Origin of the sequence: Catenuloplanes japonicus, assembly GCF_000717135.1 — a bacterium.
GTDB lineage: Bacteria > Actinomycetota > Actinomycetes > Mycobacteriales > Micromonosporaceae > Catenuloplanes > Catenuloplanes japonicus.
In genome coordinates this window covers 1-57,671 of the sequence record NZ_JNXY01000009.1, presented here as the reverse complement: position 1 = coordinate 57,671, position 57,671 = coordinate 1, and the positions used below count along the sequence as shown (strand labels likewise).

At 70.3% G+C, this 57,671-nt stretch carries 41 protein-coding genes, 1 tRNA gene and 1 pseudogene; 13 read left to right on the top strand and 30 right to left on the bottom strand.

Annotated features, from left to right (window positions below; all coding sequences use genetic code 11):
* Positions 1–67: 67 nt before the first annotated feature.
* The 9 genes and pseudogenes from OP04_RS15205 to OP04_RS15165 form a co-directional block, all read right to left on the bottom strand.
* Complete coding sequence (locus OP04_RS15205) at positions 68–1,192, bottom strand: aromatic ring-hydroxylating oxygenase subunit alpha (RefSeq protein WP_033340330.1); 1,125 nt, start codon at positions 1,190–1,192, stop codon at positions 68–70.
* Positions 1,193–1,234: 42 nt separating this feature from the next.
* Entirely contained in the window at positions 1,235–2,371 is a 1,137-nt protein-coding gene (gene solA / locus OP04_RS15200) for an N-methyl-L-tryptophan oxidase (RefSeq protein ID WP_033340329.1), read from the bottom strand.
* Between the two features lie 36 nt (positions 2,372–2,407).
* Positions 2,408–4,765 (bottom strand): GcvT family protein, encoded by a 2,358-nt coding sequence (locus OP04_RS15195; RefSeq protein ID WP_033340328.1) that lies wholly within the window; start codon positions 4,763–4,765, stop codon positions 2,408–2,410.
* A gap of 106 nt (positions 4,766–4,871) precedes the next feature.
* A complete protein-coding gene (locus OP04_RS15190) occupies positions 4,872–5,873 on the bottom strand; it encodes an ABC transporter substrate-binding protein (RefSeq protein WP_051797950.1) in 1,002 nt (333 codons plus the stop codon).
* A 19-nt stretch (positions 5,874–5,892) separates the two neighbouring features.
* Positions 5,893–7,869: an ABC transporter permease gene (locus tag OP04_RS15185; protein WP_051797947.1), complete on the bottom strand. Its 1,977-nt coding sequence runs from the start codon at positions 7,867–7,869 to the stop codon at positions 5,893–5,895.
* A 206-nt stretch (positions 7,870–8,075) separates the two neighbouring features.
* Positions 8,076–9,098 (bottom strand): annotated as a pseudogene (locus tag OP04_RS15180) (quaternary amine ABC transporter ATP-binding protein); the annotation flags it as partial.
* Positions 9,099–9,108: 10 nt separating this feature from the next.
* Positions 9,109–10,602: a GMC family oxidoreductase gene (locus tag OP04_RS56445; RefSeq protein ID WP_085066484.1), complete on the bottom strand. Its 1,494-nt coding sequence runs from the start codon at positions 10,600–10,602 to the stop codon at positions 9,109–9,111.
* A 208-nt stretch (positions 10,603–10,810) separates the two neighbouring features.
* Positions 10,811–12,400 carry an MDR family MFS transporter gene (locus OP04_RS15170; protein WP_033340325.1) on the bottom strand — a complete coding sequence of 530 codons (1,590 nt, stop codon included), beginning with the start codon at positions 12,398–12,400 and terminating at the stop codon, positions 10,811–10,813.
* Between the two features lie 20 nt (positions 12,401–12,420).
* Positions 12,421–12,855, bottom strand: a complete 435-nt coding sequence (locus OP04_RS15165) for a MarR family winged helix-turn-helix transcriptional regulator (RefSeq protein WP_033340324.1) — start codon at positions 12,853–12,855, stop codon at positions 12,421–12,423.
* 109 nt (positions 12,856–12,964) lie between these two features.
* On the opposite strand from OP04_RS15165, the gene OP04_RS15160 reads away from it, so the two are divergent.
* Positions 12,965–13,627 carry a TetR/AcrR family transcriptional regulator gene (locus tag OP04_RS15160; RefSeq protein WP_198153836.1) on the top strand — a complete coding sequence of 221 codons (663 nt, stop codon included), beginning with the start codon at positions 12,965–12,967 and terminating at the stop codon, positions 13,625–13,627.
* Between the two features lie 19 nt (positions 13,628–13,646).
* A complete protein-coding gene (locus tag OP04_RS15155; RefSeq protein WP_198153856.1) occupies positions 13,647–14,774 on the top strand; it encodes a TetR/AcrR family transcriptional regulator in 1,128 nt (375 codons plus the stop codon).
* Here the strand turns inward: OP04_RS15155 and cynS are convergent.
* The 5 genes from cynS to OP04_RS15130 form a co-directional block, all read right to left on the bottom strand.
* A complete protein-coding gene (cynS, locus tag OP04_RS15150; protein WP_033340623.1) occupies positions 14,765–15,208 on the bottom strand; it encodes a cyanase in 444 nt (147 codons plus the stop codon). The two genes, OP04_RS15155 and cynS, sit on opposite strands and share 10 nt — an antisense overlap.
* 237 nt (positions 15,209–15,445) lie before the next feature.
* Positions 15,446–16,213, bottom strand: coding sequence for an IclR family transcriptional regulator (locus tag OP04_RS15145; RefSeq protein ID WP_033340322.1), 768 nt, complete (start codon positions 16,211–16,213; stop codon positions 15,446–15,448).
* Positions 16,214–16,270: 57 nt separating this feature from the next.
* A complete protein-coding gene (locus OP04_RS15140) occupies positions 16,271–16,714 on the bottom strand; it encodes a deaminase (protein ID WP_033340321.1) in 444 nt (147 codons plus the stop codon).
* Positions 16,711–17,409, bottom strand: coding sequence for a RibD family protein (locus tag OP04_RS15135; RefSeq protein WP_033340320.1), 699 nt, complete (start codon positions 17,407–17,409; stop codon positions 16,711–16,713). Before OP04_RS15135 ends, OP04_RS15140 begins: the two co-directional genes overlap by 4 nt.
* A gap of 67 nt (positions 17,410–17,476) precedes the next feature.
* Positions 17,477–19,834 carry a putative bifunctional diguanylate cyclase/phosphodiesterase gene (locus tag OP04_RS15130; protein ID WP_051797945.1) on the bottom strand — a complete coding sequence of 786 codons (2,358 nt, stop codon included), beginning with the start codon at positions 19,832–19,834 and terminating at the stop codon, positions 17,477–17,479.
* Positions 19,835–20,176: 342 nt separating this feature from the next.
* Between OP04_RS15130 and OP04_RS15125 the strand changes: the two genes are divergently transcribed.
* The gene (locus tag OP04_RS15125) at positions 20,177–20,764 is read left to right on the top strand and encodes a TMEM165/GDT1 family protein (protein WP_033340319.1); all 588 of its coding nucleotides are present in this window, start codon (positions 20,177–20,179) and stop codon (positions 20,762–20,764) included.
* Between the two features lie 172 nt (positions 20,765–20,936).
* Here the strand turns inward: OP04_RS15125 and OP04_RS15120 are convergent, their stop codons facing one another.
* The 4 genes from OP04_RS15120 to OP04_RS15105 form a co-directional block, all read right to left on the bottom strand.
* Positions 20,937–21,995 carry a glycosyltransferase gene (locus tag OP04_RS15120; RefSeq protein WP_051797943.1) on the bottom strand — a complete coding sequence of 353 codons (1,059 nt, stop codon included), beginning with the start codon at positions 21,993–21,995 and terminating at the stop codon, positions 20,937–20,939.
* Positions 21,996–22,004: 9 nt separating this feature from the next.
* Positions 22,005–23,072, bottom strand: a complete 1,068-nt coding sequence (gsmA, locus tag OP04_RS49655; protein ID WP_051797941.1) for a sporangiospore maturation cell wall hydrolase GsmA — start codon at positions 23,070–23,072, stop codon at positions 22,005–22,007.
* Between the two features lie 170 nt (positions 23,073–23,242).
* Entirely contained in the window at positions 23,243–24,916 is a 1,674-nt protein-coding gene (locus OP04_RS15110) for a CocE/NonD family hydrolase (protein WP_033340619.1), read from the bottom strand.
* 11 nt (positions 24,917–24,927) lie between these two features.
* On the bottom strand, positions 24,928–26,271 hold the full coding sequence (locus OP04_RS15105) for a DedA family protein (protein WP_051797938.1): 1,344 nt from the start codon (positions 26,269–26,271) through the stop codon (positions 24,928–24,930).
* 109 nt (positions 26,272–26,380) lie between these two features.
* Here OP04_RS15105 and typA point away from each other — a divergent pair, with 109 nt between their 5' ends.
* Complete coding sequence (gene typA / locus OP04_RS15100) at positions 26,381–28,246, top strand: translational GTPase TypA (protein WP_033340318.1); 1,866 nt, start codon at positions 26,381–26,383, stop codon at positions 28,244–28,246.
* 2,873 nt (positions 28,247–31,119) lie between these two features.
* Here the strand turns inward: typA and OP04_RS15095 are convergent.
* A complete protein-coding gene (locus tag OP04_RS15095) occupies positions 31,120–32,106 on the bottom strand; it encodes a TerC family protein (RefSeq protein WP_408606759.1) in 987 nt (328 codons plus the stop codon).
* A gap of 375 nt (positions 32,107–32,481) precedes the next feature.
* On the opposite strand from OP04_RS15095, the gene OP04_RS15090 reads away from it, so the two are divergent.
* Entirely contained in the window at positions 32,482–32,775 is a 294-nt protein-coding gene (locus tag OP04_RS15090) for an antibiotic biosynthesis monooxygenase family protein (protein ID WP_033340316.1), read from the top strand.
* A gap of 44 nt (positions 32,776–32,819) precedes the next feature.
* On the opposite strand, the gene OP04_RS51760 is transcribed toward OP04_RS15090, so the two are convergent.
* The 3 genes from OP04_RS51760 to uvrB all read right to left on the bottom strand — a co-directional run bounded on the left by OP04_RS51760 (position 32,820) and on the right by uvrB (position 37,700).
* Entirely contained in the window at positions 32,820–32,996 is a 177-nt protein-coding gene (locus OP04_RS51760; RefSeq protein ID WP_085066482.1) for a DUF397 domain-containing protein, read from the bottom strand.
* Positions 32,997–33,009: 13 nt separating this feature from the next.
* Entirely contained in the window at positions 33,010–33,927 is a 918-nt protein-coding gene (locus OP04_RS15085) for a helix-turn-helix domain-containing protein (RefSeq protein WP_063746609.1), read from the bottom strand.
* Between the two features lie 1,637 nt (positions 33,928–35,564).
* Positions 35,565–37,700: an excinuclease ABC subunit UvrB gene (gene uvrB, locus OP04_RS15080; protein WP_033340315.1), complete on the bottom strand. Its 2,136-nt coding sequence runs from the start codon at positions 37,698–37,700 to the stop codon at positions 35,565–35,567.
* A 329-nt stretch (positions 37,701–38,029) separates the two neighbouring features.
* Between uvrB and OP04_RS15075 the strand changes: the two genes are divergently transcribed.
* Positions 38,030–39,454 (top strand): hypothetical protein, encoded by a 1,425-nt coding sequence (locus tag OP04_RS15075; RefSeq protein ID WP_033340314.1) that lies wholly within the window; start codon positions 38,030–38,032, stop codon positions 39,452–39,454.
* On the opposite strand, the gene coaE is transcribed toward OP04_RS15075, so the two are convergent.
* Both coaE and rpsA read right to left on the bottom strand, forming a co-directional pair.
* Positions 39,411–40,031, bottom strand: coding sequence for a dephospho-CoA kinase (gene coaE / locus OP04_RS15070; RefSeq protein WP_085066481.1), 621 nt, complete (start codon positions 40,029–40,031; stop codon positions 39,411–39,413). The genes OP04_RS15075 and coaE overlap by 44 nt on opposite strands.
* A gap of 66 nt (positions 40,032–40,097) precedes the next feature.
* Positions 40,098–41,612 (bottom strand): 30S ribosomal protein S1, encoded by a 1,515-nt coding sequence (rpsA, locus tag OP04_RS15065; protein ID WP_033340313.1) that lies wholly within the window; start codon positions 41,610–41,612, stop codon positions 40,098–40,100.
* Between the two features lie 363 nt (positions 41,613–41,975).
* On the opposite strand from rpsA, the gene OP04_RS15060 reads away from it, so the two are divergent.
* From OP04_RS15060 to OP04_RS15050, 3 genes are read left to right on the top strand one after another with little or no spacing between them, the layout of a single operon-like run.
* Positions 41,976–42,794 carry a class I SAM-dependent methyltransferase gene (locus OP04_RS15060; RefSeq protein WP_033340312.1) on the top strand — a complete coding sequence of 273 codons (819 nt, stop codon included), beginning with the start codon at positions 41,976–41,978 and terminating at the stop codon, positions 42,792–42,794.
* Between the two features lie 29 nt (positions 42,795–42,823).
* Positions 42,824–43,450, top strand: a complete 627-nt coding sequence (locus tag OP04_RS15055) for a Uma2 family endonuclease (protein ID WP_232323598.1) — start codon at positions 42,824–42,826, stop codon at positions 43,448–43,450.
* 29 nt (positions 43,451–43,479) lie between these two features.
* Positions 43,480–43,692, top strand: coding sequence for a hypervirulence associated TUDOR domain-containing protein (locus OP04_RS15050; RefSeq protein ID WP_033340311.1), 213 nt, complete (start codon positions 43,480–43,482; stop codon positions 43,690–43,692).
* Positions 43,693–43,697: 5 nt separating this feature from the next.
* On the opposite strand, the gene polA is transcribed toward OP04_RS15050, so the two are convergent.
* Positions 43,698–46,406: a DNA polymerase I gene (polA, locus tag OP04_RS15045; protein WP_033340310.1), complete on the bottom strand. Its 2,709-nt coding sequence runs from the start codon at positions 46,404–46,406 to the stop codon at positions 43,698–43,700.
* 252 nt (positions 46,407–46,658) lie between these two features.
* Between polA and OP04_RS15040 the strand changes: the two genes are divergently transcribed.
* Complete coding sequence (locus tag OP04_RS15040; RefSeq protein WP_033340309.1) at positions 46,659–47,918, top strand: ABC transporter substrate-binding protein; 1,260 nt, start codon at positions 46,659–46,661, stop codon at positions 47,916–47,918.
* Between the two features lie 1,176 nt (positions 47,919–49,094).
* On the opposite strand, the gene OP04_RS15035 is transcribed toward OP04_RS15040, so the two are convergent.
* The 5 genes from OP04_RS15035 to OP04_RS15015 form a co-directional block, all read right to left on the bottom strand.
* Positions 49,095–49,907: an ABC transporter ATP-binding protein gene (locus OP04_RS15035; protein ID WP_033340308.1), complete on the bottom strand. Its 813-nt coding sequence runs from the start codon at positions 49,905–49,907 to the stop codon at positions 49,095–49,097.
* Positions 49,904–50,821 (bottom strand): ABC transporter ATP-binding protein, encoded by a 918-nt coding sequence (locus tag OP04_RS15030; RefSeq protein ID WP_033340307.1) that lies wholly within the window; start codon positions 50,819–50,821, stop codon positions 49,904–49,906. The genes OP04_RS15035 and OP04_RS15030 overlap by 4 nt, the downstream gene beginning before the upstream one ends.
* Entirely contained in the window at positions 50,811–51,803 is a 993-nt protein-coding gene (locus OP04_RS15025; protein ID WP_033340306.1) for a branched-chain amino acid ABC transporter permease, read from the bottom strand. The genes OP04_RS15030 and OP04_RS15025 overlap by 11 nt, the downstream gene beginning before the upstream one ends.
* Positions 51,804–51,815: 12 nt before the next feature.
* Positions 51,816–52,910 (bottom strand): branched-chain amino acid ABC transporter permease, encoded by a 1,095-nt coding sequence (locus tag OP04_RS15020; RefSeq protein WP_232323597.1) that lies wholly within the window; start codon positions 52,908–52,910, stop codon positions 51,816–51,818.
* A 340-nt stretch (positions 52,911–53,250) separates the two neighbouring features.
* Entirely contained in the window at positions 53,251–53,841 is a 591-nt protein-coding gene (locus tag OP04_RS15015; protein ID WP_408606758.1) for an ANTAR domain-containing response regulator, read from the bottom strand.
* Positions 53,842–53,977: 136 nt separating this feature from the next.
* Here OP04_RS15015 and OP04_RS15010 point away from each other — a divergent pair.
* The 3 genes from OP04_RS15010 to OP04_RS15000 all read left to right on the top strand — a co-directional run bounded on the left by OP04_RS15010 (position 53,978) and on the right by OP04_RS15000 (position 57,250).
* Positions 53,978–54,051: transfer RNA gene (locus OP04_RS15010), tRNA-Leu, on the top strand.
* Positions 54,052–54,086: 35 nt separating this feature from the next.
* Positions 54,087–54,842 carry a hypothetical protein gene (locus OP04_RS15005; protein WP_033340303.1) on the top strand — a complete coding sequence of 252 codons (756 nt, stop codon included), beginning with the start codon at positions 54,087–54,089 and terminating at the stop codon, positions 54,840–54,842.
* Positions 54,843–55,171: 329 nt separating this feature from the next.
* Positions 55,172–57,250, top strand: a complete 2,079-nt coding sequence (locus OP04_RS15000; RefSeq protein ID WP_051797935.1) for a glycosyl hydrolase family 95 catalytic domain-containing protein — start codon at positions 55,172–55,174, stop codon at positions 57,248–57,250.
* Positions 57,251–57,671 lie beyond the last annotated feature (421 nt).

Here is a 57,671-nt window from a genome sequence, read left to right as displayed (position 1 = left end):
CGCGTCTCTTAGGTATGCGCGAGCCCATTTCAGGCTTTCGAGCTGCGAACCGCCAGTAATTGATTCGTCACTCAGAGTTGAGTTTACGCGCCACCCAGTCGTGAAACTCCGTTATGTGATGTTCGCTCGGAACCAGTACGCCGCCGGCCGCGTACGCCCGGGACGACATCGCGGGCTGGCAGCGCTCACACGCGTCGAAGTCCTGCCGGTTCACCCGGTCGAACAGCTCCACCGAACGGCTCACGTCACGGCCCTCGCCGACCACGTGCGGCAGGTACAGCCAGTCGCACTCGACCACGGTGCGGTCGACCGCGAGCGGGAACATCCGGTGCAGGATGACGTGGTCCGGCACCAGGTTGATGAAGACCTGCGGCTTGATGGTGACGGCGAAGTACCGCCGGTCCTGGCCCTCGTCCACGGTCGGGATCCGGTCCAGGCCCGCGCTCCCGTCGACCGTGAAGCCCTCGATGCCGGGCCCGAACTCCGCGCCGTGCCCGACGAACGACTGCGCCGCGTACCCCCGGGAGAACTCCGGCAGCACGTCGACCAGCTCCGGGTGGATGGTCGCGCAGTGGTAGCACTCCATGAAGTTCTCGATGATCAGCTTCCAGTTCGCCCGCACGTCGTAGGTGATGCGGCGGCCGACCGCGAGGTCCGCGATCTGGTAGTTGCCGATCTTCTCCGCGTCGCCGAGCCGTTCCGTGCAGGCGCCGACCACGTCCTCCTCGAACGACGGCGGCGTGTCCGCCAGGCACACCCAGACGTAGCCGAGCCACTCGCGCACGGCCACCTTCACCAGGCCGTACTCCGTGCGGTCGATGTCCGGCATCTTCACCAGGTTCGGCGCGGCCGCGAGCCGGCCGTCCAGGTCGTAGGACCACGCGTGGTAGGGACACCGGAACGTGCGCTTGACCTCGCCGGACGCCTCCGTGCACAGCGTCGCGCCGCGGTGCCGGCACACGTTCAGGAACGCGCGTGCCGCCCCGTCGCGGGACCGCGTGACCAGCACGCTCTCCCGCCCCACGGTCACGGTCCGGAACTGGCCCGGCCGTCCGATCTCGCCGGACCGGACCACGCAGAACCACATCGTCTCGAAGATGTCCGCCTGTTCCCGCGCGAAGATCTCCGGATCCGCGTAGAGGCGTCCGGGCAGCGTCGGCTGGAGACTCGGCGGCAGGCTCACGATCGACATCGGCAAACCCCTTCAAGGTCACAATCATGCGGGGGTACGGGGTCAGAACGCCCTTTTCGGGTCGAACAACCCGATCGGGTGGCTTGTGGTGCCGGTGGTGGCCAGGTCTGCCAGGATCTCGCCGACCACGGGCACGAACTTGAAGCCGTGCCCGGAGAACCCGCAGGCCACCGTGACGGTCGCGTGCTGCGGGTGCGACGCGACCACGAAGTGCTCGTCCGGCGTGTTCGTATACATGCAGGTCTTCGCGCGCAGGAACCGCCCGGGAGCGCCCGGCAGCACCCGGCCCAGGTGCTCCGCGACGCGCGCGATCTCGTCGGCGTGCACCTCGCGGTCGATCGTGTCCGGCGTGCACTCCTGCCCCCGGCGGAAGAATGCGACCTTCACGCCGCCGTCCGGCCCGTCCAGCGCCGGGAAGCCGTAGATCTGCGTGCCGTCCGGGTCCTCCCAGATCCAGATCGGGTGCCGGTCCGGCCCGAAGTCCGCGATCGGCGCGCGCGGCGCGAACCAGTACTGCACCTGCCGCTCCACCACCAGCGGCACGCCCAGGTCGGCCAGCATGCGCGGCGCCCACGCGCCGGGCGCGACGACCAGGTGCCCGGCCTCGTACACGCCGGTCTCCGTGGTCACCCGTACGCCGGTCGCGGTCGCCTCCCAGGCCACCGCGGGCTCGCCGAAGCGCAGCTCCGCGCCGGCCTTCGCGGCCAGCGCCAGGTGTGCGCCGACCGTCTCCTCCGGGCGCACCAGGCCGGCCTTCGCCTCGTAGAGCGCCACGTCGTCCGGGCCCGGGTCCAGCGTCGGGAAGCGCCGGCGCAGCTCGGTCGCATCGAGCATCTCGTGCGCGAGGCCCCACTGCTCCGCGCTGCGCCGGGAACCGGCCACGGTGCGGCTGCCCGGCGGGCCGATCATCAGGCCGCCGGTCAGCGTGATCACGTCCGCGCCGGAGTCCCGGGCCAGCCGCTCCCAGAGCTCATAGGCATTGAGCAGCAGCGGTACGTACGCCGGGTCCTCGAAGTAGGACTGGCGGGTGATCCGGGAGCCGCCGTGGCTGGCCCCCTGGTCGTGTGCCGGTCCGAACTTCTCCAGCCCGAGCACCCGTTGCCCCCGGGCGGCCAGGTGGTAGGCGGCCGAACTGCCCATTCCACCGAGTCCCAGCACGATCACGTCGTAAGCAGGCATGCGCGGTCCTCTCGTACCCACGAAGGATCTTGATCTTTACACGCGGACTCTGGAGCCTTTCGGGTCGAAAAGCGGCTCGACAGCGACTGTGGCCGGGACTTTCGCGCCGAAGTAGCCGATCTCCACCGCAGTGCCGGGAACGCTCACCGACGCGGGCAGCCAGGCGTAGGCGATCGAGCGGCCGATCGTGTAACCCCAGGCCGCGCTGGTGACGTAGCCGACCGGAGCGCCGCCCGCGAAGACCGGCTCCTTGCCCATCACGACCTGGTCGCCGTCGATCAGCAGGCAGGTCAGGCGGCGTGCCGGGTTCTCCCTTCCGGCCAGCGCATCGGCGCCCACGTAGTCGCCGGGCTTGACCGCGAAGCCGAGACCGGCCTCGTAGGGGTCGTGTTCCGTGGTCATGTCCACGCCCCAGGCGCGGTAGCCCTTCTCCAGGCGCAGGCTGGTGAACGCGCTCCGCCCGGCCGCGACCAGCCCGAACCGCTCCCCCGCGCGCCACAGCACGTCCCACAGCCGCAGTCCCAGGTCCGCGCCGGTGTAGAGCTCCCAGCCGGACTCGCCGACGTAGGAGACGCGCAGCATGGTGACCGGCACGCCGCCCAGGTGCGCGCGCCGCGCCCGGAAGTAGCCGAAGCTCAGGTCGTCGCCGGTGAGCGTCGCGGCCAGCTCGCGCGCCCGCGGCCCCCACAGACCGAGGCAGCAGGTCCCGGGCGTGAGATCGTCGACGCGCACGTCCGGCGGCGCGTGCCGGGCCAGGTGGTCGAGGTCGAGGTTGCCGTTCGCGCCGACCTGGAAGCGGTCCTCGGCCAGCCGGGCCACCGTGAGGTCGCTGCGGATGCCGCCGGCCCGGTCGAGCATCAGCGTGTAGGTGACCGCGCCGACCGCCCGGTCCACGTTGTTGCTGGTCATCGCGTTCAGGTAGGCGGCCGCGCCGGGTCCGGTGACCGCGAGCCGCTTGAGCGCGGTCATGTCGAACAGCGCGACCGACTCCCGGGCCGCACGCGCCTCCGCGGCCGCGATCGGCGACCAGAACCGTGCGGACCACTCGTCCCGCTCCGGCAGCTCCGGGCGGGGCAGACTCCTGTTCGCCTCGTACCACTGCGGCCGCTCCCAGCCGGACGTCTCCAGGAACACCGCGCCCAGCTCGCGTTGCCGCTGGTGGAACGGGCTCACCCGGAGCGGGCGGGCCTTCGCGGGCGGGTCCAGCGGGTGGATGATGTCGTAGACCTCGACGAAGCTCTGCGCGCTGCGCTCGGCCACGTAATCCGGCGCGAGCTGCGCCTCCTCGAAGCGGTGCAGGTCGGCCTCGTGCAGGTCCAGGCTCGGGCGGCCGTCGACCAGCCACTCCGCGACCACGCGGGCCGCGCCGGCCGAGTGCGTCACCCAGATCGCCTCGGCCAGCCAGAACCCGCGTACCTCCCGCGACTCGCCGAGCAGCGGGAACCCGTCCGCGGTGAACGAGAAGACGCCGTTGAAGCCATCTCTTGTGTCGGGAATGCCGGGCAGGAGCTCCCTTGCGCCCTCGAACGCGGGCGCGAAGTCCGCCGGTGTGAACGGCAGCATGGACGGCATCGACTCGGGCGTGGTCTCGGTCTGATCGAACGTGACCGGCATCGGCCGGTGGCTGTAGGAGCCGATGCCGAGGTGGTCGCCGTAGCCGCGGAAGTACAGGTCACGGTCCTGGTGGCGGAGGATGGGCAGGCCGGGCGGCAGCGTCACCGGGCCGGTCCGCGCGTACTGGTGGGCCATCGGCAGCAGCGGCACCGGCTGACCCGCCAGCGCGCCGACCTCCGGGCCCCAGAAACCGGCGCAGGAGACCACCACGTCCGCGGGCCAGGTCGTGCCGTCCGCGGTGCGCACCCCGGTCACCCTGCCGTGCTGCTGATCAATACCGACAACCCGTTGCCGGGGTACGAATCGGGCGCCGAGATCCATCGCCAGTCGGGCCTGCGTCTCCCCGGCCGCGACCGCGCGCACCAGGCCGTCGCCGGGGATGTGCAGCGCACTCCGGACTTTCGCGGCGTCGAGCAGCGGAAACAGCGTCACGGCCTCGTCGCTGGTGATCAATCGGGCCTCGATGCCCCAGGCCGTGGCGAACCCGTGCCGTCGCGTGAGCTCCGCGTCCCGCGCCTCGGTGGTGGCCACCTCCAGCCCACCGGTCCGCTCGAACGCCCCTATTTCCGCATATTTCGTGACCGTGTACCGCGCCATCTCGGCCATGGTCTTCGACGGGTTCGTCTGGAAGACCAGGCCGGGCGCGTGTGAGCTGGAGCCGCCGGCCGCGAAGAGCGGGCCGCGCTCCAGCACGGTCACGTCGGTCCAGCCGCGCCGGGTCAGCTCCTCGGCGAGCGCACAGCCGACGATGCCGGCCCCGATGATGACCACCCGTGGCATGGGCCCACCTCCGCTGTCTCATTTGATGCTTCCGGGTGCGTGATACGCAACAGATTCTTCCCATGTGGGTGCTGAGTGAATAACTCAGCACCCACAGTTGCCTGCTCTAGCTCGCCGGGATCCAGGGCTTCCAGGTCGACTCGTGCTCCTTGACCCACTTCGCGGCCGCGTCGTCCGCGCTCATTCCCTGGTTCGTGATGTAGTCCGCGACCAGGTTCTGGTCCTCGTTCGTCCAGGAGAAGTTCTTGACCAGCGTGTACGCGTCGCCGCCGGTGTCCTGGAACTTCTTGGACGCGATCTTGTCGAGCACGTAGTCCGGGTAGTCGCAGTTGACCTTGGCGGGGTCCGCGTCGCAGCCCTCGGTCCAGGCCGGCAGCTTCACCCGCACGTACTTCTCCTGCGAGAACAGCCACTGCGGCTCGTAGAAGTAGAAGAGCAGCGGCTTCTGCTGCGCGGTCGCCTGCTGCGCCGCCTTGATCAGCGCGGCCTCGCTGCCGGAGTAGACCACCTTGTAGTTCAGGTTCAGGTTCGTCACCAGCGCCTCGTCGTTCGTGACGAACGACGGGTCGCCGTCGAGCAGCTGGCCCTTGTCGCCGGACTCGGACGTCTTGAACAGGTCCGCGTACCTGTTCAGGTTCGCGCCGTCCGTGATGTCCGGGTACTTGTCGGCCATCCACTGCGGGACGTACCAGCCGATCACGCCCTGGTTGCCGGTCGGGCCCACGGTGACCGCGACCTTCTTCTCGTCGATGTAGGTCTTCTTCAGGTCGTCGTGGCCCCAGTTCTCCACGATCACGTCGACCTCGCCGGTCTCGAAGCCCTGCCAGGCGACCTCCTCCTTGAGGCTCTTCTCCTCGACCGTGTAGCCCAGCTCCTCCTCCAGCAGGTGCGTGATGACCGCGGCGTTCGCCTCGTACCCGACCCAGGCGTTGATCGCGATGTTGACGGTGCCCTTGGCCTTCTCGTCCCCGGCACCGGACGTGACGCCCCCGCAGGCGGTCAGCGTGAGCACGGCGACAACGGCCGCGGCGGCGGCTGATCGGCCTCTTTCTGATCGGCTGGTTACTGATCGGGTGCCCTCTGATCGGCTGGCTTCCGGCTGGCGCATGGAAAGGACCTCTCTCCTGTTACGCGGTGGGGGTGACGGTGGTGACGGCCGTGTCGCGTCGGCGGCCGGCACCCTGCGTGAGGCGGTCGAGGAGCACGCCGAGCAGCACGATCGCGAGCCCGGCCGCGAAGCCCTTGCCGAAGTCGGACCGCTGCGCGAAGCCGGCGACCACGTCGTATCCGAGCGCGCCCGCGCCGACCAGCCCGCCGACCACGACCATGGCCAGGACCATCACGATCCCCTGGTTCGCGGCCAGCAGCAGCGCGGGCCGGGCCACCGGCAGCTGCACCTTCCGGAGCAGCTGCGCGGGCGTGGACCCGGCGGACGCGGCGGCCTCGACCACGGTGTCCGGCACGTCCCGGATGCCGCGCTCGACCAGCCGCACCACCGGCGGGACCGCGTAGATCACCGATGCCGCGATCGCGGTGAACCGGCTGGCGCCGAAGAGCGCGACCGCGGGCAGCAGGTAGACGAACGACGGCATGGTCTGCGCCGCGTCCAGCACCGGCCGCAGCACCCGGCCCGCCAGGTCGCTGCGCGCGGTCCAGACGCCGAGCGCCACGCCGGCCAGCAGCGTCAGCACGGTCGCGAGCAGCACGGTCGCCAGCGTCTCCATCGCATGCTGCCACAGCCCGAGCAGCGCGATCCCGGTCAGCGCGCCGACCGCGACGAGCGCGGCCCGGACCCCGCTGACCATCAGCCCGACCCCGAGCACCGCGGCCATGACCAGCCAGAACGGCGACTCGGTGAGCACCTGCTGCAGCGGGTTGAGCACGCCCGCGGTGAGCACGTTCTTGATCGCGTCGGTGACCGGGTAGAGATGCAGCTCGATCCAGCCGACCACGTCGTTCACCGCCGGCGCGAACGACCAGCGCACCGCCTCCGGGAACTCGCCGCCGCCGTTGACCAGCGCGCCGGCCAGCGCGGTCAGGGCGGCGAGCGCCCACGACAGCCGCCGGCCGCCGAGAGCGCCGCGCCATGCCGCACCGCCCTGGTCTGCCACGCGGCGTGCCTGATGATGGGTGGTGTCCGCGCGGTCGGCGGCGCGGGAGGTGATCCGGTCCAGCACGATCGCCATCACCACGATGGCCACGCCCGCGTCGAACGCCAGGCCCACGTTGACGCGTTCCAGCGCGCGGATGATCACCTGGCCCAGGCCGGGCGCGTCGATCAGCGCGGTCACCACCACCATGGACAGTGCCATCATGATCGTCTGGTTGACCGCGAGCACGATCGCGCGCCGGGCCATCGGGAGCTGCACGCCGCGCAGCACCTGCCAGCGCGTGGCACCGATCGAGGTGGCGGCCTCGACCGTGGTCGCGGAGACGCCGCGCAGGCCGAGCGCGCTGATCCGGATCGCGGGCGGGATCGCGTAGATCAGCGTGGCCAGCACGGACGCGGGCTCGCCGATCAGGAACAACAGGGTCATCGGCGCCAGGTACGCGAACGCGGGCATGATCTGCATGACGTCCAGCACCGGGTCGAGCACGGCCCGGACCGCGTCGCTGCGCGCGGACAGCACACCGAGCGGCAACCCGATCAGCACGGCCAGCAGCACCGCGGACAGCGTCAGCGACAGCGTGTCGACGCTCTCCTCCCACAGCCCGAGCACGCCGAACGACAGGAACCCGGCCCCGGTCAGCACCGCGATCCGCCACCCGGCCAGCACGCCCGCGAGCGCGCCCGCGACCGCGGTCAGCCCGACCCAGCCGAGCCCGGTCAGCAGCGACTGCACGCCACCGACCAGCAACGACACGCCGAACCGCAGGTAGTTCACCACGAACAGGAAGACCGGGTTGACGTCCCGGTTGTCGTCGACCCAGTCACGCAGGCCGGTGAAGACGCGGAACGCGCCCGCGTCGCCGTCGTGCGGCAGCGTCGCCCGGCCGCGCAGCAGCGCGTAACCGGCGATCAGCAGCACCACGAACGCGGCGAACAGCGTTCCCCGCCCCGGCCGCCAGGCGATCCGGGACGACGGCGCCGGAATCGCGGTCACGCCACCGCCTCCGCGGACTTCCCCGCCGTCGTGTCCCCCGCGACGGCCTTCCCGGCAGAGGACGGCACAGCCGGTTCCGTGCCGGGGGCGGGATTCGCGGGCGCGGCATGCTCCCCGGTGGCGGCGGCCGGCTCCACGGCCTCCGCCGGCTCCACGTCAGAGGCGGGATTCGCGCCCACCGCGGGAGCCGGGCTCGCCGGAGCCGAGGCCGCGGCGGGCGATCCGATCAGGACGGTCAGGACCGCGTCGCGGTCGATGACGCCGAGCAGCGTGTCGCCGTCGGTGACCAGGACCGGGCGGTCCGCGCGGAGCACGGTCTCCACCGCGTCGCGGATCACGGTGGTGCCGGGGACCGACGGGCCGTCGCGCGGCTCGTCCGGTGCGGGCGGGCGGGCGATCCAGCGGCAGGTGAGCACGTCGGCGCGGGAGACGTCGCGGACGAAGTCCGTCACGTAGTCGTCCGCGGGCGCGCCGACCAGTTCCTCCGGCGTGCCGACCTGGACCAGCGCGCCGTCGCGCATCACCGCGATCCGGTCGCCGAGTTTGAGCGCCTCGGAGAGGTCGTGCGTGATGAAGACCATCGTCTTGCCGATCTCCCGGTGCAGGCGGGTGACCTCGGCCTGCATGTCGCGGCGGATCAGCGGGTCGAGCGCGCTGAACGGCTCGTCGAAGAGCAGCACGCCCGGGTCGGTGGCGAGCGCACGCGCCAGGCCGACGCGCTGCTGCATGCCGCCGGAGAGCTGGTCGGGGTAACTGGCCGCGTACCCGTCCAGCCCGACCAGGCCGAGCACCTCGCCGGCGCGCCGGTGCCGGTCCGCGCGGCCGACGCCCTGGATCTCCAGCCCGTAGGCGATGTTGTCGATCACCCGCCGGTGCGGCAGCAGCCCGAAGTGCTGGAACACCATCGCGACCTCGTGCCGCCGCAGGTGCAGCAACGCCTTGCGGCCCATCCCGGTGACGACCTCGCCGCCGATGCGCACCTCGCCGCCGGTCGGTTCGATCAGCCGGGTCAGGCAGCGGACCAGCGTGGACTTGCCGCTGCCGGACAGTCCCATCACCACGAAGACCTCGCCGGGCGCGACCGTGAAGCCCACGTCCCGCACCGCGACCAGGCAGCCGTGCCGTTCCCGCAGCTCGGCCCGGGACAGCGTGCTGCCCACGTGCTTCTCCGCGCCGCGGCCGAAGATCTTCCACAGGTGCTGTACGGATATTGCCGCGTCGCCGGTCATCCGGGCTCCTTCAGGGACGGATCAGGTCGGCCGCGCGTTCCCCGGCCAGCAGCACCATGACCATCGGGTTGACGCTGGTCATGGTGGGGAAGATCGAGGCGTCCGCGATGCGCGCGTTCGTGGTGCCGCGCAGCCGCAGGTCCGGGCCGACCACGGCGAGCGGGTCGTCCGGCGCGCCCATCCGGCAGGTGCCGGCCGGGTGGTAGACCGTGTGGTGCACGGCCCTGCCGTACGCGGAGAGCTCCGCGTCCGTGGTCAGCGCCGGTCCGGGCGCGATCTCCCGGGCGATCCAGTCCTTGAACGGGCCGTTCGCGGCGACCTCGCGGGCCAGCCGCAGCCCGTCCACGACGGTCCGCTCGTCGTACCCGTCCGGGTCGGTGAAGTAGCGGAAGTCCAGCGCGGGCTTGGTGGCCGGGTCCGCGTCGTGCAGCCACATCCGGCCGACGGAGCGCGGGCGCGGCACGTTCGGCGTCATGCCGAAGCCGTGCGCGGGCACGTCGTAGCCGAGCCGTTCCGTGTTGAACGTGAACGGGATCTGGTAGAGGTGGAACATCAGGTCCGGGCGGTCGGTGGACGGATCCCGGCGGATGAAGAGACCGGCGTCGGAGTCCATCGCGCTGTTCGCCGGGACCGGGCGGGACGCCTCCCAGAGGATCAGCGACTCCGGGTGGTCGAGCAGGTGCTCGCCGACGCCGGGCAGGTCGATCGCCACCTCGATGCCGAGCTTCTCGAGGTCGGCCGCGGGCCCGATGCCCGAGAGCAGCAGCAGGCGGGGTGTGTCGATCGCGCCGGCGGCCAGCACGTATTCACGGGTCGCGCGGATGACACCGTGCGTGCCGTCGGCGTGCTCTACCCGTACCCCCGTGATCTGATCTTGATCTTGATCTAGCTTGTAGGCCCAGGTCGAGGTGCGGATCGTCAGGTTGGGACGCCCGAGGTGAGGGTGCAGGTAGGCGACGGAGGCGGAGCTGCGCAGCCCGGTGGCCGCGTGGTAGCCGACCGGGAAGAAGCCGGTGCCGTCCGCGAACGGGGCGTCATTGAAGTTCTTGTGCACGGGTACGCCGGTGGCGGCCGCCGCCGACTCCACGAAGGCCCTGCTCAGGCCATTGCGGTGGGCTTCCGCGACCGGTTCGATGTGGATCGCGAGCCGCTCCCAGTAGGGCAGCATGTCCGCGTAGCCCCAGCCCTCGGCGCCGGCCGCGACCCAGTCCGCGAAGTCGGCCGGCGGCGGCAGGAAGCTGATCATCGTGTTGTGCGAGGAGCAGCCACCGAGCACCTTGGCGCGGGAATGCCGGATGTGCGAGTTCCCACGCGGCTGCGGCACCATGCCGTAGTCGTAGTCGAACTCCGACTCGAGCAGGTTGATCCAGTTCCGCAGGCGGAGGATGCGCGCGTCGCCGACGTCGCTGGGGCCGCCCTCGATCAGGCACACCCGGAGGTCCGGGTCCTCGCTCAGCCGTCCGGCGATCACGGAGCCGGCCGTGCCGCCGCCCACGATGACCACATCGAAAATGTCGGATAAGTCGTCGGAACCTGCCACAAAACACCTCGATCCGTGAGGGTGTCTGTTGCTGATCGCACAACGCTGCGCCTATGTCGCAACAGCTTCGAGGGGCGAGCCGGAAACCGTCAACAAATATCGACGACTTTTACCGTATGGAAACGAGACGGCCCCGCGACCGGGTGGTCGCGGGGCCGCCTTCGGGTGATTCTCAGACCTTGGCCACCGGCTGCGCGCCCTCGGCGACCTCCAGCTTCTCGCCCAGGTCCAGGCTGGACCGGAGCTTCGTCGGCTTGAGGAACACCGCGGCCAGGATGCCGATCACGCCGATCGCGGCCGAGATCAGGAAGATGTGGCCGGTCGCGTCGCCGTAGGCGGCCCGCACGATGTCCTGGATCTGCGGCGGCAGTGCGGCCAGGTTCAGCGCGCTGGTGCCGCCGTCGCCACCGGCCGGGATGCCGGCCGCGGTCAGGTCGCGGGTGATCGAGTCGGTGACGCGGCGGGCCAGCACCGCGCCGAGCACGGAGACGCCGATCGTGCCGCCGAGCGAGCGGAAGAACGTGACCGTGGCGCTGGCCGCGCCGATGTCCTTGAGCGGCACGTCGTTCTGGACGGCCAGGATCAGGTTCTGCATGGAGAGGCCGACGCCGGAGCCGACCAGCAGCATCGCGCCGCCGACCAGGTACAGCGAGGTCTGGTGGTCGATCGTGGACAGCGCCAGGAAGCCGAGCACCAGCACGACCGTACCGGTGAGGATGTAGGGCTTGACGTTGCCGCTCTTGGTGATCATGCGGCCCGCGACGATCGACGAGACCAGCACGCCGGCCATCATCGGGATGGTGAGCAGACCGGCCTCGGTCGGGCTGTACCCGCGCCCGATCTGGAAGTATTGCCCCAGGAAGACCGCGCCGCCGAACATCGCCATGCCGACCGCGAGGCTGGCCAGGATGGAGAGCGCCGGCGTGCGCTGCCGCACGATGTTCAGCGGGACGATCGGCTCCTTGACCCGCGACTCGACCCAGACCGCCAGCGCGAGCAGCACCAGGCCGGCGCCGACCATCGCGCCGGTCTGCCAGGAGACCCAGGCGAACGAGTCGTCCACGAACGAGATCCAGATCAGGATGACGCTCACGCCGGCCGCGATCAGCGACGCACCCAGGTAGTCGATCTTCACGTCGTCGCGCTTGATCACCGGCAGCTTCAGCGTGGCCTGCAGCAGGAACAGCGAGACCAGCGCGAACGGGATGCCGGCGAAGAAGCACCAGCGCCAGCCCAGCCAGTCGGTGTCCACGATCACGCCGCCGATCAGCGGCCCGCCCACCGTGGCCAGCGCCATCACGCCGCCGAGGTAGCCGTTGTACCGCCCGCGCTCCCGCGGCGGGATCATCGCCGCGATCGCGACCTGCACCAGCGCCTGGAGGCCACCGACGCCGATGCCCATGAACGCGCGCGCCGCGATCAGCTGCGGCGTGTCCTGCGCGAAGCCGCTCACGATCGAGCCGAGCACGAAGATGACGATCGAGACCTGGATCAGCGTCTTCTTGCTCACCAGGTCCGCCAGCTTGCCCCAGATCGGGGTGGTGACCGTGGACGTGAGCAGCGTCGCCGTGACCACCCAGGTGTACTGCGTCTGCGTGCCGTTGAGCGCGCCGATGATCTGCGGCAGCGCGTTCGACACGATCGTGGCGCTGAGCATCGCGACGAAGAGCGCCAGCAGCAGACCGCTGAGCGCCTCCAGGATCTGGCGGTGGCTCATGGCCGCCGCGGGCTCCGCGGGCGGAGCAGAGGCTGCGGTGCTCATCGCACCGGGGGCTTGGGCGCTCATCGCGCGTCCTCCTTGGACAGATACGTGGTCATGTCCCGCGAGAAGCGGGCGAGCATGGTGGTGAAGTCGTCGATCTCCACGGGGGTCCAGTCGCGCAGCGCCTCGGTGGCGACCCGGCCGTACCAGGCGTGCATCTCGACCAGCGCCTCCCGCCCGAGCGGCGTCACGGTCAGCACGCTGGCCCGGCGGTCCTCCGGATCCGGCGTGCGCGCCACGAAGCCGAGCGTGACCAGGTGCGCGACCGCACGGCTGACGGTCGACGGGTCGAGGTAGGTGCGCGCGGCCAGCTCCTTCGAGTGGCATTCCGCGCCACTGATCTCCGCCATCAGACCCACGAGCCCCGGGGGTACGCCGTCAGTGGGCCGGATCTGCTTGGCCAGGCGCAGCACCCGCTGCTGTTCCTGCAGCCTGCGGATCAGTTCGGTCTCCATCTCGACCGCTCCCTCATGTGATTGGCACATACAAGCTTTCACCTAAGTTGCCCATTGCGCAAGTTTGCCCATTGGGAAGCAGATCACAGGTCTGGCTAGGATCTGCGCCATGGATCCGCAGCCGTCCGCCCTCTCCTCCGGCGCTCCGACCGGCATGTCGACCGGTGTCCGGGGCGGCGCGTCCGGCGGCGCTCCGGGCGGACTCCGGGAGCGGAAGAAGATCGCGACGCGGCAGGCGTTGCACGAGGCCGCGCTGCGGCTGGTCCTCCGCGACGGGCTGGCCGGCGTGACGGTCGAGGCGATCGCGGACGCGGCCGACGTGTCCCGGCGAACGTTCTCCAACTACTTCTCCGGCAAGGAGGAGGCGCTGCTCTACGGCGACCGGGCCCGCATGCGCGACTTCCTGGACACGATCAGGTCCCGCCCGGCCGCCGAGACCCCGTGGACCGCCATGCGCGAGACCATGCGCTCCCTGCGCGATACGTTCGGCGCACGCGGCCCCGGCGTCACCGCCCAGCTCCGGGTGCTGCGCAAACAACCCTCCCTGATCGTCAGCCAGGGCGCGATCTTCGCCGAGCTGGAACGGGAGCTGACCGCGGAGTTCGTGGCCCGCGGCGCCACCCCCGCACTGCGCGCCCACCTGCTGGCCGGCACCTGCCTCACCGCGGTCCGCGTCGCCACCGCCCAGTGGATCGAGGAGGACGGCGCCACTCCCCTGCCCGACCTGGTCGACGAGGCGCTCCACATCCTCCGCCCCGCCTTCGACGACTAAGATCGCCGCTGTGGCACGTATGACCCGCGCGGAGATGCAGGAGCACAACCGCCGGAAGGTGATCGCGGCCGCGCGCATCGAGTTCCTGGCCCGTGGCTTCCGGGACGCGAAGATCGACGACATCGCGGAGCGCGCCGAGCTGACCCGGGGCGCCGTCTACTCGAACTTCACCAGCAAGCGGGCGCTCTACCTGACCGTGCTGCTGGAAGCGCTGGCCGACGCCCCCGGAGCCGAGGTGCCCCCCGCGCGCCCGCGGACCGTCGCGGACGCGCTCGCCGTCTTCGCCCGCGCCTGGACCGCCCGCCTCCAGATGGTCACCGACGCCCCGCGACTGGACGCCGAACTGCTGCCCGAGATCATGGTCGCCAAGTCGCTTCAGCTACCGTTCGCGCAGCTCACCGGCCTTTCCGCGCTCATCCTCGGCCTGGTGCTGGAGCGGATGGAGAACGGCCGCGACCGCATGGTCCGCACCGCCGAGGCCGCGCTCACCACCCTCCACGGCGCGAGCCAGCTCGCCGCCGCGGCCCCGCACTTCGTCGACCCGTTCGCGATCACGGCCGCCGTCGCCCACCTGGCGCGCCTGGATCTCGGCGACGGTCCGGCCCCGCTCGACGGTGGCGAGCCACCCACCGGCAACCGGCCGACGTCCTTCGGCGGCGAGCAGCCGTCACTCGGGGCCGGCTGGCCGCCTCCGCACCTGCCGTTCACCGCGCCGGCCGCGGCCGTGGACGCGCCGTGGACGCCGCCCGCCGGCGCCGTGGACGCGTTGCGGGACCGACCGACGCCGCTGACCGAGGACGGCATCGTGGCGGTTCTCGGGCTGCACCGGCTCACCGCGGTCGAGGAGGCACTGCGCGGCGCGGACGAGCCGGTCACGCTGGTGCTGGTCACCGCGGACCCGGGCGAACTCGGACCGCTCGCCCGGCTCGTCGTCGCCGACATCGCGGCCTGCCTGCGCGCCACGGTCCCGCCGACCGCGCTGCCTCGGCTGCGCATCGTGCACGACGAGACCGGCACGATCGCGACCGCGGCCGGGATCCCGTCGCCCGGCGACGGCACCGAAGCCGCGATCCGCGTCGCGAACGGCCGGATCACCGCCCGCGCCACCGGCTTCGGCGCCTGCCACGCGGTCGCGGCCTACCACTGATAGGGCAGGAACTTCCCGTCCAGCGTCACGACCACGCGGTCCCCGGCCGGGTCCGGCTCGCGCCGGACGTCCATCCGGAAGTTGATCGCGCTCATGATGCCGTCGCCGAACTCCTCGTGGATCAGTTCCTTGATCGTCGGGCCGTAGACCTGCAGCACCTCGTAGAACCGGTAGATCGTCGGGTCGGTCGGCACCACCGACTCCAGCGCGCCGCGGCTCGGCTGCAGCCGCAGCGCCTCCACCACGCCCTCGTCCAGCTCCAGCAGTTCCGCGGCGGCGCGGGCCTCCGTCTCGCCCATCGGGTGCTGGCCCAGCAGCGCGGTCGTCACCCAGCCGACCGGCCGGTTCACGGTCTCCGCGATCTGCGCCCAGGTCAGCCCCAGCCGCACCTTCGCCGCCCGAACCTCCTGCGCCGCCTCACTCTTCGTCAACATCCGCACTCCCTCCACAGCAGACACCGGACATCGACGATCATCCCCCAGGTTCCCGCTTTTCCACCCCATCCTGAGACCGCGGAAGCAAGCTCCGCGAGAGGCAGGACCCCGCGCCCGTCCGGTCACACCCGCTCACGGCTTCCTAGGAGGCTGGCCCGATTACCGAAACCACACCGCCCTGACGCCACGGGCCGTTGCCTCAAGCCCTTCCGAGCCGAAAAACGCGAAACGTAACGCTCAGGCCAGATGCCCCAGACGCACGCTGACCTCGCGCGCCGCGGCCAGCACCCGCGCGGCCACCGCCGGAAACCGGTCCGCGGTCAGCCGGTACGACGGCCCGGACGTGCTGATCGCGGCCACCACCGCGCCCTCGTGGTCGCGGACCGGCGCGGCCACCGCGTTCAGCCCCACCTCGAGTTCCTCCGCCGTGAACGCCCAGCCGGTACGCCGCACCGCGTCGAGCACGTCGGACAGCTCCGCGGGCGTGCCGATGGTGTGCTCCGTGAAGCGCTCGAGCGGGCCGGCCAGCGCCGCGTCGCGTACCCCCGGCGGTTGAAATGCCAGCAGCGCCTTGCCGCTGGACGTCGCGTGGACGGGGGTGCGCTGCCCCACCCAGTTGTAGCTGGAGACGGCCGCGCGCCCGCGGACCTGGCTGATGTTGATCGCGTAACCGTCCGTGAAGACCGCCACGTTCACGGTCTCGCCGAGGTCGTCGGCGAGGCTCTCGCAGGCCGCGCGGCTGGAGACGGTGAGGTCGAGCCGGGCCGCGGCCGCACCGGCCAGGCGGACCATGCCGATGCCGAGACGGTACTTGCCGCGGTCGCTGAGCTGGTCGACGAGGCCGCGGTGCTCCAGCGCCCCGACCAGCCGGAACGCGGTGGACTTGTGCACGCCCAGCTCGGCCGCGATCTCGGTGACGCCGGCCTCGCCGCGCCGGGCGAGGATCTCCAGCACCGTCACGGCGCGGTCGACGGACTGGACCGGAGCCGGACCCGTGTTGCTCATCGCGCAACTGTAGCCAGCGACCGCCAGGGCGTGTGTGGTGGATCCACCGAACGCGCCCTAGTGCAACGACAGCACGTGCGCGTTTATCCGGCGTACCTCATCGGCCAGTTCTTCCAGATGCACCACCTGGACGCCGCAGGCGGTCAGCAGCGCGGCGCCGTCCCCCTCGACGAAGACCGGCGGTTCGCGCAGTGCGTAGACCACGCGCGGGATGCCCGCTTCCAGGATCAGCTCCGCGCAGGTGCGCGGGTGCGACGCCCGCCGGCTGCACGGCTCCAGCGAGCTGTAGACGGTCGCGCCGGACAGGTCCACGCCGCGGAGCTTGCGCAGCGCGGTCTCCTCCGCGTGATCGTGCGGGTCCGTCTCGCGGGAGTAGCCGGTGGCGAGCTCGCGCCCGTCCGGCCCGACCACGACCGCGCCCACGGCGAACGCGCTGCCGGAGACCGGGCAGAGACGGGAGAGTTCGACGGCACGGCCCAGCCACAGCAGGTCCGCCGTCACACCGCCACCTCGAAGCGGTCGGTGAGCAGGTAACGCAGCAGCACCACGTCGTCGATCTTACGGACCTCCGCGACCGTCATTCGCTGGTCGGACGGCCACGGCAGCGCGCCACCACCGGCGAACCGGGGCGCGGCCGGATCGCCGACCAGGAACGGCGCGACCACGAGCTGCAGCTCGTCGACGAGGCCGGCGGCGAGGAACTCCGCGTGCACGGCCGCGCCGCCCTCGACCATCAGCCGGTGGATGCCGCGCGCGGACAGGTCCGCCAGCACCCACTCGAGCGCGACGTCCGGCCCGGCGTCGACCACGGTGGCCAGGCCGTCCAGGCTGCCGACCAGCGCCGGCGTGGCCGTGGACGAGGCGTAGACCAGCTTGCGGGCGTCACCGACGGTGAAGAAGTGGGCGGCCGGGTCGAGGTTGCCCGAGCGGGTGAGCGTGACCTTGACCGGCGACGGCGGCTGGCTGCGGGCGACCCGGTCCGCGGAGCGGCGACGGGAGCGCACCACGAGCCGCGGGTTGTCCCGGCGCACCGTGCTGGCGCCGACCAGGATCGCGTCGCAGGTGGCGCGGATCAGGTCGATGCGGTCGAGGTCCGCGTCGTTGGAGAGGACCAGGCGCTCGGCGGACGCGTCGTCGATGTAACCGTCCACCGACATGGCGCAGCTGAGCAGCGTGTAGGGACGCGGCGACCCCATGACAACCCCCCGGCGCGCGACGAACCCGACATCGTCAGCGTAGTGGTCCAGCACGCCCGGACAGGCCCTAACGCACGTGACCCACGTCAAAAAGCAGCCGGTCAGCGGCGATCAGCCGGTCGACCGCGTCGGCCGTGATCGGCCGGGAGAAGTGGTAGCCCTGCCCGAGGTGGCAGCCGAGGCTGTGCACCAGGCGGGCCTGGTCCGCGGTCTCCACGCCTTCGACGACCGTGCCGAGCGCGAGGCTGCGCGCCAGGTCGATGATCGCCCGGATCAGGGAGACCTGCTGTGCGCCCTCCGGGCCCTCGACCGGCACGAACGCCTTGTCGATCTTGATGCTGTCGATCGGCAGGTGCTGCAGGTAGGCCAGCGACGAGTAGCCGGTGCCGAAGTCGTCGACCGCGACCTTCACGCCGGCCCGGCGCAGCGCCGCCAGGTGCGCGAGCGCCTGCCCGCCCCCGTCCGCGACCAGCACGCTCTCGGTGATCTCCAGCGTGAGCGCGTGCGCGGGCAGTCCGGAGATCTCCAGCGCCTCCCGGACCACGTGCGCGAAGTCGGGCTCGCGCAGCTGACGCACGGAGACGTTGACGGACAGCCGCACGCCGTACCGGTGGTGCCAGGCGACCGCGTCCAGGCAGGCGCGGCGCAGCACCCAGGCGCCGATCGGCACGATCAGCCCGCTGTCCTCCGCGACGGAGATGAACTGGTCCGGGCTGATCTGCTGGCCGTCGGTGGGCGTCCACCGGATCAGCGCCTCGACCGCCACGGTCTGCTCGTCGCGCAGGTCGACCAGCGGCTGGTAGTGCACGGCGAAGTCGGCGCGGTCGATCGCGGCGCGCAGCCCGTCGACCGTGCGCGTGCGGTGCAGCTGCTCCGCGCGCAGCCGCTCGTCGAAGCTGACCACCTGGTCCTTGCCGGCCGCCTTCGCCGCGTAGAGCGCGAGGTCCACGTCGCGGAGCATCTCGGACGTGCTGAGCCGGGCGTCGAGCGTGCGCAGCCCGAGGCTGGCCGTGGTGTGCAGCCGGTGGTCGCCGACCTCGACCGGCCGCCGGACCAGCGCGACCAGCTTCTCGCCGATCGTGACCGCGTCCCGGTCGGCCACGTCCTGCAGCAGCACCGCGAACTCGTCGCCGCCCAGCCGGGCCAGCGTGTCGCCGGCGCGCAGCCCGGTCTGCAGCCGGTCCGCCACCACCGCGAGCAGCGCGTCCCCGGTCGGGTGCCCGAACCGGTCGTTGACGTCCTTGAACCCGTCCAGGTCCAGCATGATCAGTGTGGCCTCGCCGCCGCCGGCCAGCGCCGCCTCGACGCGCTGGCGCAGCAGCAGCCGGTTCGGCAGCCCGGTCAGCGAGTCGTGCAGCGCCTGGTGGCTGAGCTGGTCCTGCAGCGACTCCTGCCGGGCGAGCGCGCGTTCCAGCGCGGCGCCGCGCACGACCAGCGCACGGGCCCGGCTCTCCGCGATCCTGGCGATCTGGGTCAGCCGCGTCACCAGCAGCACCAGCGTCACCGCGGTCGCGCCCATCGGGACCGCGACGTCCACCGCGCCGATCGAACCGGCCCGCAGCTCCGTGAGCAGCGAGACCGTGGTCGCGGCCGGCACGATCAGCACCAGCGCGAGGTAGCTGGCGAACATCAGATGCGGGTGGGTGCGGCGCACGTCCGCCAGCCGTCCGCCCGCGGACATCGCCGGGTGCAGCGCGGTCGCGCCGACCAGCACGGCGCCGGCCAGCCAGCACAGCGAGGCGGAGAGCAGGTTGAGCCGTCCGTCGCCGCCGTCCACCACGTGGATGAAGAACGTGGTGTCGCCGACCGTGAGGCTGAGCCCGGCCAGCACGACCAGCGCGTTCCAGGCGGTGCGCCCGCTGCCGATGATCGCCAGACGCACCGCGCCGCAGATGATCAGAAGATCCATCAGGGGGTACGCCAGCGCGAAGCTCCCGGCCGCGGTCAGCTCCGCGTCGAGGTTGTTGAGCACCGGGTCGACCAGCACGGTCCAGTACAGGACCGCGCCGGCGCAGGCGAAGATGCCGGTCTCCAGCGTCCCGGCCCGCCAGGCGCCCTTCCCGCCGCGCTCCGGCAGCCCCAGCAGGCCCGCGAAGATCAGCGGGTACATCAGGTAGTAGAACCAGTCCATCGGCCCCGGGTAGCCGAACCGGACGCCGGCGAGCCCGAGCGCCAACCAGGTGACGTTCGCCACCAGCGGCACGGAGAGCCCGGCGAGGATGCACCACCACGGCGCCATCCGGCGTGGCCGGTGCAGGCGCATCCCGGCGCCGATCGCGGTGACGGCCGCGATCTCGGTGCCCAGGAACGCGAACGGGCGCGCGGCCGGGATCAGCACGCCGAGCACCACGAGCGTCGCGGACCCGAGCACGAACCACAGCCACAGGTACGGCCGCGGCCGTGCGACCCGATCAGCGATCGTCACGCCGGCCTCCGGAAGATTTCGGGCATTCCAACGCCGTGACCATCGGCCGCCCGCGCGGCGACATATGCGATTTCCCGGAATGGCACGTGTCCGTTGTCACTCTTGGTAACCGTGACGGGAAGCCGTATAGTCGTCCTTCGCGAAGGGGAGTAGCTCCCAATGTCGTGGTCGACATACTGACGCCCTGAGGTTCCCGACGGGTGTCCGGCCACGCGGCCTCGGTCTTTCCGACCGGGGCGGGCGAGACCTTCGACTCTGGCTGTCGCACGTTCGTGCGCAGGACACAGCCGGGTCGAGGTCGCCCGCGCCCTGTGATCCGGCACGAAACACCGGAAGGGCCTCATGGACGGCTTCCTTGTCGCGTTCCTCGTCAGCTTCGGCGTGATCTTCGTGGCCGAGCTCGGCGACAAATCGCAGCTGATGGCGATGACGTTCGCGCTCCGCTACCGCGCCTGGCCGGTGCTGCTCGGCATCACGATCGCCACCTCGGTGGTGCACCTCGCGTCCGTCGGCATCGGCTACGGCCTCGGCGCCGCGCTCCCGACCGGCTGGATCGCGCTGATCTCCGGCATCGCGTTCATCTTCTTCGGCGCGTGGACGCTGCGCGGCGACCGGCTGACCGACGACGAGAAGAAGAAGGCCGAGCAGTCGACCGGGTCCGCGATCATCGCGGTGGGCATAGCGTTCTTCATCGCCGAGCTCGGCGACAAGACGATGCTGGCCACGATCACGCTCGCCACGCAGTACGGCTGGTTCGGCACCTGGCTGGGCTCGACCGTCGGCATGGTGGCCGCGGACGCGCTGGCGATCCTGGTCGGCCGCCTGCTCGGCCGCCACCTGCCGGAGAAGGCCATCAGGATCGGCGCGGCCGTGCTGTTCGCCGTCTTCGGCGTCTGGATGATCGCCGAGGCCGTCGTCGAACTCCGCTGACCTCAACCGTGATCCTGGCGTCGTTCAAGCCGTTCTCACGACCTGAACGACGCCAGGATCACGCGAGTGGCGCGCCGACGCACGTGACGCGCTCACGCGAGCGGCAGGCTTCACGGCGAGTGGCGGCCGTGCGAGCGGCGGCCGTGCGAGCGGCGGCCGTGCGAGCGGCGCGTCAGAGGAAACGGCTGTAGAACGCGGCCAGGTCGTCGCGCAACCCGTCGGCCGAGTACCTGTCGCGGATGTGGTGGGCGGCCAGGCGCCCCATCGCCCGTACCCCGCCCGGGTCTGTCTCGTAGGTCTCCAGCGCCTGCGCGGCGCGCTTGGCGAACGCGAGCACGTCGTCCTCCGGCACCGGCACGCTGAACATCTCGTCGAAGAACTCACGCCCGGCCAGCCCGGTGAATCCGACCACGTAGGCGCCGCTGGCCATCGCCTCCGCGGGCGGCAGGCCGAAGCCCTCGCGCTCGCTGAAGCTCAGGAAGACCGGGCACTCCCGCAGCAGCTCCGCGATGCGCTGCTCCGGCACGCCGTCGATCGGCACCAGCTCCCAGCCGGACAGCGCGCCGCGCGCCCGCAGCAGGTGCAGCACCTGCTCCGCGTCGGCCCGGCGGCGGCGGGGCAGGTACGCGATGCGCCGCGCCGGGATCTCGTCGCGGTCGCCCGGGAAGAACACGTCCGTGTCCACGACCACGCGCGCCCGCCCGACCGGGACCTGCGGAAACGCGTACCGCAGGAACTCCTCGTTGTCCTCGGAGACCGCGAGCAGCGCCAGCACGTTCGCCACGCCGGCCAGCGGCGCGCCGGCCGTCGTGGTATCGAACGGCTGCTGGTCGAACGTCCGGTACGCGTTCTGGTTGAACACGATCTTGCGCAGCTCGGCCGGCAGCCTGCCGAGCGCGGGCCCGTACCACTCGGCCACGACCAGCAGGTCCGCGGGCGTGAGCACGGCGTCGGCCGCGGACGCCACGCGCGTGTCGTTCGGGAACCAGTCGCAGCGGAAGCCGCGCTCGTGGTGCAGCACCGCGGCCGCGGTCCCGGACGCGTTGAGCAGGTCCACGTGCCGGTAGATCTGGCGCAGCCCGCCGCTCGGCCGCGGGTTGTCCGGCGTCAGGTAGTAGACCACCGGTTCGCCGGTCGGCGGACCGGTGCGGATCACCGGTGGCTGCCGCACCTTCAGGTCCTGTGCCCGCTGTACCGCGTGCGCCACCCGCCGTGCCGCGCCCATCACCATGAAGCCGCCTCAGATCTTGTCGTACCTGGTGAGATCGTAATGGCGCATGATGTAGATCAGGTTGTCCGCGTACGTCGGCGAGGTGGCGTATCCGGCCTTGTGGATGGCCTTGGCGAACCGCTCAGGCGCGTAGCCGAACGTGAACGCGGGCGCGTACCGCGGGTTCACGGTCAGGAACCGGCCGTGGTCGACCATCGAGCCGGACGCGTTGCGGTACGCCCGGAACGACGCCCGGGTCCGGTAGCAGCCCTTCTTCCCGCACTCGCTGGTCTCGTACGTCCGGCAGCCCACCGCGGTCTCCCCCGGCGTGCCGAAACACTTGATCCCGAAGTAGTTGTGGTCCCGCCGGGTCAGCCCGCTGCTGCCCCACCCGGACTCCAGGACGGCCTGCGCGATCGTCACCGAGGCCGGCACCGCGAAGCGCCGCATGCCCTCCCTGGCCGGCTCCGACACGCGCGTGATGAACGCCTCGGGCGTGGCCGGCGGCACGGTCGGCGGCGCCTGCCCGCACCAGGGCAGCGTGGGCGAGGACGGCCACATCACGTTCGCGTCCGCCACGTACCCGCCCTCGGCGAGCTTGTTCCAGGCCGCACTGCTGCGCTGGGTGCCGCTCACGGCCTCGCCCCAGTCCTGGCAGACCACGTGCAGCGTCTCGCCGTTCTTGATCTCGCGCAGCTCCCGGCCGCCGGTGTTGGAGACGGACCGGACGTTGAGCCCGCTCGCGCCGCCGGGCCGGGCGAGCGGCACGGTCGGGGCGTCCGGCCCGCACCAGGGCACCTGCGGCCGGGCCGGGCTCCAGCGCACGAATCCGTCCGAGACGTAACCGCCGCTGCCGAGCCGCAGCCAGTACGGCGTCTTCCGGACCGTGCCGCTGATCTGCTGGCCGAAGACCTGGCAGCTGACCTGGAGCGCGCTGCCGTTGGCCAGCGAGCCGATGTTCTTGTGCACGTTCGACCCGCCGGTGCGGACGTTGAGCGGCCCGCCCGGACTGAGGACGGTGCTGCTCACGGTCGCACCGAGCGCCTCGACCGGCACACCGCCGAGCGCGGCCAGCGTGCCGGCGAGCGCGAGCGCCATCGGGCCGAGCCTGCGTATGCTCGCCCGCCGGACCTTCGGCCCGCGATGGCGTCCGGTGCCCGTTCTGCGGTGACGTGCCGTGGAACCGCTGCGCATGCCGGTTCCCCCTTCCCGACATAGACGTATCCGCGGTTGAGCGTAAGCGCCTATTTCGGGCAATATGAGGAAATTTAGGTTTTTGTCTCCACGGGAAGGATCAGGGCGGAACGTCGTACCGTGTCGTGAAAGACCCGGCGCTGCACGGATCGCAGCGTCACCGCCTCGCCCAGCGGCTCGCCGGTGCCGGGGTTACGTGACCAGCGCGGATGCGCGCCGCCGCTGACCTGCACCCGCAGCCGGTGACCCGCGCGAAACACATGCCCGATCGGCCACAGCGGCACGGTCACCCGGCACACGCCGTCCCCGTCCTCCGGAAACCGCCCCGGCACGACCCGGACCAGGCCGTCACACACGTTCCGCGACACACCCGCCCGGTCGACATCACAAAGGCGGACAAACACGTCACGGTACGGCCCGGAGCCGCTCTCCCAGATCTCCGCGTGCACCGGCCCGATCGCGGTCAGGTCGTGCTCCAACGGCACGCTCGTCCAGGTCAGCACGTCCGCCCGCGCCTCCAGCGCCGTGTTGTCCACCGGCCCGGCCCGATGCGCCACCAGCACCGGCCCGCCCACGGACGGCGTCGGATCCGCCGGGTCGTAGACGAACTCGTCCGGCGCACCGTCCTCCGCGACCGTGGTGCGCAGTCCTTGATCCGGCTGCAGGTACCAGGCCGTGGGGATATACGGCACCGGCCAGCTCCGGCGGCGCTCGGGACGGCCGGTCAGCACGATGTCGATCTCCCCAGCCGGGCCGCCGCCGGCCGGACGCGCCGCACCGCCGCCGGCGAGACACCCGGTGCCCTCGCCGCCGCGCTGCCCCGCTCCATCGCCACCGGTCAGACGGCCGGTCAGGAACGGCAGGCCGGCCCGCAGCGTGGCCGCGAACAGTCCCGGGCTGCCGTGCGTCCACGGCCCGATCGTCAGGCTCGGCCCGCCGCCCGCATCGCGCAGCACCCGGAAGTCGTCCAGCTGCGCCGGCAGGAAGATGTCGTGCCAGCCGGCCACCATCAGCACCGGCGCGGTCACCTCGGCCAGCCGGCCGTCGAACACCCGGTCCCGCCAGTACGCCGAGCCCGCCGCATGCTCCTCCAGCCACCGCTGGAAGAACGGCACGGTCCCGCCGGTGGCCACCAGGTCCGCCTCGGCCAGCGGCAGATGCCGGAACCCGGCCGTGAGCCGTGGCTGGCCGCGCCGCAGCTCCACCTGCCGGGCCAGCCACGGCACCCGCTGCGCCTCCAGCAGCTCGGTCCAGGTCAGCACCGTGTCCAGCGAGAACGCCTCACCGGCGTAGGTCAGGTCGCGCATCGCGGACGTGGTCACCACCGCCACCATCGCGGCCAGGTCCGGCGCCGCGTCCGCCGCCAGCGCCCAGTGCGCCGCGCCCTGATAGCTGACGCCGATCATGCCGAGCCGGCCCGAGTACCAGGGCTGGCGGCGCAGCCAGTCGAGCGTGTCCAGGCCGTCGTCCCGCTCGTGGACCAGCGGCTCGAACCGACCGCCGGACCCGAACGTGCCCCGGCACGACTGCACCACCGCGTGCACGCCCTGCGCCGCGCACAGCCGCCCGATCAGCGCGGCGGCCGCGCCCCGGCCGTAGGGAGTGCGCAGCAGCACGGCCGGGCCGGCCCGCCCCGGCCCGTAGTGGTCCGTGCGCAGGATCACGCCGTCCCTCGCCCGTACCGACAGATCGCTCTTGATCGTGATCTTGCTTGTCGCCGTCGGCAGACCGAGCGCGGCCGACAACATCCACTCCCAGATCACACCAGCACCTCCCGCTCGGCCCGGCGCTTCTGCGCCTCGCGCGTCGCCCACGCCACCATGAACACGGCGGCCCACATCGCACCCAGCAGTACCCCGGTCGCGGTGCCGCTCACCGTGGTCGCGCCCAGGTACAGCCGCGCGCCGACCACGGTCAGCCCGGCCGCCGCGGTCACGGTCCAGATCGCCACCGCCACCGGCCAGCGCCGGCCGCCCGCGACCAGCCAGGCCAGCAGGCCCAGACCCGCGGTCAGCAGCGTGTGGTGCACGGCCGGCTCCTGCGTCGACGCCGCCACCAGCACCAGCATGAGCAGCGGCACGAACGCGCCGGCGGAGCCCAGCAGACCCATCAGGTCGTGCCGCGGCGGACGGTGATGCCGGCCACGCACCCAGGCGACCACGGCCACGGCCACGATCAGCGGCCAGCCGTGCGCCAGCCCGGCGATCCACCCGGCCGCGACCGCCGCGCCCCCGGTGCGGCGGGCCGCCAGCCACTGCGCGACCAGCGTGTCCAGCCCGGACAGGCCGCTCGCCGCCACCGTGGCCGCGACCAGCCAGCCCAGCGCCAGACCCAGCGCGAACAGCAGCGTCAGCCCGGCGGCCAGGTTCAGCACCACCAGCGCCCAGCCGTCGCCGACCCGGGCGGAGAGCGTGCCGAGCGCGGTGCCGTACCGGCGGCGCAGCCTACGCAGCGGCGGCACGGTGGCGACCCGCACGGCCAGCGCCCGGACCGGATCGTGATGCCGGCCCAGCCAGCGCCCGATCAGCGCCACCACGGCCACGGCCGCGAGCAGCACCACCACCGCGCCGGTCGCCTGGCCGAGCGCGGCGGACAGCCGGCGATAGGACTCCCCCGCGGCGTACCCGGCCAGAATCCACGTGGTCGTCCAGCCGGCTACGCCGGCCAGGTTCCAGGGCAGGAAGCAGCGGTACGGCATGCCGCTGCCGCCCGCCAGGCGTGGCGCGAGCGTGCGCGCGAACGCCACCCAGCGCACGATCATCATGGCCCGTCCGCCGTGCCGCGCGATCAGCTCGTCCGCGCGCCGCCACCGCGCCTCGCCGACCCGCCGGCCCAGACCGCTCGCACGCAGCCGCGGGCCGTACCGCCGCCCGGCCCGGAACGCGAGCGAGTCCCCGGCCGCGGCCGCCGTGATCATCGCCACCAGCGCGACCCCGAGATCCAGCCGCCCCTCGAACGCCAGAAACCCGACAAGGAGCAGCGTCGCCCCGGCCGGGACGGTCAGACCGATCAGCGACCCGGTCTCCAGCGCCAGCAGCCCGGCCGCGACCAGGTAGATCAACGCCGGAGGCAGCGAGGCCAGCCGCTCTACCAGGTCTTCCATGACGCTCCCCAGGTCATCGGAGAAGCATCCCAGTCATCACCCGTCACTCCCCACCCGGTATCGACCCCCGATTAGACGGATTGATCGCAGGTTCGGGACACTAGAAGACATGCAGACCCGCTCCGACCTCCGTAACGTCGCGATCATTGCCCACGTTGACCATGGCAAGACCACGCTGGTCGACGCCATGCTCACGCAGGGCGGCGCATTCTCCGCCCGAGCCGAGGCCGCCGACCGGGTCATGGACTCCATGGACCTGGAGCGCGAAAAGGGCATCACGATCCTGGCGAAGAACACCGCCGTGCGCTACGTGCCCCCGACCGGCGACCCCGTGACCATCAACATCATCGACACCCCCGGCCACGCCGACTTCGGCGGCGAGGTCGAGCGCGGCCTGACCATGGTCGACGGCGTCATCCTCCTCGTCGACGCGTCCGAGGGCCCGCTCCCCCAGACCCGCTTCGTGCTGCGCAAGGCGCTCGCCGCCCGCATGCCGATCATCCTGGTCATCAACAAGGTCGACCGTCCCGACGCCCGGATCAAGGAGGTCGTGGACGACACGTACGAGCTCTTCCTCGACCTGGACGCGGACGAGGAGCAGATCGACTTCCCGATCGTCTACGCCTGCGCCCGCGACGGCATCGCCTCGCTGACCCAGCCCGCCGACGGCTCGGTGCCGGAGGACAGCGACTCGCTGCTCCCGCTGTTCACCACCCTGCTGAACACCATCCCGGCCCCGTCGTTCACCGAGGGCGCGCCGCTCCAGGCACACGTCACCAACCTCGACGCGTCGCCGTTCCTCGGCCGTCTCGCGCTCTGCCGCGTGCACGAGGGCACCATCTCCAAGGGCCAGACCGTCACCTGGTGCAAGACCGACGGCACCATGGCCAAGGTCCGCATCTCCGAGCTGCTGATGACCGAGGGCCTGGAGCGCAAGCCGGCCACCTCGGCCGCGCAGGGCGACATCATCGCGGTCGCCGGCATCCCGGAGATCATGATCGGTGAGACGCTGGCCGACGCGGAGACCCCCGTCGCGCTGCCGCTGATCACCGTCGACGAGCCGGCCATCTCCATGACCATCGGCACCAACACCTCGCCGCTGGTCGGCAAGGTCAAGGGCGCCAAGGTCACCGCCCGCATGGTCAAGGACCGCCTGGACGCCGAGCTCATCGGTAACGTCTCGCTGCGCGTCCTCCCGACCGAGCGTCCGGACGCCTGGGAGGTCCAGGGCCGTGGCGAGCTGGCGCTGGCCATCCTGGTCGAGCAGATGCGCCGGGAGAACTACGAGCTCACCGTCGGCAAGCCGCAGGTCGTCACGCGCGAGATCGACGGCAAGACCTGCGAGCCGGTCGAGCGCCTCACCATCGACGCCCCCGACGAGTACCTCGGCGCCATCACCCAGCTCCTCGCCACCCGCAAGGGCCGCATGGAGCAGATGGTCAACCACGGCACCGGCTGGATCCGCATGGAGTGGCTCGTCCCCGCACGCGGCCTGATTGGCTTCCGCACCGAGTTCCTCACCGACACCCGCGGCACCGGCATCCTGCACCACGTCTTCGAGAAGTACGAGCCGTGGTTCGGCGAGCTCCGCACCCGCAACAACGGCTCCCTGGTCGCCGACCGCTCCGGCCCGGTCACCGCGTTCGCGATGACGAACCTCCAGGAGCGCGGCAGCCTCTTCGTCGAGCCCACCACCGAGGTCTACGAGGGCATGATCGTCGGCGAGAACTCCCGCTCCGACGACATGGACGTCAACATCACCAAGGAGAAGAAGCTCACCAACATGCGGGCCTCGACCTCCGACGAGACCGAGAAGCTGATCCCGCCGCGCAAGCTGTCGCTGGAGCAGGCCCTGGAGTTCTGCCGCGAGGACGAGTGCGTCGAGGTAACCCCGGTCGCCGTCCGGATCCGCAAGGTAATCCTCAACCAGCAGGAGCGCGGACGGGCTGCGGCACGGCGCAAGCACTCCAACTGACGTTTTCTCCTGACGCCCCGCCCGCCGGATTCGGTAGGCGGGGCGTTTCGCATCCACACGCTTCCCACCGACAGACCACCACCCGCGAGTCCCCACGGCGTGAGACCACCACGCGCGAGACGACTCGGCGCGGGGCCACTCGGCTCGGGGCCACTCGGCTCGGGGCCACTCGGCGCGGGGCCACTCGGCGCGAGGCCACTCGGCGCGAGGCCACTCGGCGCGGGGCCACTCGGCTCGGGGCCACTCGGCGCGGGGCCACTCGGCGCGGGGCCACTCGGCGCGAGGCCACTCGGCGCGAGGCCACTCGGCGCGAGGCCACTCGGCGCGAGTCTCGCTCGGCGCGAGGCCACTCGGCGCGAGTCTCGCTCGGCGCGAGGCCACTCGGCGCGAGGCCACTCGGCGCGAGGCCACTCGGCGCGAGTCTCGCTCGCTGGCCGGTGAAAGACGCGGCTCCCGGAAGTGGGCACACGAACCGGCATCGACGACAGAGTTAGCAGCGGCTTGCGATTGATCGTGTCGCCACCGGCAGCAGCCTCGCAAGATCAGCAACCCAGGCGAGGCGACGACAGGCCACCGGCTCAGTCGCCAGACAAACAAACGCCTCGGCAGGTTGCTGAACTTCGACATTGAGATCCAGAGCTGATCGATCGACGGGCACTCCGCGCCCGAAATTTCAGGAAATAGCGGCCTGACGGCTTCTCCGTCCTGATGCCGGAAGCCCAGCAATGGGCCGCAAGCAGACGCCCCCGACAGGCCGGCAACCAGGCTCGACAGCAACCAGGCAGCCAACAATCACGCAGGTCAGCAACCAGGCACAGCAAGAACCCGGCACGCCATTAATTCCGATACGCCAGCAGCCCGACAAGACCGCGGGGCGGCGGGGCGGCGGGGCGGCGGGGCGTGCCGTTGCGGAGCGGCTAAAGGCACTTCGGGCGCTCCGCGCCCGAAATTTCGGCATATAGCGTCATGCCAGTGCTAGATTTCATCGCAGCAACGACCGCTCCAGCTCTTCACCAATAGCGGAATTGTCAATCCTTTCGGTATTAAGTTTGCCACCCAGAGCACACATATCCAGCTATTCATTATCTGCAATACCAGGGAGCGCGCGGGGCAGACACTCTCGCCGGGCGGGCGGATAATAGATGGATGCGGCAGCTTCAGCTATTCACCACGATACAGCTGGCGGAAATGCGTGATCGAACCAAGTCGCGGAGCTATTCTCCTGCGGCTGACGAGTTTCGCCGGAAGCACGAAGTTCATCGCGCATGGGGAATCACGCAACGACACGCCATGAAGCTGCTGCTCGCCCGCCGCGCCGGCCGCCTCACCACACTTCCGGGAGACACCCGGCCAGCTCACACCGAACCACCGGCGCCGTCGTCGCCGTCAGACCAGCCCGCTCCAGCGCCACCAAAGAAAAACCAACCTGCCACTCCGGCACCACCGCAGGCAGAGCAACCCGCCACTCCGGCACCGCCACAGACAAACCAGCCTGCCATTCCGGCGCCACCACAAAAAAGTCAGAGCAGCCTTCCGGAACACGACACCCTCGCAAGATCAAACTCCGAAGGAAAGGGGATCCGAGTTGCGGATCAGGGAGCCGAAAAGACTATTAGAAAGGCGACACGTCCGAAACTCGGCGGCGATACTGCACACCCTCAGCCATTGAGCCCTTTTCGTCCTGCCTTCTGCAGGTGGGGGCGGGTGTGGTGGCCCCGGGGATCGATGGGTGCGAGGCTTCAAGTAAGACGGCAGTCGGCCAAGATCCGATGCCCCGATCCGGGGAGCCTCGCATGTGCTGTCGTGCTCCGCCACGATCACCCTGTCCGCCCGGGTCCCGGACCACCTCGTCGGCCGCATCCGCCGGCATCGCCGGGAGCAAGGCTCGCGCTGGCGGCGGCTCACACCCCGCAACCTCGCATTGCTCGGCCCCCGCGTGCCTGCGACGCTCGCCCTCGCATGCCTGCGACACCTACGCCCGCCTCCCGCCGGGTTCGATATCGACCTGACCCACCGCCTGGCGCTACGTCCAAGAAGCCATCGCCCCGCCAGCCGCGGCACCCGATCTCGTCACCGCCGCGCGCCACAGCCGCCGGCTCCTTTACATAATCCCGGACGGCACGTTGATACCGATCGACCGGGCCGCGGGGCAGGAACCGTACTGCTCCGGAAAGCACCGCCGGCAGGGCATGAACCTCCAGACTGAGCCAGCACGCACGGCACCTGACTCTGGCCTCACCCGCCTTGCCCGGCAGCGCCCACGACCTCACCGCCGCCCGCACCCACGGCATCCTCGACGCCTTCAGCAGGGCAAACGTTGACGCCCTCGCCCGACACGGCCAGACTCCGCCGCGCAGGTCACCAGGGGCGAAAAGGACCATTCGGTGCAATAGCGTTCGAGCGGATCGGAACAGCGCCGCGGGCCCTCGGGCGCAGGCGGCAACACACGTAGCGAAGGTACGTGGATGAAGACGCGGGCGGCGCCGGGGAAGTAAGGTGCCGCCCGCGGGAGTGGGCTGTTCGTGTGGCGCGGGACCGGCTCCGATCGGGGATCGGAAGCGGAGCGCCAGCGGAGTCTTCCGAACCCCGGAGGTTGGCCCGCGGGAGCATGCGGATCGCAACCAGGCTGGAAGCGGGTACATCGTGGGGTCCGGGGCTCGGGCCCCGGGGAAGCAGAGCGCCCGGCAGAGCATGCGGATCGCGACCACGCCGGAAGCAGGCACATCGCGGGGTCCGGGGCTCGGGCCCCGGGGAAACACAGCGCCCACGGGAGCATGCGGATCGCAACCACGCCGGGAGGGGGAAATCTAGATCTGCGGGGCTCTTCTCCGGAACCGGCCCGAGCGCCTGCGGGAGCTCGGGCCGGGACGCTGTCAGCTCTTGAGGGCCGGGACTGCTTCTTCCTCGGCCTTGAGGCGGGCGGCCTTGCGGTCGTCGGCGGCGCTCTTGACGAGGCTGAGGACGGTGGCGATGACCAGGGTGCCGAGGATGACGAGGAGGGAGAGCCAGATGGGGATGACGGGGGCCCACTCGATGTGCTCGCCGCCGTTGAGGAACGGGAGGTTGTTGTCGTGGAGGGCCTCGAGGATCAGCTTGACGCCGATGAAGCCGAGGATGATGGCCAGGCCTTTGGAGAGGTAGACCAGGCGCTCCAGGAGGTTGCCCAGGAGGAAGTAGAGCTGGATGAGGCCCATCAGCGCGAAGACGTTCGCGGTGAAGACCAGGTAGGGCTCCTGGGTGATGCCGAAGATCGCGGGGATGGAGTCCAGCGCGAAGATCAGGTCGGTGGTGCCGATCGCGATCATGACGATGAGCATGGGGGTGAAGACGCGGCGGCCGGCGTGGACGGTGGTGAGGCGGGCGCCGTCGAAGGACGGGGAGAGCGGCAGGGCGCGGCGGCTCCAGCGGATCAGCACGTTCTCCTTGAAGTCCTCGGCCTCCTCGTCGAGGCCCTCACGCGCGAAGTTGATCGCGGTGTAGAGGAGGAATGCGCCGAAGATGTAGAACACCCAGGAGAACTGGCTGATCAGGGCCGCACCGGCGGCGATGAAGCCACCGCGCATGACCAGCGCCAGGATGATGCCGACGAGCAGCACCGTCTGCTGGTACTGCCGGGGCACCGCGAAGCGGCCCATGATGACCACGAAGACGAACAGGTTGTCCGCCGACAGGCTGTACTCGGTGAGCCAGCCTGTGTAGAACTGCCCGGCGTACGTCGGGCCGGCGAAGGCCCAGACGCCCACGCCGAAGAGCAGCGCCAGCGAGACGTAGATGCTGACCCAGATGCCGGACTCGCGCGCACTGGGTTCGTGCGGGCGGCGGCCGATGATGACCAGGTCCATGATCAGGACGGCTGCCATCACACCGAGCGTGACGGCCCAGACCCACGGGGGTACGTTCAACGGAATCCTCCGGCAGACACAGCACTTCGCCGCGGTGGCCACAACCCTGACTCAATGTAAGGGTGTTACCCACGCACGGCGACGCACACTCTGAATGTGACTGTCCGGAGGTCTCTTCCGCCACGATCCGCACGCGAATCGTGACCGACGGCGCCGGGCTTCCACCCGTGAGGGCTTGTTCCGTGCTGACGACACCGCCGTAGGGGGAATACTCCCCTCCTTCGGCCGCAATTGTGCCTCATCCATACGGCGTCCGTCACGGTGCCCTCCGACACCCTTTCGCCATTCGTCCTAGGAGGCTAGGGGTATTCCGGTCGTGCGAGACTGCCGGACATGGTTCTTGAGGTTGCGTTGATCGACATTCAGCCGGGGCGCGAGGACGACTTCGCGGCCGCGTACGCCAAGGGGCACCCGATCCTGGCCGGCGCGCCCGGGTGCCGTTCCGTGCGGATGACCAGGGGCATCGAGACTCCGGACCGTTTCGTGCTGCTGGTCGAGTGGGACTCGGTCGACGCGCACGAGCAGAACTTCCGGGCGACGGACCGGTTCCAGCAGTGGCGTGCGCTGATCGGGCCGTTCTTCGCCGGGCCGCCGCGGGTGGAGCACTTCACCGACGTACCCGCCTGACGATCTCCGTGTGGTGCGGGAGGGCCGCCCCTCCCGCACCGTACTCAGCGTGTGACGCTGCCGAGGAACGCGCGCCAGGCCGGCGCCTCGAAGCGGAGCCGGGGACCCGGATCCTTCGAGTCCCGGACCGCGACCGTCCCGGCTTCCGCCGCGACCTCGACACAGTTCCCGTTCGCGTGGCTGCGGCTGCTCTTCACCCAGCCGGTTCGACGCACGTCCATGACCTCCCCATACTCAACCGACACCGTTGACCCCGCGCTGCGCGGGGACCGCCCGCGCCTGCTCCGGCCGGGCAGCCTCGGCCACCCGGGTCAGGAAGGCGCGCGACTCCTCCTCCGGCAGCGCGGCCGCCCGCAGCCAGTCCGCGACCAGCAGGTAGCGCGCCACCTCCTCGTCATCGGTCAGGTGCACGTCCTCGCTCATGGTCTCCAGCACGACCGTGCGCGGGTCGGCCGGATCCGGGAACGAGTAGACGGAGAACGCGGTGTGCGGCACGTACGCGTCCTGCAGCACGGTGCGGAACGGCAGCACGCGAAGCACCACGTTCGGCAGGTCGGCCATGGCGAGCAGGTGCCGCATCTGGCCGCGCATCACCTCGGGCGGCGCGACCTGCCGATGGAACGCGGACTCGTCGATGATCGCCTCGTACCGCGGCGGGGCCTCCCGGCGCAGCACCACGTGGCGGGCGGCGCGGGCGCGGCTGTCCGCGTCCAGGTCCAGCGCCGGATAGAGCGCGCGGCCGGAACGGACGCGGACCCGCCCGTACTCGGGGGTCTGCAGCAGTCCCGGCATCACGTACTGGTGGAACTCGAAAATGTCGGCGGCGCCGGTTTCCAGCTCCGCATATCGCCGCTGGCGGGGACCCATGTCGCCGAGCGCCTTCCACCAGCCGCGAGCGGCGGCGGCGTCCCGGGCGATCACGATGAGCTTGTCGCGGTGCGGACCGTCCACGTCGTAGACGTCGAGCAGGTCCATGATGTCGGCCAGATCGGGCCGGCTCTGGCCCAGCTCGATCCGGGACAGTTTCGAGGTCGAGGCCCATCCGAGCCGGTCACAGACCTGCTCCAGGGTGAGGGCGGCGGTCCGCCGCAGCTGGCGCAGCTCCGTGCCCAGACGCAGTCGACGAACCGTAGGACTTTTGGGGGGTGGCATTGGATCTCCCGGCGCCGACGTCGTGGCGAGAAGGAGATTACAGCCAGCAACGTTCCGGTAGCCATCCGCAATAAGACAGTCCACATCGCATGTTTAGCGATTCGCACATCCCGGCGTGGCACTTCCCGGCCATGTGCGGTAACGCCGCCCGGCAGGTCCACCATGCGCCCGACCTGCAACATTATGCATTGATGAACTCCATCGGCGACCGATTTCGAGGCGTGACGCAGCGGCTCGGAGGCCGCCGCGCCCGGCACGGAAAGTTGTTGATCCACATAGTGCGCGCGAAACGGCGAATCGGCGTTAATGACCGTAAACCCAACCGCCCTCACCCGTGCGGGTGACCTGCACAAACAAACTGTCCATGAAGGATTCTGCATTATCCCCTGCGACGGCAGGTGCCGCTGCACGTGCAGGAACAAATCACCGCAAATCGCCTCGCGTGCGATGCCGTAGCGTCACATCAGCCGCCTACGTTCCGTCACAGCACAAGAACCAGAGCGTTGATCGAGGCGCCCTCGGCCGCGTTTCGGCCGGCAAGCCATCGTCAGAATCAGGAAAAAACAAGGTTCAAGACCTCAAGAACAGATCTTCCCACTTCGCGGTGGTTGCGGTCCGCACGCTCCCGCGGGCACCGGTCGTCGCTGGCGCTCCTCCCTTCCACTCCCGCGCCACACCGGCTCACCCCAAAGACCCGCCCGCACCGTCACCCCCACCGCACGACAACACACAGTCCGCCTCGATCATCGCGAGCCCGACGGAGCCCGCACGCCCTTCGGCCGGTCGGCGATCCGCGGTGGCACCACCCGACGGCAGCGCGATTCCCGAACCGCGCAGCACCAGTGCTCCAATGCCGGGCGACACCCAGCCCAGCCCCGCCGGCGCCTGGAGCACCCGGCGGCAGCCCGGTTCCCGAGCCGAGCCCCGGCGCTCCCATCCCGGGCGGGGTACCCCGCACAGCGCCACACCGCACCTCACGGCGCCTCACACACCCGGCGGCTGCGCGGTTCCCGCACCGCGCGGCACCGGTGCTCCTATGCCCGGCGACGCCCACGCAGCCCCAGCCGGCACCTCAAACACCCGACGGCAGCGCGGTTCCCGCACCGCGCAGCACCGGCGCACTCCTACACCGGTGCTGCGCCCAGCACAGCCCTCGAACGGTGCCTGGAGCACCCGAGGCGCGCAAAGCGGCCACCCTCGATCGGCCTTCCAGCACAGCGGAAAGCCGCGCACCGCCCCGCGCCCGTGCCTCGATCAACGTGACCGTGTGGCTCGGGTCCCCCGCGAAGTCGTCGCCGGTCAACTGCCGCGTCGCGGTCACGTTGTCCACGCCACCACAGCCAGCAGCAGCGCGCCCCTCCCCGCGCCCCGCGGAATCGACTCCGGCACCGGAGCACCGCACGGAGCACTCAACGCACCCTCAGGCGCGCGAAGCGGGACGCGCGTCGGGCGGCGTAAGTGCGGCGGGAGCCGCGTGCTCTTTCCCGAGCCGCGCGGAACCGGCTCCGATGCCGGGAGGCAAGCGGAGCGCCAGCGGAGTCTTGGTGCACGGCGAGGTTTGCCCGCGGGAGCAACGCTGCCGGACCACGCCGGAAGCGGGAAAATGAATTGGATCTTGCTCTGGATCTGAAGGGGGCCTACTTCACGCCGGCGGCGTCCATGCCGCGGAGCTCCTTCTTGAGTTCGTTGATCTCGTCGCGGATGCGGGCGGCCAGCTCGAACTGGAGCTCGCGGGCGGCGCCGAGCATCTGGTCGTTGAGGCTCTGGATGAGGTCGGTGAGCTCGGCGCGGGCCATGCCGGCGCGGGCGGGCGCGGCCGACCCCTTGCCACCCTTGGATCGGGTCTCCGGGACAGGTGCCTTGCCGCGGGACATCTGGCGGCCGGCGCCGCCGACGATGTGGCCGCCGGGGCCGTGGCCGCCGAGCGCGGACTCGGTGTCCTCCGCCTCGCGGTAGATGTCGTCGAGGATGTCGTGGATCTTCTTGCGCAGCGGCTGCGGGGAGAGGCCGTGCGCCTCGTTGTACGCCACCTGCTTGGCCCGGCGCCGGTCCGTCTCGTCGATCGCGAGCCGCATCGAGGGCGTGATCTTGTCCGCATACATGTGGACCTGGCCGGAGACGTTTCGCGCGGCGCGGCCGATCGTCTGGATCAGCGAGGTGCCGGAGCGCAGGAAGCCCTCCTTGTCCGCATCCAGGATCGCGACCAGGGACACCTCGGGCAGGTCGAGGCCCTCACGGAGCAGGTTGATGCCGACCAACACGTCGTAGTCGCCCTTGCGCAGCTCGCGCAGCAGCTCGACGCGACGCAACGTGTCCACTTCGGAGTGCAGGTAGCGCACGCGAATGCCGTGCTCCAGCAGGTAATCCGTCAGATCCTCGGACATCTTCTTGGTGAGCGTGGTGACCAGGACCCGCTCGTCGCGCTCGGTGCGCAGCTTGATCTCGTGCATCAGGTCGTCGATCTGGCCCTTGGTCGGCTTGATCACGACCTCGGGGTCGACCAGGCCGGTCGGCCGGATGACCTGCTCGACGAACTCGCCCTGGGCCTGCTCCAGCTCCCAGTTGCCGGGCGTGGCGGAGAGGAAGACCATCTGGCCGACCCGCTCCAGGAACTCGTCGAAGCGCAGCGGCCGGTTGTCGCCGGCGGACGGCAGCCGGAAGCCGTGGTCGATCAGCATGCGCTTGCGGGACGCGTCGCCCTCGAACATGCCGCCGATCTGCGGGATCGTCTGGTGCGACTCGTCGATGACGGTGAGGAAGTCGTCCGGGAAGTAGTCGAGCAGGCAGTGCGGCGGGCTGCCGGGCAGCCGGCCGTCGATGTGCATCGAGTAGTTCTCGATGCCGTTGCAGAAGCCGACCTGCTTCATCATCTCCAGGTCGTAGTTGGTGCGCATGCGCAGCCGCTGCGCCTCCAGCAGCTTGTTCTGCCGCTCGAGCTCGGCGAGCCGCTCGGCCAGCTCCGCCTCGATGTCGCCGATCGCGCGCTCCATGCGCTCGGCGCCGGTGGCGTAGTGGCTGGCCGGGAAGATCAGCGCGGACGGGACCTCGCGGACCACGTCGCCGGTGAGCGGGTGCAGGTAGGAGATCTTCTCCACCTCGTCGCCGAAGAGCTCGATGCGCAGCGCCAGCTCCTCGTACGCCGGGATGATCTCCAGCGTGTCGCCGCGCACCCGGAACGTGCCACGGTTGAAGGCCATGTCGTTGCGCGTGTACTGAATCTCGACGAGGCGGCGCAGCAGCTTGTCGCGGTCGATCTCCTCGCCGACGGAGACGCGGGCGGCGCGCTCGAGGTATTCCTGCGGGGTGCCCAGGCCGTAGATCGCGGAGACGGTCGCGACCACGATCACGTCGCGGCGGGTCAGCAGCGACATGGTGGCGGAGTGCCGCAGCCGCTCGACCTCCTCGTTGACCGACGAGTCCTTCTCGATATATGTGTCGGTCTGCGGGATGTACGCCTCGGGCTGGTAGTAGTCGTAATACGACACGAAGTATTCGACCGCGTTGTTCGGCAGCAGCTCGCGGAACTCCTTGGCCAGCTGCGCGCAGAGCGTCTTGTTGTGCGCCAGCACCAGCGTGGGGCGCTGCAGGCGCTCGACCAGCCAGGCGGTGGTGGCGCTCTTGCCGGTGCCGGTCGCGCCGAGCAGCACGCTGTGACGCTCGCCGTCGCGCACCCGGCGCTCCAGCGCGTCGATGGCCGCCGGCTGGTCGCCGGAGGGCACGAAGTCGCTGATGACCTGGAATCGGTTGTCGAGCCGCGGGATGTCGAGCGCCATGACCCCCACGGTACGCCCGGGGTCCGACAACTTTCCCCGTCACGCCCAGTGCTCGATCAGCTTCAATATTACGATTGTGTGGCGTACCCGAACGGGTCTACCGTGAACCGGTAGGCCGCTCGCGGCGGCCGTCCGGGATCGACGCGGCCCCCACACCGGCCGCTCGACCGGCGCACAAGGGGTTGCAGCCACGGGTTCATCACCCGGTGAGCGCGCTCCGTGCGGTGGCGCCGATGGCGCAGACCGGTCGCCGCGAGCGCGCCCGAGCGCTGGCTCGCTCGTTCACATCTGGTGTGAGCGACTCCTCCCCCATCAGCATGAAACGGCGCGTGATCACGCTGCTGTCCCTGGTCGGTCTGGTCGGCAGCGGAGCGGCCGGTCTCCTGGGCGGTCTCGGCTCGTGCGCCCCGGCCGGCAGCGCCCCGGCCGCCCGCCCGCTGTCCGCCGCGGAGGCGGAACGGCTGGCCGGCATGCGGGTGCGCAACCACACGGACGGCGCCGCGGGCGTGACCGCCACGATCGGCACCCAGCTGCGTGCCGAGGGGTGGGTGGACTGGCAGCGGCAGCTGGCCTACCTGCGCATCACCCGGCCCGGCGCCGCGTCCGCGCTGATCCAGGCCGTGCCGGGCCTGGTGGCGACGATAACCGAGCCGGGCAGCGCGGGCGGCGGGCAGGCCGGCAACGGGCCACCGCCGACGGATCCGCCGGCCGGTGAGTGGCGGGTACGGGCCGTGGTGCCGGGCAACGACACCTCCGACGCCACCAGCTCCATGGACGGGGTGCTGAACCTCCTCTTCGGAGCGTCCGCGACCCGCCCGGACGCGGCCGAGACGCTGCGCGCCGGCGATTCCCGCTGGCTCTCCTCGGACGAGCAGGACGGCGACGTGGTCGACGTCTTCCTCGGGCCCGCGGTCCCGCCGACGCAGGACGCGCCGCAGCAGCGCCTCACGGACATGGGAGGCGCGGTCCGCTACTGGCTGGCCCGGGACGGCGGCCTGCGGAAGATGGCGGCCACGCTGCCCGGCGACCTGAAGGTGGAGATCGGGCTGCGGCGCGGTGAGCGGACCGGCTTCGGCGCGGTGCCCGCGTTCGGCGGCGCGCCGATCACGCCCCGCGCGGTCACCGCGGACGAGGCGAAGCTGCTGGCCGGCCTGCGCGTGGCGGACCTGCGCGCGGGCGGGGGCCGGATCTCGATGGCGCTGCCCGCCCGGGACGGCACGCTGCGCCGCGGCGAGGGCTGGCTGGACTGGGAGCGGATGCGCGCCTACCTGCTGCTGCGCACGACCGGTGGCGAGGCGCCGGCCGAGTTGCTGCTGGCCACCTCGTCCACGGTGTCGACGCGCCCGGTCCCGGACGACGCGGCCGGATGGCAGCTGCCGCCGCTGCAGGCGCCGCGCGGGAAGTGGACCAGCACGCCGTGGGCGGAGCGGGGTGACAAGCTGGGCGGCTTCGACCTGGACCTGCTGCTGACCGAGGCGATGGCGCTGGGCGGCGACGGGCGCGGGAAGCCGTCCGTGCTCCGCGAGACCGCCCGGCACCTGCGCGACGACACGGTGAACGGCGTCGCGGTCGGCGTGTTCGAGATCCCGAAGGCGGAGGAGTCCGGCGCGGCCCCGGGGCACGCCCGGATGCGTTACTGGGTCGGCGCGGACGGCGTGCTGCGGCGGGTGGAACTGCTGACGCGCGCCTCCGGGTACGCCCAGCTGGACCTCACGCCGGACGGAGACGTGCCGGATCTGCCGCGGCTTCCCTGAGCCGGTCCCAGAGTGCGTCGACGGCCGCGGTCAGCTCCTCGCGGGTGCCCGCGTTGCTGATCACCACGTCCGCGACCGCGCGGCGCTGCGCGTCCGTGGCCTGGGCCGCGAACCGGGCGCGGGCTGCCTCCTCGGTCAGTCCGCGGTCGCGGGTCAGGCGCGCGATCCGGACCGCCTCCGGCGCCTCGACCACCACGACCAGCTGGTAGAGCGGGGCGAGCCCGGACTCGACCAGCAGCGGCACGTCGTGCACCACGATCGCGTCGTCCGGCGCGGCGTCGGCCAGCTCGGCGCTGCGGGCCCGGACCCGCGGGTGGATGACGTGCTCCATGCTGCGGCGGGCGTCCGCGTCGGCGAAGACGATCGTGCCGAGCGCGGCCCGGTCGAGCGTGCCGTCCGGGAGCAGGATGCGGTCGCCGAACAGCGCCACCAGCTCGGCCAGGCCGTCCGTGCCGGGCCCGACCGCCTCGCGGGCCAGCAGGTCGGAGTCGATGACGATCGCGCCGAGCGCGGCGAGCCGGGCCGAGATGGCGGACTTGCCCGCGCCGATGCCACCGGTCAGTCCCACTGAAAGCATGGCCGCAACATAGCAAGAGCCCCGGCCGCGCGTCCGCGGCCGGGGCTCTCAGGGTCTTACAACGGCTTACTTACCGCCGGCGAGCTTCTCCCGCAGTGCGGCGAGCGCCTCGTCGGTGGCCAGCGTGCCGGCCGGCTCCTCGGCCTGGCGGGCCGGGGTGGAGGAGGACGACGACGAGCTGGTCACGCCGCCACCCGTCGGGGTGGAGGTGGTGATGCCCGCCGCGGCGTTCGCAGCGGCCTCGGTGTCGGCGGTGCGGGCGGCCACGACCTGCTTGGTGTGGGCCTCCCAGCGCGTCCGCGCCTCGGCGTACTGCGTCTCCCAGGTCTCGCGCTGCTTGTCGAAACCTTCCATCCACTCGCCGGTCTCCGGGTCGAAGCCCTCCGGGTAGATGTAGTTGCCCTCGTTGTCGTACGTGGCAGCCATGCCGTAGAGCGTCGGGTCGAAGTGCTCCTCGCCCTCGACGAAGCCCTCGTTGGCCTGCTTCAGCGACAGCGAGATGCGGCGACGCTCGAGGTCGATGTCGATGACCTTGACCATCACGTCCGAGCCGACCTGCACGACCTGCTCCGGGATCTCCACGTGGCGCTCGGCCAGCTCGGAGATGTGCACCAGGCCCTCGATGCCGTCGTCGACGCGCACGAACGCACCGAACGGGACGAGCTTGGTGACCTTACCCGGCACGATCTGCTGGATCGCGTGGGTGCGGGCGAACTGACGCCACGGGTCCTCCTGCGTCGCCTTCAGCGACAGGGAGACACGCTCGCGGTCCAGGTCGACGTCCAGGACCTCGACCTCGACCTCCTGGCCGACCTCGACGACCTCGGACGGGTGGTCGATGTGCTTCCAGGACAGCTCCGAGACGTGCACCAGGCCGTCGACGCCGCCCAGGTCCACGAAGGCACCGAAGTTGACGATCGAGGAGACAACGCCCTTGCGGACCTGTCCCTTCTGCAGCTTGTTGAGGAACTCGGTGCGCACCTCGGACTGGGTCTGCTCGAGCCAGGCGCGGCGGGAAAGAACCACGTTGTTGCGGTTCTTGTCCAGCTCTATGATCTTCGCTTCCAGCTCGCGGCCCACGTAGGGCTGGAGGTCGCGGACGCGCCGCATCTCGACCAGCGAGGCCGGGAGGAAGCCCCGGAGCCCGATGTCGAGGATCAGGCCGCCCTTGACCACCTCGATGACGGAGCCGCGAACGACGCCGTCCTCGTCCTTGATCTTCTCGATGGTGCCCCACGCACGCTCGTACTGCGCACGCTTCTTCGAGAGGATCAGACGACCCTCCTTGTCCTCCTTCTGGAGGACGAGGGCCTCGATGTGGTCACCGACCGACACCACTTCCGCGGGGTCCACGTCGTGCTTGATCGACAACTCGCGCGAGGGGATGACGCCCTCGGTCTTGTAGCCGATGTCGAGCAGGACTTCATCCCGGTCGACCTTAACGACGGTTCCTTCGACAATGTCGCCGTCGTTGAAGTACTTGATGGTCTCATCGATCGCGGCGAGGAATGCCTCCTCGCTGCCGAGGTCGTCGATGGTGACCCGGTTGGCGCTCGAGGTGGCCTCGATGCTGCTCGTCATGTGGACAGTTGCTCCGAACGGATGGTGTCGCGGCTGGTGCTTGCGCCCACGGCCTGTCGGCGGGCACAGTCGGGACATCCGGGGCAGTGGACGGCATACGGAGAACGACAAGCATGCGAGTTTCACTGCTGCAACGGGGCCTACTGAAACAGCCGACCGCGGACCTGCTCCCTGCCGAGGCACACGATCCGCGAGCGCATCGACTAGCTTACCCTGTGCATTACCACAGCGTGCAAGCCCTCCCGCCGTCCGAACCGAGACGGACCTCAGATTGGCCGTCAAACGCCCCGTAAAGTCCCGGATGTCACCCCTGTCACACCGGTCCCGGGCCCCGGAAGTAGCCTCCCGCTGGTGAGCGAACCCATGGACGGCGTCGAGATCGGCACCGAGGTCACCCGCCGGGACGTGACCGACGACGAGAGCCGCCGCGCCAGCCGGCACTGGTGGGACATCGACGCCGACGACTACCAGGCCGAGCACGGCGAGTTCCTGGGCGCGGCCGACCTCGTCTGGTGCCCCGAGGGTCTGCGCGAGGCCGACGCACGGCTGCTCGGCGACGTCTCCGGCCGCCGCGTGCTCGAGCTCGGCGCCGGTGCCGCGGCCGGCGCCCGCTGGCTCGCGTCGCAGGGCGCGTCCGTGGCCGCGCTCGACCTGTCCGCCGGCATGCTCCGGCACGCCGCCGCCGGCAACGCGCGGACCGGCATCGCGGCGCCGCTGGTCCAGGCGGACGCGCTCGCGCTCCCGTTCACCGACGGCGCGTTCGACATCGTCTGCACCGCGTTCGGCGCGATCCCGTTCGTGGCCGACTCCGCCGCCGCGCACCGCGAGGTCTTCCGCGTGCTGCGTCCCGGCGGCCTGTGGGCGTTCAGCGTCACCCACCCGATGCGCTGGATCTTCCTCGACGACCCGGGCGAGGGCGGGCTGCGCGCCGTCCACTCGTACTTCGACCGCCGCCCCTACGTCGAGGAGAACGTCGACGGCGAGCCCACCTACGTCGAGCAGCACCGCACGCTCGGCGACCGCATCCGCGAGCTGCGCGCCGCCGGCTTCGTCCTGCGCGACCTGGTGGAGCCGGAGTGGCCCGAGGGCCACGACAACATCTGGGGCCAGTGGAGCCCGCTGCGCGGCCGTCTCTTCCCCGGCACCGCCATCTTCATCGCCGACAAACCACACAACACATGATCTAGGGGGTACGCATTAAGCTTGCGCCCGTGAGCGCTGAGCCGATCGAACCGCACGCCGCTGCCGTCTGGCAGCCGGACCCCGTGCGTCAGGCCCTCGCCAACTACACGCTCCAAGACCTGCTCAATCTTCCCCCCGACGCACCGCGCGTCGAGCTCGTTGACGGCGTCATCCACGTGGTTCCCTCGGCCAACTCCGGCCACCAGACCATCGCCACCATGCTGTGCAACTGGTTCTACGGTCACGCGCCGGACGAGTTCTTCGCCTACGCCGATCTGGGCGTCGCGGTCGGGCCCGGTCACACCCGGCAACCCGACGTCCTCGTCTGCTACGACGACGCCGTCGACGACAACACGAACTATGCGATGCCCGCGGACGTGGTCCTGGCGATCGAGGTCGTGTCGCCGAGCACCAAGACCACCGACCGTTTCGCCAAACCCGGTGAGTACGCGGCGGCCGGCATCCCCTGCTACTGGCGCATCGAGCGGGACCCGCTGCACATCTTCGCCTACCAGCTCCGCGAGCCCGCGCGTCGCCCCGGCCTGCGCGAATACGAGCTGGTGGCCGACAGCGACACGCTGATCAAGGTAGAGCAGCCGTTCCCGATCGAGTTCCCGATCTCGGAGATCGTCCGCCGCCCACGCGGTAAGCGTTAGTCGTCGCCCGGACCGGGTAACCGCCGGTCATGGCCGGTAAAAGCTTGCGCAGGGGACAGAAGGTCAGCTGGCGGTCGCACGGCGAGACCGTGCGCGGGACCGTCGAGCGGAAGATCACCGAACGGACCGGGACCGCGGGCCGGACCGTCGCCGCCTCGCCCGGCGCGCCGCAGTACCGGGTGACCAGCGACAAGACGGGGAAGGACGCCGTGCACAAGCCCGGCGCCCTCCACCCGGAGTAAAGGACCTAGTGGTCCGCCGTGTGCCAGTCGCGGCCGGCGCCGACCGAGACCGCCAGCGGGACCGACATCGTGTAGGCGTTGCCCATCTCGCGACGGATGAGCTCCTCCAGCTGCTCCCGCTCACCGGGCGCGGCCTCCAGGACCAGCTCGTCGTGGACCTGCAGCAGCAGCCGGGAGCGCAGGCCGGCGTCGCGCAGCGCGGTGTCGACGTGCAGCATGGCGACCTTGATGATGTCCGCGGCGGAGCCCTGGATGGGTGCGTTGAGCGCCATCCGCTCGGCCATCTCGCGGCGCTGCCGGTTGTCGCTGACCAGGTCCGGCAGGTAGCGGCGGCGGCCGAGAATCGTCTCGGTGTAGCCCTGCTGACGGGCCTCCGCGACGATCGACTGGAGGTAGTCGCGGACGCCGCCGAACCGGGAGAAATATTCGTCCATCAGGCCGCGCGCCTCCTCGGTGGAGATGCCGAGCTGGTTGGACAGGCCGAACGCGCTCAGGCCGTACGCCAGGCCGTAGTTCATGGCCTTGATCTTGCGACGCTGGTCGGCGGTGACCTCCGCTATCGGGACCGCGAACACGGACGACGCGGTGGCCGCGTGGAAGTCGGCGCCGGAGTTGAACGCGTCGATCAGCGCCTGGTCACCGGAGAGGTGCGCCATGATCCGCATCTCGATCTGGCTGTAGTCCGCGGTCAGCAGCGTCTCGAACCCGTCGCCGACCACGAACGCGCGCCGGATGCGGCGGCCCTCCTCGGTGCGGATCGGGATGTTCTGCAGGTTCGGCTCGGTGGAGGAGAGCCGGCCGGTCGCGGCCACGGTCTGGAAGTACGTCGTGTGGATGCGGCCGTCGTCGGACACGGCCTTGAGCAGCCCGTCCACCGTCGTCTTCAGCTTCGCCACGTCGCGGTGCCGCAGCAGGTGCGCGAGCAGCGGGTGCTCGGTCTGTGCGTAGAGGCTCTGCAGCGCGTCCGCGTCCGTCGTGTAGCCGGTCTTGATCTTCTTGGTCTTCGGCAGGTTCAGCTCGCCGAACAGGATCTCCTGCAGCTGCTTCGGCGACCCGAGGTTGAACTCCCGGCCGATCACCGCGTGCGCGGCCTGCGCGGCGGACTTCACCTCGGCCGCGAACTCCGACTCCAGCTCCGACAGGTAACCCGTGTCGGCCGCGATGCCGACCCGCTCCATCGCGGCCAGCACCTCGACCAGCGGCAGCTCCACCTCGGCCAGCAGCCGGCGGGACGGGCCCTCACCGGCCTCGGCGTCCCGGTCGAGCTCGGAGTCGAGCGCGGCGGCCAGGTCGAGCGTGGCGCGGGCGCGGAGCATCAGGTTCTGCTCGATCTCGGCCTCGTTGCCGCCGAGCCCGTCCAGCGTGAGCTGACCGGTCTCCGGCGCGTCCACCCGCAGCTCGCGCTGCAGGTAGCGCACGGCCAGGTCGGACAGGTCGTAGGAGCGCTGGTCGGGCCGTGCCAGGTACGCCGCGAGCGCGGTGTCGTGGGTGACGCCGGCCAGCGTCCAGCCGTGCGCGGTGAACGCGAGCCGGGCCGGCTTGCTGTCGTGCAGCACCTTGCGGCGCTCCGGGTCGGCGATCCAGGCCGCGACCGCCGTCTCGTCCGTCTCGTCCAGCGCGGCCGGGTCGAACCAGGCGGCCGGCCCCTCGGTCGTGGCGAGCGCGACGCCGGTCAGCGCGCCGGTGCCGCGGCCGAACGTGCCGGCCACGGCCACGCCCACCTCGGCACCGTTGGTGTGCGCGGCCAGCCACGGCGCGACCTCGCCGGCGCCGAGCACGGTGCCGTCGAGGTCGAACCCGGCCTCCGCCTCCGGCTCGACGGCGTCGAGGTACTGGTACAGCCGGTCGCGGAGCACCCGGAACTGCAGCGTGTCGAAGACCTGGTGGACGGCCTCGCGGTCCCACCCGTGCCAGCGCGCGTCCTCCGGCGTGAGCTCCAGCTCCAGGTCGGAGACGAGCAGGTTGATGTCGTAGTTGCGGATCACGTCGGACAGGCCCTGGCGCAGGCTGTCGCCGGCCTTTCCCTTGATCGCGTCCGCGTGCGCGATGACGCCGTCCAGGCTGCCGTACTGCGTGATCCACTTGGCGGCCGTCTTCGGGCCGACACCGGGGATGCCGGGCAGGTTGTCACTGCTGTCGCCGACCAGCGCGGCCAGGTGCCGGTAGTGCTCCGGGCCCACGCCGTACTTCTCGGTGACCGCGGCCGGGTCCATCCGCGCCAGGTCGGAGACGCCCTTCTTCGGGTAGAGCACCGTGGTGTGCGCGTCGACCAGCTGGAACGCGTCGCGGTCGCCGGTGCAGATCAGCACCTCCATGCCCTGGCCCCGGGCCTGGGTGGCGAGCGTCGCGATCAGGTCGTCGGCCTCGTAGTTGGGGCGCTCGACGAACGGGATGCGCAGCGCCTCCAGCACCTCCTTCACCAGGCTGACCTGGCCGAGGAACTCGGACGGGCTCTCCGACCGGCCGCCTTTGTACTCCGCGTACTTCTCCGTGCGGAAGGAGCGGCGGGACACGTCGAACGCGACCGCGATGTGGGTGGGCTTCTCGTCGCGCAACACGTTGATCAACATCGAGGTGAAGCCGTAGACCGCGTTGGTCGCCTGCCCCGTCGACGTCGAGAAGTTGTCCACCGGCAGGGCGAAGAACGCCCGATATGCCAGTGAGTGACCATCGAGCAGCAACAACCGGGACTTCTCAGCGACCGCAACATTCACGTCTGAGGACTCTAGTCGTCCCCTCCGACAAGTTCGGGCGCGCCACAGCACCCTGACCCGCCCGAATACGCGATCATGGAGCGATGATCACGGTCGGCAACCGACCTCGGATTGTCACGACTACACAACAGCCTTGTACCAGCGTGTTACAAGTGCTGGTGCGCGGGCGGTGTGGTCATTAACTTGTGCCTGCAACAGCGTTCATGCAGGGGGGCTCACCCGCACCCTAGCGCTGGACTCTAAGGAGACTGGATGATCCGCCCGAACCTCGCATGGCGTAGCGTCGCCGTGCTGAGCGCCGCTGCTCTTGCGCTCACCGCATGCGCCGACGACGCGGAGGACACGCCGACCGGCGGCAGCTCGTCCGCCGCCACCGCGGTCGGTGACGGCACGCTGAAGATCGGCACGCTGCTGCCGCAGACCGGCTCGCTGGCCATCCTCGGCCCGCCGGAGATCGCCGGCGTGAACCTCGCCATCTCGGAGATCAACGCGGCCGGCGGCGTGCTCGGCAAGCAGGTCGTCGTCAGCCACACCGACTCCGGTGACACCTCCACCGACATCGCGACCCAGTCGGTCAACAAGCTGCTCGCCGAGGGCGTCGACGCCGTCGTCGGTGCGGCCTCCTCGTCCGTGTCGCTGTCCGTGATCGACAAGATCACCGGCGCCGGCGTCGTGCAGTTCTCCCCGGCCAACACGTCGGACGAGTTCACGACGTACGCGGACAAGGGCCTCTACTTCCGCACCGCCCCGCCGGACACGCTCCAGGGCCGGGTCCTCGGTGACCTGATCATCCAGGACGGCAACGCCAAGGTCGGCCTGCTGGTCATGCAGGACTCGTACGGCACGGGCCTCGCCAAGAGCACCCGCGCCGCCGTCGAGGGCGCCGGTGGCCAGATCGCCGCCGAGGCCGTCTACGACCCGAAGGCCGCCGACTTCTCCGCCGAGGTCGACCAGATCAAGACCGCGAACCCGGACGCCATCGTGCTGATCGGCTTCGACGAGGTCTCGAAGATCATCCCCAAGCTGGTCGAGGCCGGTCTGACCACCGACAAGAAGAAGTGGTACTTCGTCGACGGCAACCTGTCGAACAAGTACGAGTTCCCGCCCGGCACGCTCAAGGGCGCGAAGGGCACGCTGCCCGGCGCGGCCGCCGGCAAGGAGTTCGAAGAGAAGATGAAGAAGATCGACCCGTCCCTGGTCGACTTCTCCTACGGCCCCGAGTCGTACGACGCCACCAACCTGATCGCGCTCGCCGCCGAGCTCGCCAAGTCCGACGCGCCCGCCGCGATCGCCGCGAACCTCAAGGCGGCCTCCGAGGGCGGCACCAAGTGCAAGGACTTCGCCAGCTGCCTCACGCTGATCAAGGCCGGCACGGACTTCGACTACGACGGTGTCAGCGGCCCGGTCTCGTTCAACGACGCCGGTGACCCGTCCGAGGCCACCATCGGCATCTACCAGTACGGCGACGACAACAAGTACACCAACGTCGACTACAAGTCCGGCAAGATCTGATCTTCGCCTGACACCAGCGACACCCGAAAGGGCCCGGCCATCTGGCCGGGCCCTTTCCCTTTACCGCACACATTCAGGATCACATTCATTTTCCCGCTTCCGGCGTGGTGGCGGCCCGCATGCTCCCGCGGGCAAACCTCGCCGTCCGCCAAGACTCCGCTGGCGCTCCGCTTGCCTCCCGGCATCGGAGCCGGTCCCGCCGTGGCCGGGAAAGAGCACGCGGCTGCCGCCGTGCTCACGCCGGCCGAGGCGCGCCCCGCGCCGCGCGCACGGGGCGCGGTCTTTGATACGAGCCGGTGCAGCGGGGGAGGAACGGCGGCGACGACCGGGGTCTGATGCTGCTCAGTGCGCATTCCGCATCCAGGGGATGCCGTCATCGGACGCTGGCGCGCCCGACATTTCGTGTTATTGGTTGCGTTGGGTTGTGGGTCGCGTCTTTGCCTCCGGCGGGAGCGCTCCGGCTCCGGGGCAGGACCCAAGACCTTTAGCTGCGCCGGACCGGGATCCGTGGCTGGGTTTCGTGCGGCCTGGCTCCTCTGTGGGTGCTTGCGCATAAAGGACAAAAGACCCGCCCGAGGGCGGGCGTCAGGGCGTCTCAAGATCCTTGCGTCTCCGGTGGCCCTTATTCGGCGCGGGAAGGGCCACCAGAGACGCGAGGATCCCGGATGCCGGAAGCCCGCTCCCGGGTTTCGGGAGGGCGACGGGACGACTGTCGTCGCGATCGAGTGCTGGAGAACGGGGCGGGGCTGAATGATCCTTACGGAGAGAGGCGCTTCGGAGCCGCAAGCTGATCCAGCTGCGCACCGGTTAGCGATTGGCCCTACTGAGCTTTCGGTGTCGAGGTGAGGATACGTTGAGCCTCCAGGCTGCTATTTCACGAAATTTCGGGCGCGAAGTGCCCGCTTGATCGCGGTGGTTCCGGACCTCGACACCGCAAGGCCAGTCCGGCGAAATTCCAGACATAGGCTGCCATCCGCGGCGACGGACGTGGCGGCCGGCCGGGCATGGTGGGCGCAGAAAGTCCGGCACCCGCTCGAATAGCTCCATGATCAACGTACGTCGAGCGGCATCGGCCCGGTTCCCGCAGGAGCAGCGGGACCGCGACCACCGCGAAGCGGGAAAGAAGATCTGAAAAGGCCCGGCCGCTGGGAGCGACCGGGCCTGGAGAGGGGCGTGCTACGCGGTGGCGAGCGTGCCCAGGTAGAGCTCGATGACCTTCGGGTCGTGCATCAGGTCCTGGCCGGACGCGGTGTAGGCGTTGCGGCCCTGGTCCAGCACGTAACCGCGGTCGCAGATCTGCAGACAGCGGCGCGCGTTCTGCTCGACCATGATGACCGTGACGCCGGTCGCGTTGATCTGCTTGGTACGGCGGAAGACCTCGTCCTGCATGGCCGGCGAGAGGCCCGCGGACGGCTCGTCCAGCAGCAGCACGCTCGGCTCCATCATCAGGGCCCGGCCCATCGCCACCATCTGCCGCTCACCGCCGGAGAGCGAGCCCGCACGCTGCTTGCGACGGGTGCCCAGCGTCGGGAAGAGGCCGGTGACGAAGTCGAAACGCTCCTTGAAGCGCTTCGGCGCCAGGAACGTGCCCATCTCGAGGTTCTCCTCGATGGTCAGCGTCCCGAACACGTTGTTCGTCTGCGGCACGAAACCGATGCCGCGCGCGACCAGGTCGTGCGCCTTCAGGTTGGTGATGTCCTTGCCGTCCAGCGTGACCGCGCCCGTCCGGATGTTGACCAGGCCGAACAGCGCCTTGAGCAGCGTGGACTTGCCGGCACCGTTCGGGCCGATGATGCCGACCAGCTCGCCGCTCCTGGCGTACAGGTCGCAGCCGTTCAGGATGTTCACGCCCGGCAGGTAGCCGGCGACCAGCTCGTCGCAGCGGACCAGCGCGCCCTCGGAGGCGGAGACGTGCTCGCTGCGGTCGACGACGTGCACACCGGCGGTGTCGTCGGCGAGCGCCTCGGCCTGGGTGACCTCGTCCGTCATGCCTTCTCCTCCCCCGCCGGCTTCTCAGCGGCGGTCTCGGGCGCGTCCGCGGCCGCGGCCACCGGGGCAGGCGGCTCCTCGGACGGCTCGTCGTCGTGGTGGGCGCCCAGGTAGGCGTCGATGACGCGCGGGTCGGCCATCACCTCGTCCGGCGTGCCCTCGGCAAGCACGGAGCCCTGACCCATCACGATCACCCAGTCGCTGATGTCGCGGACCATGTCCATGTCGTGCTCGACGAACAGCACGGTCATGCCGTCCTCGCGCAGCGCCTTGACGTGGCCGAGCAGCGACTGCGTCAGCGCCGGGTTGACCCCGGCCATCGGCTCGTCCAGCATCACCATGTCCGGGCGGACCATCAGCGCGCGCGCCATCTCGAGCAGCTTGCGCTGACCGCCGGAGAGGCTGCCCGCGAAGTCGTTGCGCTTCGCGTCCAGCTTGAAGCGGACCAGCAGCTCCTCGGCCCGTTCGGTGATCTCCCGCTCCTGGGCGCGCCAGGTCGCGGGGATCAGCGCGCGGAAGAAGTTCTCACCCTTCTGGCCGGTCGCGCCGAGCAGCATGTTGTCCATCACCGTCAGGCGGTTGAGCGCCTTGGTGAGCTGGAACGTGCGGACCATGCCGAGCCGGGCCACCTTGTGCGCGGGCACGCCGCCCAGCGTCTTCCCGTTGAACGTCCACGTGCCCTCGTCGGGCTTGTCGAAGCCGGTCAACAGGTTGAAGAAGGTGGTCTTGCCGGCGCCGTTCGGGCCGATCAGCGCCGTGATCCGGCCGCGCGGGATCTCGACGTGGTTCACGTTGACCGCGGTCAGGCCGCCGAAGCGGCGCACGACGCCGTCCGCGACCAGGATCGCGTCCGGCTTCTTGGCCCCCGGCTCGCGGGGGACGTCGGCCAGCGACGGGAGCGTCTCAGCGGGCATCGAGCATGACCTCCTTCTTGTCGCCGAAGATTCCCTGCGGGCGGAAGATCAGCAGGCACATCAGGCCGACGCCGACCAGGATGTACCGGACGGAACCGGCCTGGTTCGGGTCCATGATCGCGGTCGGGATCGCGCCGACCTTGATCAGCTCGATCAGCAGCGCGTCGATGAAGACGATCAGGAACCAGAAGATGACCGCGCCGACGACCGGGCCGAACACGCGGGCCGCGCCGCCCAGGATCAGGATGGTGTACGCGAAGAACGTCAGCTCCGTGCCGTACGTGTCCGGCTGCACCGCGGCACGGCTCAGCGCGAACATGAAACCGCCGAGCGAACCGAGCACGCCACCCAGGATCAGCGCCTGGATCTTGTACGAGAACACGTTCTTGCCGAGGCTCCGGACCGCGTCCTCGTCCTCCCGGATCGCCTTCAGCACCCGGCCCCACGGGCTGCGCATCAGCAGCCAGACGATGAGGCAGGCGAGCGCGACCAGGATCCAGCCGACCGTCAGCACCCACAGGTCACGCGAGTCCATGTCGATCAGCGGCAGGATCTTGATGCCCTGGCTGTACGGGTTCATCGCGTAGAAGTCGTCGGAGAACCGCTGCAGGCCGTCCGACCCACCGGTCCACTCGCTCAGGCTCACCGAGCGGAACAGCAGACGGATGATCTCCGCCGCCGCGATCGTCACGATCGCCAGATAGTCCGCGCGCAGCCGCAGCGTCGGCACACCCAGCAGCAGCGCCAGCACCACGGCACCGAGCAGGCCGACCCCGATGCCGACCCAGAACGGCAGGCCGAACGTGGTCACGGACATCGCCAGGCCGTACGCGGCGACGCCGAGGAAGGCGGACTGGCCGAAGTTCAGCAGACCGGTGTAGCCGAAGTGCACGTTCAGGCCGATGGCGGCCAGCGCGTAGATGATCGCCGTCGAGCCGATGATCGACTCGAAGGAGACCTGGATGATCAGATTCCAATCCATGGCGTGGCCTCCTTAACCGATCCGCTCGCGGCGGCCCAGGATGCCCTGCGGCCGGATGAGAAGAATGATGATCAGTGCGGCGAGCGCGCTGACGTTCTTCAGCTCGGTGGGCACCCAGAGCGTGGAGACCTGGGTGACGACGCCGACCACCATGCTGCCGAGCAGCGCGCCGAACGCGGTACCGAGACCGCCCAGCGTCACGGCCGCGAACACCAGCAGCAGCATCTGGAAGCCCATCTGGAAGTTGACGCCCTGGAACATGCCCAGCATGACGCCGGAGAGCGCGGCCAGCGCTCCGCCGATCGTCCAGATCAAGCGAATGATCTTGTCGACGTCGATGCCGGACGCGGCCGCCAGCGACGGGTTCGTCGAGACCGCGCGCGTCGCCTTGCCCAGACGCGTCTTCAGCAGCGCGAACGACACCGCGACCAGCACCAGGATCGCCACCGCATCCATGATCAGATTCTTCGGCGCGATCAGCAGCGGGCCGATCTCCACACCCGCCTGCGCGGCGTAGTCCGCGTACTGCCGCGTGTCACCACGGAACTGGAACAGGAACACGTAGCGCAGCACCATCGCCAGACCGATCGACACGATCATCATGCCGACCAGGCCGGTACGCCGCTTCCGCAGCCAGCCCCAGAAGAACCGGTCCTGCAACCAGCCGAACCCGCCGCCGGCCACCACCGCCAGCACCAGCGCCAGCCACAGCGGCAGCCCGATCGTGCTGTTGAAGACGAACGCCGCCAGCGCGCCGAACGTGATCAGCTCGCCGTGCGCGAAGTTCGTCAGGCCCATCGTGCCGAAGATCAGCGACACGCCCAGCGCGCCCAGCGCCAGGATCAGGCCGATGTGCACGCCGGTATACACCAGGTTCGGCAGACGGTCCAGCATCGTGGGCTCGGACTCCGGCGGCGGCGCACCCGCGCCCACCGGACCGAGCGGGTACAACACGTTACGCATCGCACCCTCGAAAACCTCCAGGCTGCGGGTCGGACCCGCCGCCCCCTGGAGACCGACATTCTCGGGAAGGGTGCTCTCGTCGAGGACCACCTCGTACTTGCCGGGCGGCACGGAGAGCGTCCACTTCCCGTCGGCCCCCGACACGACCGATCCAACCGGCTGGCCATTCTGAGTAGCGTTGATCTTGACCCCAGCCACCGGCTGGTTCCCACTGCTCAACGCACCCTGCAGACCCTCGCCCTCGGCGGCGTAAGCGCTTGTGGCGTTCACACCAAGGGCGAAGAACAGGGCTCCCAGAAGGGCCGTGAACATGATCACGGCTCTACGCAACGGTGCTCCTCGAAGTCTCTGACGCGGGTCCTGACGGTGTGTCACCTCAGGACTGGCGGATCATAGCCCGCGTCACAGCCGCTCAACGCCGTGTTATCAATCAGTTATCGGCGTTTAACAAAAAGCATGAGAAGCACCCCGGCAGCGGCGCTGGTCAGGCGCTCGGCGTCTCCGCGAGGATTCGCTCGGCGACCTCTTTCATCGTCATCCGGTGATCCATAGCGGTCCGCTGAATCCACTTGAACGCCTGCGGCTCCGTCATTCCGTACGTGGCCATGAGCGTGCCCTTCGCCCGCTCGACCACCTTCCGCGTCTCCAGCCGGTCCGTCAGGCCCGCGACCTCGGCCTCCAGCAGCGCGACCTCCGAGTACCGCGACAGCGCGATCTCGATCGCGGGCACCAGGTCCGACTTCTGGAACGGCTTCACCAGGTACGCCATCGCACCGGCGGCCCGCGCACGCTCGACCAGGTCACGCTGGCTGAACGCGGTCAGAATGATCACCGGGGCGATCCGTTCGCCGGCGATCCGCTCCGCGGCGGCCAAGCCGTCCATGATCGGCATCTTGATGTCCAGGATCACGAGGTCCGGCTTCAGCTCCTCGGCCAGGCGCACGGCCGTCTCGCCGTCGCCCGCCTCGCCCACGACGTCGTAGCCCTCCTCGACCAGCATCTCGGCGAGATCGAGCCGGATGAGCGCCTCGTCCTCGGCGATCAGCACCCGCCGACGCTCCGCACCCGCCTGCATGTCGGCCACGCGAACAACCCCCAACGCCCTCGGAACCCGACACCCGGCCGGTCGGGTGCCGTCGCCAACAGCGTAGTGGGTAGGCTAGATTCACTCAGCGCGGCGTAACGAGGTTTTACACAGCGCCGATGAGCTCGCTCCCGTAGACCAACCGGCAGAGTCGATGATCTCAAAAGTCATTCAGTGTGGGTTCGAATCCCACCGGGGGCACAAATACTGCTGCACGTGACCGCTGCGAGGCGTCAATGCATCCGCCCGAACTGCGCGACCAAGCGATCGCCATGCATGGCAACGGTGTCCCGTTTCGGGTGATATCGCAGTCGCTGGGCCTGTCTGAGCACACCGTCAAATCCTGGCTATATGGCGAACGTGCCCGACGGATGCGGGAACACGCACCGCGTCGGCGCTGCCCGCGCTGCGCCGACCCGCCCCGGCCGCTGGAGGACCCAGAGTCCTATTCCTACCTGCTCGGCCTCTACCTCGGCGACGGCTACCTCGTCACCACGGCGCGGATCCCCGTGCTTCGGGTTGCCTGCACGGCCGCCTATCCCCATCTGATCGATCTGTGCGAGGCCGCGATGCGGGCCGTCCTCGCGAAAAACGTGCAGCGGGTCCAGCAGCCGGGCTGCGTGTCCGTGCAGAGCTACAGCATGCACTGGCCCTGCCTGTTCCCTCAGCACGGTCCGGGCAGGAAGCACCTCCGGCCGATAGCGCTGGCGGACTGGCAGGAGCCGATCGTCGATGCGCACGCAGGTGCGTTTGTGCGCGGACTATTTCACTCGGACGGGTGCCGGACGACTAATCGAGTGACAGTGAGCGGGCGCACATATCAGTACCCGCGGTACATGTTCTTCAATGAGTCCGCCGATATCATCGGGCTGTGCGGCCGCTCACTGGATCGGCTCGGCATCGAGTGGCGAATGAGCAGGCGAAACACGCTTTCGGTGGCGAAACGGGCAGCTGTGGCGCGGCTGGACGAGTTCGTGGGGCCGAAGACGTGAAACGGGTGAGATCGGGATCACCCGGGCGAAGCGCTTGGAAACATGATCTTCATCCCTGTGTCACCCGGAATCGGCACACGAACGCGTAGTCTTTTTCATGTCGCCGCGCATCACGCTGCGGCCAGCGACTTTCCCCCGCTCAGTGTGACCGCCACGGGTCACGCTAGGCGGCGCTCCGGTGCGCCACGCACCGACGGAGCCGGTGGAGGTAGGTGCCCACCTCCACCGGCTCCGATGCGTCGCTCTCCGCGATTTCCGACAATCGCGCGAAAACCGCCGATCGATCTCGATCATTGACGTTTGTGCCGGCGGTCAGCACAGTCACTGGAATGGATCTTCACATCGATGACTCCCCGGCGGCGGAGTGGGAACACGCGATGATCTCCGGGAACGGGCGCCAGGGCCTGCTGTTCTGGGGCGGCCCGGAGGCGATCCGGCTGACGCTGTCGCACGAGCGCCTGTTCCAGCCGGTGTCCGCGCCGCTGCCACCGCCGGGGACGGCCGCGATCCTGCCGGAGCTGCGCGGGCTGTTGCGCGCGCGCCGCTTCCAGGACGCGGCGGACCGGGTGTGCGCGCACGCGGCCGCGGAGGATCCGGGCTATCGCGAGCTGCGCTGGGTGGATCCGTTGATCGGCGCGGCCACGCTCACCTTCACGCCGCGCAAGAGCAGTTCACAGGCCATCAGCGGGTACGCCCGGAGCACTGATTTCGCAACCGGTGTGGTGACGCAGCGGTGGGACGGCGTGGTGTGCGAGGCGTTCGTGTCCCGCGCCGACGACGTGGTGGCGCTGCGGGTGACCGGCGCGGACGGCACGCTGACGCTGGCGCCGGTCGACGGTGAGCCGGACCGCCCGATCGACGTGCGCGTGGACGGCCTGACGCTGGAGGCGGCGTTCCCGGGTGCGGACTGGCCGGGTGCGCTGCCCGGCTACCGGGTGGAGTGCCGGGTGATGCGACAGGGGAACGGCCTGTTCCTGCTCGCACGGACCGTGGTCGGCGCGCGCACGGTCGTACCGTGGCCGGATCTGGATTTTGATGGGTTGCTGGCCGCGCACGTGGCGGTGCACGGGGAGTTGTATCGGCGGTTCCGGCTGGATCTGGGCGGTGACCGGGTCGCGGTGCTGGTGAACGCGTGCCGGTATGCGGCGATCTCCGCGTCGGGTGAGTTGCCGCCGACGTTGCAGGGTGTGTGGAGCGGTGGTTTCCGGCCGCCGTGGCGCAGTGCGTACACGCTGGACGGGAATCTGCCGGCGGCGGTGCAGGGTTTCGCGCCGACCGGCACGCCGGAGCTGCTGTTGCCGGTGCTGGCGCTGGCGGAGGCGCGGCGTGCGGACATGCGGGTGAACGCGCGCCGTCTGTACGGTGTGGACGGTCTGCTGGCGCCGGCGCATCAGAGCTCGCACGGTCTGGTGAATCATTTCGGTCCGCGCTGGTGCCAGACGTTCTGGACCGCGGGGGCGGCGTGGCTGGCGCGGTTGTTCGTGGAGTTCTACGAGCACACCGGCGACGAGGTGTTCCTGCGGGAGCGTGCGGTGCCGTTCCTGGCGGAGGCCGCGGAGTTCCATCTGGGCTTCGTGACGGTGGAGGACGGTGTGGCGCGGTTCGCGCCGTCGTACTCGCCGGAGAACGCGCCGGCGAACACGGGTTCGCAGGCGGGTGTGGACGCGACGATGGACGTGGCCGCGGTGGGCGGGTTGTTGCGGGATCTGTTGCGGTTCGCGCCGGAGGATGCGCGGGCGCCGCGCTGGCGTGCGCTGCTGGCGGCGTTGCCGCCGTTCCGGGTGGCCGGGGACGGTCTGCTGGCGGAGTGGGTGGATCCGGGTCTGGAGGATGCGCCGGGTCATCGGCATGCGAGTCATCTGTATCCGCTCTGGTACGGCGGTGATCCGGCGTTCGATGATCCGCGGTTGCGGGCGGCGGCCGTGGCGGCGATCCGGGCGCGGCTGGCCTGGTGGGACGGGCAGGAAGCGGACGAGATGGCGTACGGGCTGGCGCAGCTGGGGATCGCGGCGGCGCATCTGGGTCTGCGGGAGGAGGCGTTCGGCGCGTTGTCCCGGCTGGCGGCGCGGTATTTCCGGCCGAGCCTGGTGCCGACGCACAACCGGGATGCGATCTTCAATGTGGACGTCGCGGGCGCGTTGCCGGCGTTGGTGGCGGCGATGCTGGTCCGGTCGCGTCCGGGGCGGGTGGATCTGTTGCCGGCGTTGCCGCGGGAGTGGCCGCGCGGGGAGGTGGCCGGGCTGGTAGCGCGCGGTCCGGTGCGGGTGGTGCGGCTGTCGTGGTCGCCGTCCGGGGTGACGGCGGTGCTGTCCGCGCCACACCCGATCCGCACGGTGGTGACCGGCCCGCGCATTACATCAATCGAGCTCGATTTAATTCCGGGCGTCGAAACCACGGTGAACTGTTGACACTTAGTTTGGACTCACGGAAAACTTAGACCTGCGTGGCGCGCCATGGTGGGGGCGTCCACGCAAGATCGGGGCGTCGGCATTCGCCGGCGCCCCGATCGCATGTCACGGGCGGGCGCACGCCGCACCGCATCCCGCGGGCCGGCGGGCCCCCCGGTCGCAACTCGCAGGCGGGCGCACGCCACACCGCATCCCGCGGGCCGGCGGGCCCCCGGTCGCAACTCGCCGGTGACTGGCGTCCTGACGACAGGTCGCGGATCGACGTGCGCCGCGTGACGCGGCGTGAGATACGACAGGGAACGCGTGGTTTTCCTGTGCCACGGCGGAACCGGCTCCGATCGGCGGGCCGAAGCGGAGCGATGCTCCTATGTTTGTCCAGGGGTGTTTTCAAGATCTTTTGGTGGCATGAGGAGGTGGTAGA

Bases quoted from the DNA above. Each gene is read 5' to 3' on its own strand.
- OP04_RS15205 (WP_033340330.1), bottom strand. From the start codon at position 1,192: ATGTCGATCGTGAGCCTGCCGCCGAGTCTCCAGCCGACGCTGCCCGGA.
- solA (WP_033340329.1), bottom strand. From the start codon at position 2,371: ATGCCTGCTTACGACGTGATCGTGCTGGGACTCGGTGGAATGGGCAGT.
- OP04_RS15195 (WP_033340328.1), bottom strand. From the start codon at position 4,765: ATGCCACGGGTGGTCATCATCGGGGCCGGCATCGTCGGCTGTGCGCTC.
- OP04_RS15190 (WP_051797950.1), bottom strand. From the start codon at position 5,873: ATGCGCCAGCCGGAAGCCAGCCGATCAGAGGGCACCCGATCAGTAACC.
- OP04_RS15170 (WP_033340325.1), bottom strand. From the start codon at position 12,400: ATGAGCACCGCAGCCTCTGCTCCGCCCGCGGAGCCCGCGGCGGCCATG.
- OP04_RS15165 (WP_033340324.1), bottom strand. From the start codon at position 12,855: ATGGAGACCGAACTGATCCGCAGGCTGCAGGAACAGCAGCGGGTGCTG.
- OP04_RS15160 (WP_198153836.1), top strand. From the start codon at position 12,965: ATGGATCCGCAGCCGTCCGCCCTCTCCTCCGGCGCTCCGACCGGCATG.
- OP04_RS15155 (WP_198153856.1), top strand. From the start codon at position 13,647: ATGACCCGCGCGGAGATGCAGGAGCACAACCGCCGGAAGGTGATCGCG.
- cynS (WP_033340623.1), bottom strand. From the start codon at position 15,208: ATGTTGACGAAGAGTGAGGCGGCGCAGGAGGTTCGGGCGGCGAAGGTG.
- OP04_RS15145 (WP_033340322.1), bottom strand. From the start codon at position 16,213: ATGAGCAACACGGGTCCGGCTCCGGTCCAGTCCGTCGACCGCGCCGTG.
- OP04_RS15135 (WP_033340320.1), bottom strand. From the start codon at position 17,409: ATGGGGTCGCCGCGTCCCTACACGCTGCTCAGCTGCGCCATGTCGGTG.
- OP04_RS15125 (WP_033340319.1), top strand. From the start codon at position 20,177: ATGGACGGCTTCCTTGTCGCGTTCCTCGTCAGCTTCGGCGTGATCTTC.
- OP04_RS15120 (WP_051797943.1), bottom strand. From the start codon at position 21,995: ATGGTGATGGGCGCGGCACGGCGGGTGGCGCACGCGGTACAGCGGGCA.
- gsmA (WP_051797941.1), bottom strand. From the start codon at position 23,072: ATGGCGCTCGCGCTCGCCGGCACGCTGGCCGCGCTCGGCGGTGTGCCG.
- OP04_RS15110 (WP_033340619.1), bottom strand. From the start codon at position 24,916: ATGTTGTCGGCCGCGCTCGGTCTGCCGACGGCGACAAGCAAGATCACG.
- OP04_RS15105 (WP_051797938.1), bottom strand. From the start codon at position 26,271: ATGGAAGACCTGGTAGAGCGGCTGGCCTCGCTGCCTCCGGCGTTGATC.
- typA (WP_033340318.1), top strand. From the start codon at position 26,381: ATGCAGACCCGCTCCGACCTCCGTAACGTCGCGATCATTGCCCACGTT.
- OP04_RS15095 (WP_408606759.1), bottom strand. From the start codon at position 32,106: ATGGCAGCCGTCCTGATCATGGACCTGGTCATCATCGGCCGCCGCCCG.
- OP04_RS15090 (WP_033340316.1), top strand. From the start codon at position 32,482: ATGGTTCTTGAGGTTGCGTTGATCGACATTCAGCCGGGGCGCGAGGAC.
- OP04_RS51760 (WP_085066482.1), bottom strand. From the start codon at position 32,996: ATGGACGTGCGTCGAACCGGCTGGGTGAAGAGCAGCCGCAGCCACGCG.
- OP04_RS15085 (WP_063746609.1), bottom strand. From the start codon at position 33,927: ATGCCACCCCCCAAAAGTCCTACGGTTCGTCGACTGCGTCTGGGCACG.
- uvrB (WP_033340315.1), bottom strand. From the start codon at position 37,700: ATGGCGCTCGACATCCCGCGGCTCGACAACCGATTCCAGGTCATCAGC.
- coaE (WP_085066481.1), bottom strand. From the start codon at position 40,031: ATGCTTTCAGTGGGACTGACCGGTGGCATCGGCGCGGGCAAGTCCGCC.
- rpsA (WP_033340313.1), bottom strand. From the start codon at position 41,612: ATGACGAGCAGCATCGAGGCCACCTCGAGCGCCAACCGGGTCACCATC.
- OP04_RS15060 (WP_033340312.1), top strand. From the start codon at position 41,976: ATGGACGGCGTCGAGATCGGCACCGAGGTCACCCGCCGGGACGTGACC.
- OP04_RS15050 (WP_033340311.1), top strand. From the start codon at position 43,480: ATGGCCGGTAAAAGCTTGCGCAGGGGACAGAAGGTCAGCTGGCGGTCG.
- OP04_RS15040 (WP_033340309.1), top strand. From the start codon at position 46,659: ATGATCCGCCCGAACCTCGCATGGCGTAGCGTCGCCGTGCTGAGCGCC.
- OP04_RS15035 (WP_033340308.1), bottom strand. From the start codon at position 49,907: ATGACGGACGAGGTCACCCAGGCCGAGGCGCTCGCCGACGACACCGCC.
- OP04_RS15030 (WP_033340307.1), bottom strand. From the start codon at position 50,821: ATGCCCGCTGAGACGCTCCCGTCGCTGGCCGACGTCCCCCGCGAGCCG.
- OP04_RS15025 (WP_033340306.1), bottom strand. From the start codon at position 51,803: ATGGATTGGAATCTGATCATCCAGGTCTCCTTCGAGTCGATCATCGGC.
- OP04_RS15015 (WP_408606758.1), bottom strand. From the start codon at position 53,841: ATGCAGGCGGGTGCGGAGCGTCGGCGGGTGCTGATCGCCGAGGACGAG.
- OP04_RS15005 (WP_033340303.1), top strand. From the start codon at position 54,087: ATGCATCCGCCCGAACTGCGCGACCAAGCGATCGCCATGCATGGCAAC.
- OP04_RS15000 (WP_051797935.1), top strand. From the start codon at position 55,172: ATGGATCTTCACATCGATGACTCCCCGGCGGCGGAGTGGGAACACGCG.